The organism is Bradyrhizobium sp. Mp19, assembly GCF_029952935.1.
GTDB lineage: Bacteria > Pseudomonadota > Alphaproteobacteria > Rhizobiales > Xanthobacteraceae > Bradyrhizobium > Bradyrhizobium elkanii.
On the sequence record NZ_JASAUT010000026.1, the window covers coordinates 57,031 to 114,701 of the forward strand.

The window sequence follows — 57,671 nt, forward strand, 5'->3', positions numbered from 1 at the left end:
CCCGGGCGAGATGATCAATGGACGCGCGGCTCGTGCAATATCGAACCGCGCGTCATCGACGGTCCCGTTGAGAGCACGTCGTGTGATACCCCTCTCCCCACCCTCCCCCGCAAGGGGGGAGGGAGCCCGACTGCCGGTGCTCACCTTACTTGGAGCGGAGCCGCGCACGCGGCGATAGCGTTGCGTCACCCATGAGCCTCGCTTTTGAGACTCTAATGCGCCTCGTCCCAATTGTTCGCGGCGCGGGCATCGACCTGCAGCGGCAGCGACAGGAGCACCGCCGGGAACGGCGCATCCTGCATCACCTTCTGCACCACCGGCAGCGTCGCCGCGACCTCATCGTCCGGCACCTCGAAGATCAGTTCGTCATGCACCTGCAAAAGCATCTGCGCCGAGAGCTTCTTCTCGGTGAGCGCGTCCTCGACGCGGATCATGGCGCGGCGGATGATGTCGGCCGCGGTGCCCTGCAGGCGCGCATTGATCGCGGCGCGTTCGTTGAAGGCGCGCACCGAGGCGTTGGAGGCCTTGATGTCGGGGTAGTAGCACTTGCGCCCGAACAGCGTCGTCACATAGCCGTTGCGGCGGCAGAAATCCTTGGTCTCGTCCATATAGGCGCGGATGCCCGGGAAGCGCTCGAAGTATTTCTTGATGTAGGCCGAGGCCTCCTCGCGGGCGATGCCGAGTTGGTTGGCGAGGCCGAATGCCGAGATGCCGTAGATGATGCCGAAGTTGATCGCCTTGGCGCGGCGGCGCACCTCGCTCGGCATGTCCTTGATCGGCACGCCGAACATTTCGGATGCGGTCATGGCGTGAATGTCGAGCCCGTCGCGGAATGCCTGGCGCAGCACCGGCACGTCGGCGATCTCGGCGAGCAGCCGCAACTCGATCTGTGAGTAGTCGGCCGACACCAGCTTGTGGCCGGGCGTTGCGATGAAGGCGCGGCGGATCTTGCGGCCGTCCTCGGTACGAACCGGGATGTTCTGCAGGTTCGGCTCGTTCGACGACAGCCGGCCCGTGGTGGTCGCGGCCAGCGCGTAGGTGGTGTGGACGCGGTGGGTCTGCGGATTGACGTAGGTCGGCAGCGCGTCGGTGTAGGTCGATTTCAGCTTCGAGACCTGGCGCCACTCCAGGATCTTCTTCGGGAATTCGTGGCCTTGCTCGGCGAGCTCGTCGAGCACCTGCGCGGTGGTCGACCACGCGCCGGTCTTGGTCTTGCTGCCGCCGGGCAATCCCATCTTGCCGAAGATGATGTCGCCGATCTGCTTCGGGCTGCCGACATTGACCGGCTCGCCGGCGATCTCCTGGATCTCGGCCTCGACGCGCGCCGCGGTCTGGGCGAAATCGCCCGACAGCCGCGACAGCACCTGGCGGTCGATCGAGATGCCGCGCCGCTCCATCCGCGCCAGCACCGAGACCAGCGGCCGTTCCAGCGTCTCGTACACCGTCGCCATCCGCTCGGCGACGAGACGCGGCTTCAGCACGCGCCACAGCCGCAGGATCACGTCGGCGCTTTCGGCCGCATATTCGCTGGCCTTGTCGATCGTGACCTGATCGAAGGTCAGCTTGCCCTTGCCGCTGCCGACGAGGCCGCCGTAATTGACGACGGCGTGGCCGAACCAGCGCTCGGCGAGCGCCTCCAGCGCATGCGAGCCGCGGCCCGCATCGAGCGCGTAGCTCATCAGCTGCGCATCGTCGATGTTGCGCAGCGTGATTCCGTGCTGCGCCAGCATCACCGAGGTGAACTTGACGTCGAAGCCGACCTTCTGGATGCCGACGGACTCCAGCAGCGGCCTGAGCGCTTCCAGCGCCTCGGCCGTCTTGATCTGGCCGGGTGCGAGTCCGGCGTCGAACAGGCCCGCGCCACCGCCGGCCTGCCTGTGGCTGAGCGGGACGTAACACGCATCGTTTGGCGCCAGCGCCAGTGCAAGGCCCGAGAGCTCGCCCTGCATCGGGTCGATCGATTCCGACATCGCCTCGATCGCGACATAGCCGGTGTCGGGCACGCGGGCGATGAAGGCGCTGAGCTGATCGAGACTGCCGATCGCCTGATACGCCTTGCGGTCGAAGCCAATTTTCCGGATCGCCTCGCCACGGGCCTCGGCCAGCGTCGCCGGCGTGCCCTTGCGGCTCGAATTCTTGTCGTCACGCGCGCCGGTCGGCTTGGCTTTCGGAAGCGGTGCCGCAGATGTCGGGGCGTCTCCTGGCGCCGGCGTCACATCCGACGGCGGCAATGGCGAGAACACGCTCGCGCCGCTCTTGTTGCCGGGATCGGCGTCGACATTGGCCGGGTCGATCTGCGCGTAGTCGGCGACGCGGCGGGTGAGGGTGGTGAACTCCATCGCCTTGAGGAAGGCGATCAGCCGGCGCGAGTCGGGGTCGTTCACGGCGAGGTCGTCGAGCGGCACTTCGAGCTCGACCTTGTCGTCGAGCAGCACGAGCTGGCGCGAGATGCGCGCCTTCTCGGCGTTCTCCAGCAGCGCCTCGCGCCGCTTCGGCTGCTTGATCTCGCCGGCGCGGAACAGCAGCTGATCGAGATCGCCATATTCGATGATCAGCTGCGCGGCGGTCTTGATGCCGATGCCTGGCACGCCGGGCACGTTGTCGGTGGAGTCGCCGGCCAGCGCCTGCACCTCGACCACCTTCTCCGGCGGCACGCCGAACTTCTCGATCACCTCGTCGCGGCCGATGCGGCGATCCTTCATCGTGTCGTACATCACGACCTTGTCGTTGACGAGTTGCATCAGATCCTTGTCCGATGACACGATCGTCGTGGTCGCGCCGCGCTCGCTGGCGAGCCGCGCATAGGTCGCGATCAGATCGTCGGCCTCGAAGCCGACCTGCTCGAGGCAGGGCAGTTCGAAGGCGCGCACCGCCTCGCGGATCAGCGCGAATTGCGGGATCAAATCGTCGGGCGCCGGCGGCCGGTGCGCCTTGTAGTCGGGGTAGAGCTTGTTGCGGAACGTGATCTCCGACTTGTCGAACACGATCGCCAGATGCGTCGGCCGGTTGTCCTCGGGCATGTCGCGGAGCAGCTTCCACAGCATGTTGCAGAAGCCGAGCACGGCGTTGACCTGCAGCCCGTCGGATTTGCGGTTCAGCGGCGGCAGCGCGTGGTAGGCGCGGAAGATGTAGGACGAGCCGTCGACCAGGAAGACATGGTCGCCCTTCGCCGTGGCCTTGGCGGCGACGGGCTTGGGGTCGGTCTTCGATGCGGGCTTGGCGGGGGCTTTGGAGGCTGTTTTCGGCATGGCCGAAACTTAGGGATTTTTGCGCGGATTGACAGCCTTTGTGTCGCTGAATCCGCCGGTGCCACACAACGATTTGTCGTCCTGGCGAAAGCCAGGACCCATTACCCCAAATGATCGTTGTTTGAGCCCGCTGTGGGTCCAGCCTACCCAACCCTGGCAGTCGTGGTTATGGGTCCTGGCTTTCGCCAGGACGACATTGAGAGGCGGGACAGCTTTCGCAGCGCTACGCCTTGTCCCCGGTCGGCGAGAACAGGTAGCCGCCGCCGCGGATGGTGCGGATCACCGACGGCTTGGTCGGGTCGAATTCGATCTTGCGGCGGATGCGCATGATGCGGAGGTCGACGGCGCGGTCGAAGGCTTCCGCGTCGCGCGCATTGGCAAGTTCCAGGAGCCGCTCGCGCGACAAGACCCGCTTCGGGTTGGCCGCGAACACCTTCAGGAGGCCGAATTCGGAGGCCGTCAGCGGATGCTCATTGCCCTCGTCGTCGCGCAGGGCCTGGGCCTCGAGATCGAGCCATTTGGTGCCGAACCGCACCAGTTGCTCTTTTTCGGCCTTCGCGCTTGCCGGTTCCGGCGCCGGCGCTTTCGCCGGCCCGCTCCGCCGCAGCACCGAGCGGATGCGCGCCATCAGCTCGCGCAATTCGCAGGGCTTTGCCACGTAGTCGTCGGCGCCGAGCTCCAGCCCGACCACCCGGTCGATCGGGCTGGCAGTAGCTGTCAGCATGATGACGGGGACGTTGATCTTGCTCTTGAGGTCGCGAATGATCGACAGCCCGTCTTCCTCGGGCATGTTGAGGTCGAGCACCACGAGATCGGGCGTGCAGCCCTCGATCTCCTTGCGCAGGCTCTTGCCGCCGTCGCACAGCGTCACGCCGAAGCCGTGCATCTTGAGGTAATCGCCGACCATTTCGCGGGCCGGTGCCTCATCGTCCACGATGAAGATATGCGGGTTCTGGCTCATGATGTCTCTGTCGCCGGCAGTGTAACCGTAAAGGTCGACCCCTGTCCGGGGCCCGGGCTCTGCGCGGTCACATGGCCGCCATGCATGTCGATGATGCGCTTGACGATGGAAAGGCCGAGGCCGGTCGAGCTTTCGCCCGCGGTCGGCTTGGCCGACAGCCGCTGGAACCGGCCGAACAGCCGGCCGAGATCCTCCGGGCTGAGGCCGGGACCCTGGTCGACGATGCGGATCACGGTGTCGTCGCCCTCATGGCTGACCGTGACCGTGATCTTGCCGCCGATCGGCGAGTACTTGATGGCGTTGCTGACGAGGTTGTCGATCGCCTCGCGGATCCGGTCGGCGTCGCACATCGTGACGAATTGCTGCGGCCCCGAGACCGAGATGCTCTGCTGCTTGTTGACGGCCGAGGGCAAATTGGCCTCGGTGACCTCGTTGACCAGGGCCGCGACGTCGACCGGTTCGCGGCGGATGGTGATGTCGAACGCATCGGCCATCGCATCCGAGATCAGATGGTCGACCATCGAGGTCAGCCGCTTGGTGGCGTCCCGGATGTGCTCGACCTGCGACGTGACGTTTTCCTTCGGCGAGCCGGCGCCGATCAGTTCGGTCAGCATCTCGGTGCGGCCGAGGATCACGCCGAGCGGGTTCTTCAGATCGTGGGCGACGGTGCCGAGGATCTCGTTCTTGAAGCCGTTGGCGCGCTGCAGCCGCAGCCATTGCGCCGAGAGCCGCCGGTTGGCCTGCATCAACGCGCGGGTGCGCTGCGCGACGCGGTCCTCGAGCTGGGTGTTGGCCTCGTGCAGCTGCTGGTAGAGGATCACATTGTCGAACGCGATCGACAGCCGGCTCGAGAAGATCTCGACCAGCGCACGGTCGGTGTCGGAGAGCTGGCGCTCGGCTTGCAGCAGCACCACGACCTCGCGGCCGCTGCCGGTGCGCGAATAGAGCACGCTGCGGTGGTCGGCGAACTCGTTCTTGCGGCGCTGGAATGCTTCCTCCACCATGTGCCGCAGGTCCGGATCGAGCGCCTTCGACGAGGTGGTGCCGATGAAGCGGCTGTAGCAGCCGGAGCAGGCCAGCACCGAGAAATCGGCCGCCGCCGAATTGCCGTCGTCGCGCAGCACCAGAATGCCGGCGCAGTCGACGTTGAGCAGCGAGGCGAGCTGGGTCAGCACGCCCTCGGCCAGCCGCTGCATCGACTTGAAGTCGTACAGCGTCGAGGCCGCGTCGATGATGATCTCGAGCCCGCGCCGTGTCTGCACCATGCGCTCGAGCTGCTGGTAGCTGCGCAGCGCGGCCGTCAGCGACGTGAACAGCTTGTCGGCGGTGAGCTCGGTCTTCGCCTTGTAGTCGTTGATGTCGTATTGCACGATGACGCGCCGTTCCGGCGCCTGGCCGGGCTGGCCGGTGCGCAGGATGATGCGCACGGTCTCGTTCTTGATCTCGTTGCGGATGAACTCGACGAGCTCGAGGCCGGCGACGTCGGTCTCCATGATGACGTCGAGCAGCACGGCTGCGATGTCGGGGTTGTCCCGCATCAGCGTGCGGCCTTCGGCCGCAGAGTAGGCGGAGAGGATCTCCAGCGTCGAACCGTTCAGGTTGTAATCGCTCAGCGCGAAGCGGGTGCCTTCATGGACGGCGTGATCGTCATCGATGACGGCGATCTTCCATTTGCGGGCCGACGAGTCCTCCGGGGGGCTCTCGGTATCGTCGATCAGTTGGAGGACATCGTCCTGTTCGGCCATTGACTGGTTCCGTCGGCTGCTGCGTCAGTGATCGTGGGCTCGCCCTTGGCAGCCCCCTTGGCGATCCTGGGCATGATAATGCGAAAAGTGGTGCCTTGTCCTACCCTTGACTCCAGCATCATGCGTCCACCGAGCTGCTGGGTGACGAGGTTATAGACGATGTGGAGGCCGAGGCCCGTACCACCTTCGTTGCGGCGCGTCGTAAAGAACGGGTCGAACGCCTGCCGCTGCACGTCCGGCGTCATGCCCGCCCCGTCGTCCGCGAAGATGATCTCGACATCGTCGGCGCCGCGCCCGCGCGCCGAGATGGTGATGGTGCCGGAGCGGCCATCGGCAAAGGCATGATTGACGGCGTTGAGGAAAAGATTGGTTAAGATCTGCCCATAGGCGCCGGGATAACCGTCGATCAAGAGCCCCTCGGGCACATCGACCGACAGCGCGATCGCGGCCTTCTTCAGCACCGGCCGCAGGCTCGCCACGATCTGGTCGGTGGATTCGCTCAAGGCAAACTGGCGGCGCTCGGCATGCGAGCGATCGACGGCGACCTGCTTGAACGACTGGATCAGCTCGCCGGCGCGCGTCAGGTTCGCGACCAGTTGCTGCGATGCGTCACGCGAGGCGCGCACGAACTCGTCGAGCTTGGAGCGGCGCAGCGGCTCGGTCTTCAGGTCGTTCTCGAACATCTCGCTGCGGCGGGCGAAGCTCGAGGCCACCGTCAGGCTGATGCCGATCGGATTGTTGACCTCGTGGGCGACGCCGGCAACGAGGCCGCCGAGCGCGGCGAGGCGTTCGGCATCGATCAGGTTCTGCTGCGCGGTATTGAGCTCGAGCAGCGCGCTTTCGGCCTCCTCCTTGGCGGTGCGCAGCTCGTCCTCGGTCTTGCGCTTGGCGATCGCGTTCTCGCGGAACACTTCGACCGCACGCGCCATGGCGCCGACTTCGTCCTTGGCCGAGGTGCCCTGCACCGGCCGGTCGAGGTCTCCCGAGGTTATGGTGCGCATCGCGGCCATGATCTGCGCCAGCGGCAGCCGGATCGATAGCGCGATCATGACGCCGGCCGACATGATGACGCCGAGGAAGATCACGGCAATCGACAGCACCCGGCGCGAGATCGAGGTCAGCGTCTTGTCGAACGTCTCCTGCGCCTTCTGCTCGCGCTGGCGCATCTTCACCGAGAGATCGTCGATCGCGCCGATCGCATCCGCCTGGCTGGCGTCGATCGAATTGCGCAGCAAATCGGTGCGGTTGCTGAGCTGCTCGCTGAGCTTGCCGAGCCCGTCGCGCAGCTCGGCGGTCTTGACCTTGAGCCGCGCCAGCGCCATCCGCTGCAGATCGTTTTCGGCCAGATCGGTCATGACGGGAATCGTCCGCTCGATCGTATCGATGTTGCGGCGGGCTTCCTCGGCCGACGAGGAGGCAAGCGAGAGGTAGTAGGCGTTGGCGGCGACCAGCAGTGAGGTGAAGGCTTCGCGCGACTTGCCGAGCGCGGGCCAGATCAGTGCATCGCGATGGCCGGTCGCGCCCTCGATGATCGAATAGAGCCCGGCCATGTCCTTGGTCGGCGACAGCACCTGCTCATCATAGGTCTTGGCGATCCTGGTCTGCACGGTGCGCAGTTCGCCGAAGCCGTCGAGGAAGCGGCTGGTGACGCGCTCCAGCTGCTCGACCGAGCCTGACAGCATCGGGTCGGTCGAGGCCCGGTTGGTCAGCGTGCCGAGCACGGCCTCGCGGAGCAGCAGGATTTCGGCGAACAGGTCCGGGCTCGGCTGGTTGATGTAGCGATGGATCAGGTTCTGCAGGCGGCTGGTCTCGCTTTCGAGCTTGGCCAGGATCTTGTCGGATTCCCGCACCTGGCGGACGTCCTCCCAGGCCGAGCCGAGCACCTTCGCGCCGTTCCAGATCAGCACCGCCAGCACGATCACCACCGCGGAGTTGAGCAGGGCGATCGAAAGGATGCGCCAGCGGATCGGCACCGCGCGCAGCAGCTGGACGATGCGGAAACGGCCCTGCGGCCCGAAGGCCGCCCGCCGTCGCATCGTCCCGTCCTGCTTTGATGCGTCCAAGATCCGGTTACTCCATGTTGCGGATGCGTTCGATCAGCGCCGATATCGCGGGATCGCGCTCGGCTCTGGCGTAGATGCCGGCCATTGCAGCTTCGAACGGCTTGCGGTCGATATCGGCCACGATCTCGACGCCCGCCAGCTCCGCTTGCTTGCGCGAGCGCTCCTCGAGCTCCCGCCACCTCTCGCGCATGTAGACGCTGGAGCGCTGCGCAGCCTCGCGGAAGATCGCCTGCTCGTCCGGCGAGAGGCTGGCCCATGCCTTTTGCGACATCAGCAGCACGTCCGGACTGAAGGTGTGTTGGGTCAACGTGTAGTAGCGGGCATGTTTGTAGTGACCGGTGGTGACGAAGGACGCCCAGTTGTTCTCGGCGCCGTCGATCAGCCCGGTGGCGAATCCGGTCAATACCTGGCCGTAGGGCATCTGGACCGGCTGGGCGCCGAGCGCGCGCATCACGTCCGACATCCGTTCGGATTGCTGCACGCGCAACCGCAGTCCCTTGACGTCGTCGAGCGAATGGACCGGGTGGACGCTGTTATAGATCGAGCGGGCGCCGGAATCGTAGAAGGCCAGTCCGACGAAGCCGTGAGCCCCGAGACTGTTCAGGATCTCGCTGCCGATCGGTCCATCCAGCACGTTCTGCAGGTGTTCGGGCGATCGAAACAGGAACGGCATTGCCAGCACGTTGACCGACGGCACCATTGTCCCGATCAGCGCGACATTGGTCCGGTTCATGTCGATGGCGCCGGCCCGGGTCTGCTCCAGCGTCTCCTTTTCCTCACCGAGCTGGCGGGAATGGAAGACCACGATGCGGTGCCGGCCGGCGGTGCGTTCAGCGATCAGGCGGTCCATGTAATTCAGCGCCTGGACGGTCGGATAGTCCTCATTCTGGGTATCGGCGGTACGGAATTCGCGCGCAAAAGCGCTCGCCGGGACCGCTGCCCATGACAGCGCGACGGCAAGCATCGTTATCCGCGAAAGGCCGGCGCGGCGGTACACAGGCTACAATTCCCCTTGTGATTTGTGTCCAGGGCGGGAAGAAAAGGTTCAACGCATTTTTAGCAGAATGGCGCCGGTTCGCCATCGGCCAAACGTTAAATCCGCGGTGCAACCTGTGGTGTCGGTTGAATCTGTGGTTGTAGCGCCTTATGAGGGCGTGTTGGCATCCGGGAACGGCTCGTCGTGAAGTTCGCTTTGAAGCTCGCCTTGAAGCTTTTGCACCTCGTCGTCGCGGCTCTTCTGCTTGTGTCGCCGGCGCGAGCGGCCACCGAGATCATGTGGTGGCACGCGATGTCGGGCGAGCTCGGCAAGCAGCTCGAGAAGCTTGCCGCCGATTTCAACGCCTCGCAATCCGACTACCGGATCGTGCCCGCCTACAAGGGCAACTATACCGAGACCGTCACCGCGGCGATCTTCGCCTTCCGCTCGCGCAGCCAGCCGGCGATCGTTCAGGTCAACGAGATCGCGACCGCAACCATGATGGCGGCCCGCGGCGCGATCTATCCGGTGTTCGAGCTGATGCGCGATCAATCCGAGGCATTCGCGCCGTCGGCCTATCTGCCCGCGGTGGCCGGCTACTATGCCGATGTCGACGGCAACATGTTGTCGTTCCCCTTCAATGCCTCGACGCCGATCCTCTACTACAACAAGGATATGTTCCGCTCCGCCGGGCTCGATCCGAGTGTGCCGCCGAGGACCTGGCCGGAGCTCGGCGTCGTGGCCAAGCGGCTGCGCGCGGCGGGCGCGATGTGCGGCGTGACCACGTCGTGGCCCTCCTGGATCAATGTCGAGAACTTCTCGGCCTTCCACAATCTGCCGATCGCAACCAAGGCCAACGGGTTTTCCGGGCTCGACGCCCAGCTGATCTTTAACAATCCGCTGGTGGTGCGCCACATCGCGCAGCTCGCGCAATGGCAGGCCGACAAGACCTTCGACTATAGCGGCCGCGGGCAGGCGGCCGAGCCGCGCTTCCAGAAAGGCGAGTGCGGCATCTTCATCGGCTCGTCGGGTACGCGCGCCGACATCAGGGCCAATTCCAAATTCGAGGTCGGCTACGGCATGATGCCGTACGAACCCGACGTGCAGGGCGCGCCGCAAAACTCGATCATCGGCGGCGCGACGCTGTGGGTGTTGCGCGACCGGCCGCGCGCCGAGTATGCCGGCGTGGCGAAGTTCTTCGCCTATCTGTCGCGGCCGGAGGTGCAGGCCGCCTGGCACCAGAACACGGGCTACCTGCCGATCACCCGCGCCGCATTCGATCTGACCCGTGCGCAGGGTTTCTACGATCGCAATCCCGGCGCCTCGATCTCGATCGAGGAGGTGACGCTGAAGCCGCCGACCGACAATTCGAAGGGCATCCGCCTCGGCTCGTTCGTCCTGATCCGCGACGTGATCGAGGAGGAGCTCGAGCAGGTGTTCGCCGGCAAGCGTTCGGCGCAGGCCGCGATGGACAACGCCGTCGAACGCGGCAACCGCCTGCTGCGCCAGTTCGAGCGCGCCAATCCGGATAGGTGAGGGGCATCCAGGCTGCTCAACTGTTTCTCCGTCATCCTGAGAGGATGTGAATGTATCGCTCGCAAGCGGCGCCACACACTCAGGGTCGTCCTGGCGAAAGCCAGGGACCCATTACCCCGGCTGCTCATCGTTGCGCGAGGCTAGGGCCGCGATCCCGCTTACAATCAAATTCGGTGGTAATGGGTCCTGGCTTTCGCCAGGACGACAGCGTTGAGAGGCCGCGCGCGAATGCATCTTCCTTCCCTCACCGACTACGACAGCTACCGCGCCTGGCGCAGCGACGCGTCGCGCTGGCTGCCGGTCGCGCGCGATATTGCCGATGGCCACGGGCTGTCGTGCGCCGCGCCGCACGTGTTCTCGACCGGTACCAACCTCGTCGTCGGGCTCGACGATGGCCTGATCCTCAAACTCTTCCCGCCGTTTCTGCGTCCGCAATTCGTGTCCGAGCGCGGCGCACTCGCGGTGTTGCGCGGACGGCTCGGCATTCCGATTCCCGACCTGGTCGCAGAGGGCGAGCGTGACGGCTGGCCCTATCTCGTCATCACGCACCTCGCCGGCACCGTCGGTTCGGAGGTGTGGCCGTCGCTGTCGGAAGCCGAGCGGGAGCGCGTGCTCGCCGAGATCGGGGCCGTGATTGCCGAGGTGCAGCGCGTGCCGCCCGGCAGCCTGCTCGCGCTCGAGCCGCGCTGGGAGGCCTTCATGCGCACCCAGATCGCGCAGTGCCGGACCCGGCACCAACGGCTCGGCCTGCCGGCGAAATTCCTCGCCTCGCTCGGCGATCTCCTGCGTGACGCCACTGAGTTGATCCCGATGACCGCGCCGCCGGTGATCCTGACCGGCGAATACATCCCGGAGAACTTTCTGCTCGGACGCCGGGCCGACGGCTGGCACGTCGCTGGCCTGTTCGACTTCGGCGACGTCCGGACGGGGTGGGGTGAGTACGACCTGCTCGGCCCCAGCGCTTTCATGGCCGCCGGGCATCCGCGCCGGGTGCGCAGCCTGTTCGATGGCTTTGGCATCCCGCGTGCCGAGGTGACGTTCACCCTGAAGCGGCGGCTGATGGCGCTCTTGATGCTGCACTCTGCCAGCGATCCGCTCCGGCACATCTGCATCGAGCGTTGGCCGGAGCGGGTCGATGACTTCGTGCAATTGCAGGAGCTGATCTGGCCGGATTAGCGCTCTTCAGCGCGCGGCTTCTCTCGCCGGTCACAAAGCGAGCAGGAGTCGTTTCCTGCTCATATATTGAGCATAGAGCCTGTCTTTGTATGCAATTGGCGATCTGAGAGTTTGCCAGACCGGGGTACCGGTCGACGTTTTCTCTCGCACCGGCAAGGCATTAGCAGGACATAAGATTTCGTTAAGGGTTGGCACAATCCTTGCGATCTGAGTTCCAAGGCCGTTCCCAAGGGCGTTGGAGCATCACATGAAGCGTCGCGATTTCCTCAAATCGGTGTCCGGGTTGGCAGCGGGCGCCCTGGCGCCGACCGCGCCCGCGATCTGGTCGCCGGCAAAGGCCGATGCGCGCTCCGAGACGCTGCTCATCGTCTCCGAAGGCGGTCCCAACAATCTCGATATCCATGGCGTCGGCACCAACGTGCCGGGCTACGAGGTGTCGTGGAATTGCTACGACCGCCTGATCAGCCACGAGATGAAGAGCGGTCCGGGCGGCGTGCCCTATTACGACCGCGACAAGTTCAAGGGTGAGCTCGCCGAGGACATCACCATCGGCGACATGTCGGTCACCTTCAAGCTGCGCAAGAACGCCAAATTCCACGACGGCACGCCTGTCACGGCGAAGGACGTCAAATGGTCGCTCGACCGTGCCGTCTCTGTCGGCGGCTTCCCGACCTTCCAGATGAGCGCGGGCTCGCTGACCAAGCCCGAGCAGTTCGTGATCGTCGACGACACCACGGTGCGCGTCGACTTCCTGAAGAAGGACAAGCTGACGATCCCCGACCTCGCGGTGATCGTGCCCTGCGTCGTCAACTCCGAGCTGGTGAAGAAGAACGCCAGCGAGAAGGATCCGTGGGGTCTCGAATTCACCAAGCAGCAGACCGCGGGCTCCGGCGCCTACAAGGTGACCAAGTGGACCGCCGGCACCGAAGTCGTCATGGAGCGCAACGACGATTGGGTCTGCGGTCCGCTGCCGAAGATCAAGCGCGTGATCTGGCGCATGGTGCCGCAGGCCGGCAACCGCCGCGCGTTGCTCGAGCGCGGTGATGCCGACATCTCCTACGAGCTGCCGTTCAAGGATTTCCAGGAGATGAAGGCGAACGGCAAGCTCAACGTGGTCTCGCTGCCGTTCTCCAACGGCATCCAATATATCGGCATGAACGTGACCAAGCCGCCGTTCGACAATCCCAAGGTACGGCAGGCCATGGCCTACGCGATGCCGTACCAGAAGATCATGGATGCGGTGCTGTTCGGTCTCGCCAACCCGATGTTCGGCGCGGCAAAGGACAAGCCGACCGAGGTCGCCTGGCCGCAGCCGACGAAATATTACACCGACATGGAGAAGGCCAAGGCGCTGCTCACTGAAGCCGGCTACGCCAACGGCTTCGAGACCACGATCTCGTTCGACCTGAATTTCGCTGGAGTCAACGAGCCGCTCTGTGTGCTGGTGCAGGAGAGCCTCGCGCAGCTCGGCATCAAGACCACGATCAACAAGGTGCCCGGCGCCAACTGGCGCACCGAGCTCACCAAGAAGGAAATGCCGCTGTTCACCAACGTGTTCTCGGGCTGGCTCGATTACCCCGAGTACTTCTTCTACTGGTGCTATCACGGCAACAATTCGATCTTCAACACGATGAGCTACAAGTCGCCCGAAATGGACAAGCTCATCGACGGCGCGCGCGTCGCCGCCGCGAATGGCGACACCGCGGCCTACGACGCCGACGTCAAGGGTTTCGTCGATCTCGCCTTCGCCGACATCCCGCGCATCCCGCTCTATCAGCCCTTCGTCAACGTCGCGATGCAGAGGAACGTGACCGGCTACGAATACTGGTTTCACCGCCGGTTGGACTATCGCGCGATGGCGAAGGGGTGAGGCGGTGATGCGCTCCGTCCGCGACACATCGGCAAATGGTGTGGGTTCACGTGAGGTGAGCACGCCTCTCAGGCTCCCTCCCCCCTTGCGGGGGAGGGTGGGGAGAGGGGTGCGCCGCATACGCGCAAGGACGACGCCAGGCGAGATCGCGCATCGCGCTTCTCTGGCTCACGTACAGACCAAGGGGGCGCTCCATCTCATAGCAGAGCAAGCGGCACCCCTCTCCCCAACCCTCCCCCGCAAGGGGGGAGGGAGCCCGTCCAGTACCGTTGTGGCTTTCTTCGACATCCGGAGAGCAGCATGCTGACCCTGGTCGGCAAGCGCCTCTTGTTCGCGATCCCCTCGCTGATCGGGGTCGTGATCGTGACGTTCCTTTTGACGCGCGCGCTGCCGGGTGATCCTGCGGCGTATTTTGCCGGTCCGGCAGCCACCAAGGAGGCGGTCGACCAGATCCGGAAGAAGCTCGGCTTCGACAAGCCGCTGATCGAGCAGTTCGTCCGCTACACCAGCGATCTCGCCCATGGCGATCTCGGCACGTCGCTCACCACGGGCCAGCCGGTGGCAGCCGAGCTGCGCAACCGCCTGCCGGCGTCGGCCGAGCTCACTCTGCTCGGCCTTGTCGTCTCCATCGTGATCGCGATCCCGCTCGGCGTGCTGGCGGCGACGCGGCCGGGCTCCTGGATCGACCATCTCTGCCGCGTCACCACCACGGCCGGCGTGTCGCTGCCGGTGTTCTTCACCGGGCTCGTGCTGGTCTATGTGTTCTATTTCCGGCTCGGCTGGTCGCCGGCGCCGCTCGGCCGGCTCGACGTGTTCGCTAGCGCGCCGCCGACCGTCACCGGCTTCTATGTCATCGACACGCTGATCGCGCGGGACTTCGAGGCGTTTCGCTCGGCGCTCAGCCAATTGATCCTGCCGGCGGTGACGCTCGCGATCTTCTCGCTGGCGCCGATCGCGCGGATGACGCGGGCCTCGATGCTGGCGGTGCTGGCGTCCGACTTCGTCCGCACCGCGCGCGCCAGTGGCCTGTCGCCCGGCAAGGTGATCGTCACTTACGCGTTTCGGAACGCGATGCTGCCGGTCATCACCACGCTCAGCATGGTGTTCTCCTTCCTGTTGGGCGCCAATGTGCTGGTGGAGAAGGTGTTCGCCTGGCCCGGCATTGGCTCCTACGCGGTCGAGGCGCTGATCGCGTCCGACTTCGCGCCGGTGCAGGGCTTCGTGCTGACCATGGCGGTCATGTACGTGCTGCTCAATCTCCTGATCGACATCCTCTACGGCGTGATCGATCCCCGCGTCAGGCTGGAGGGCTAGAGCATGAGTACCGTAGCTCCAACCGTCGAGCCCGCAGGTCCCGCCCGCACGTCGGCCCTTGCCGCGATGTTCGAGCAGACCCGCTACGTTTTGAGCGAAAACAAGGTCACCGGCTTTGCCTTCGCGCTGCTGGTCCTGATCCTGTTTGCCGCCCTGTTCGGGCCCTACGTCGTGCCGTACGACCCGCTCGCCTCCGACACCGCGGCAGCATTGAAGCCGCCGTCCGCCGCGCACTGGTTCGGCACCGACCAGCTCGGCCGCGACATCTTCAGCCGCGTCATCGTGGCCACGCGGCTCGACACCTTCATCGCGGTTGCCTCCGTGGTGCTGGTGTTCCTGATGGGCGGGCTGGCCGGCATCGCCGCCGGCTATTTCGGCGGCTGGACCGACCGCATCGTCGGCCGCATCGCCGACACCATCATGGCGTTTCCGCTGTTCGTGCTGGCGATGGGCATCGTCGCGGCGCTCGGCAACACCGTGCAGAACATCATCATCGCGACCGCGATCGTGAACTTCCCACTCTACGCCCGCGTCGCGCGCGCCGAGGCCAACGTCCGCCGCAACGCCGGCTTCGTGCAGGCGGCGCGGCTGTCCGGCAATGGCGAATACCGCATTCTGCTCGGGCACATCCTGCCCAACATCATGCCGATCATGATCGTGCAGATGTCGCTGACCATGGGTTATGCGATCCTCAACGCCGCGGGCCTTTCCTTTATCGGGCTCGGCGTCCGGCCACCGACCGCCGAGTGGGGCATCATGGTCGCCGAGGGCGCGGGCTTCATGGTGTCGGGCGAATGGTGGATCGCACTGTTCCCGGGCCTTGCGCTGATGATCGCGGTGTTCTGCTTCAACCTGCTCGGCGACGGCCTGCGCGACATCGTCGACCCGCAGCGGAGGACATGATGCCTGTCTCGGCCCGGTGTCGCGCTACCGCTTCGCTCCTTTGCATGGGGTTGTTTTGCGGATTTTTGTATGACGCCCCCCATGAGGGGAGGTGCGCATGACCGCCCAGCCGCTGCTCGACGTCAGCGACCTCACGGTCGAGTTCACGACGCGTCGCGGCATCGTCAAGGCGGTGCAGCACGTCAACATATCCATCGGCAAGGGCGAGGCCGTCGGCATCGTCGGCGAGTCCGGCTCCGGCAAGTCGGTGACCTCCTATGCCGTGATGCGGATTCTCGATCGCGCCGGCCGGATCGCCGAGGGCTCGGTGATGTTCTCCGGCATCGACGTCAAGTCGGCGACCGAGAGCCAGATGCGCGATCTGCGCGGCCGCGAAGTCTCGATGATCTTCCAGAATCCGCGCGCCGCGCTCAATCCGATCCGCAAGGTCGGGCACCAGATCGAGGACGTGCTGCGCCAGCACGTCCAGCAGGCCCAGGTCACCGATCGCGGCGAGAAGGCGATCGAGGCGCTGGAGCAGGTCAAGATCGCGCGCGCACGCGAGCGCTACCACGCCTATCCGTTCGAGCTGTCCGGCGGCATGTGCCAGCGCGTCGTCATCGCGCTGGCGCTGGCCTGCAATCCGCAGCTTCTGATCGCCGATGAGCCGACCACCGGGCTCGACGTCACCACCCAGAAGGCGGTGATGGATCTGATCGTCGAGCTGACCCGGCGCCGATCGATGTCGACGATCCTGATCACCCATGACCTCGGCCTCGCTGCCGCCTATTGCGACCGCGTCGTGGTGATGGAGAAGGGCCGCGTGGTCGAGACCGCAAGGTCGGTCGACATCTTTGCGTCGCCGCAGCACGACTACACCAGGAAGCTGATGCGCGCGACGCCGCGGCTCGGCGTGTCGTTGAGGGATTTGTTGCCGGAGGAGGAGGTGGCGACGCTTTCTTCCGCCTCGCCCCGCGTGCGGGGAGAGGCCGACGCGCGCAGCGCGGCGGGTGAGGGGGACTCTCCAAGCACTGTGCTCGTGGAGGCGGCCCCTCACCCCAACCCTCTCCCCGTAAAGAACGGGGAGAGGGAGCGGATAGAGCCCCTCCTGCTTGTCGAGAAACTCGTCAAGGAATATCCGCGTCAGGGCGCGGGCTCGGTGTTGGCAAAGCTGTTCGGCCGCAAGCCGCCGGTCGAGGAGGAGATATTCCGCGCGGTCGACGGCATCAGTTTCTCGATCGACCATGGCGAGAGCGTCGGGCTGGTCGGGGAATCCGGCTGCGGCAAGTCGACGACGTCGATGATGGTGATGCGGCTGCTGGACCAGACTTCCGGCCGCATCATGTTCGACGGCGAGGACATCGGCGGGATCACGCCGCAGTCCTTCGCGCGATCGCCGCGGCGCAGCCAGATCCAGATGGTGTTTCAGGATCCGACCGACAGCCTCAACCCGCGCTTCACCGCGGCGCGCGCGATCGCGGACCCGATCATGCAGCTCGGCGACATCAGCGGGCGCGACGCGCTCCGCGACCGCTGCGAGGAGCTTGCGCGGCTGGTCGGCCTGCCGGTCAATCTGTTGGACCGCTTCCCGCACCAGCTCTCCGGCGGCCAGAAGGCCCGCGTCGGCATCGCGCGCGCCATCGCGCTGCACCCGAAGCTCGTCATCCTCGACGAGCCGACGGCGGCACTTGATGTCTCGGTGCAGGCGGTGGTGCTCAATCTGCTGCAGGACCTCAAGCAGTCGATGGGCATGAGCTATTTGTTCGTGTCGCACGACCTCAATGTCGTGCGCCTGCTGTGCGATCGCGTCATCGTGATGCGCGCCGGCCGCATCGTGGAGCAGGGCACATCCGAACACGTCTTGGGCAATCCGCAGGATGCCTATACAAGGGAGCTGCTGACGGCGATCCCGCATCCGCCTCTGCCGGTGTCTTGACGCATGATCCGGAAAAGTGGGGCCGGTTTTCCGGATATAGATCATGCGCAAAATCGTTATTGGGAGCGAAATGACCGATCATCTCGACGACTATATGAACGCCGTCGCCCGCGCGATGGCGTTGCCGCTGGAGGACGCCTGGCGTCCCGCGGTGCGCGCCAATCTCGACGTCTCGCTGCGGCTGGCGCGGCTGGTCGATGACTTCCCGCTGCCGGACGACGTCGTGTCGGCTGCCGTCTATTCGACCTGAGATCGCGATGTCCGAAACTCCCGCTTCCATGTCGGCCGCCGAGATCGCGCAGGCCGTATCAAGCCGCAAGATCACGGCCCTCGCCGCGACCGAGGCTGCGCTCGCGCGGATCGCGGCGCATGACAAGGTCCTCAATGCCTTCACCGACGTCACCGCCGATCGCGCGCGTGCCAGGGCCAGCGCGGTCGACGCCGCGATCGCGACCGGTCAGCCGGTCGGCCCGCTCGCCGGCGTGCCCTTCGCGGTCAAGAACCTGTTCGACGTGCAGGGTCTTCCGACCCGCGCCGGCTCGAAGATCAACCGCGACCTGCCGCCGTCGCCGCGCGACGCGACGCTGATCGAACGGATGGAAGCGGCCGGTGCGGTGCTGGTCGGCGCGCTCAACATGGGCGAATACGCCTACGACTTCACTGGCGAGAACGTGCATGACGGCCCGTCGCGCAATCCGCATGATCCGGCGCGGATGACCGGCGGCTCCTCCGGCGGCTCCGGCAGCGCCGTCGGCGGCGCGCTGGTGCCGATCGCGCTCGGCTCCGATACCAACGGCTCGATCCGCGTGCCGTCGTCGTTCTGCGGCACGTTCGGCCTGAAGCCGACCTATGGCCGGCTGTCGCGCGCGCGGTCCTATCCGTTCGTCGCCAGCCTCGATCATCTCGGCCCGCTGGCGCGCAGCGTGAATGATCTCGCGCTCGCCTATGACGCCATGCAGGGACCTGACGCCGATGATCCGGCCTGCATCGTGCAGTCGGTCGAGCCGACTGTGCCGTTGCTTGCCAATGATATTGGCGGGCTGCGGGTTGCGATCGCCGGCGGCTATTTCCAGCAGAATCTGTTTCCGGAGGCGGCAGAGGCGGTCGCGCGCGTCGCGAAGGCGCTCGGTGCCACGCGGACCGTGGAGCTTCCCGAAGCGGCGCGCGCCCGCGCCGCCGCCTACATCATCACCACGACCGAGGGTGCCGCGCTGCATCTCGATCACCTGCGCAAGCGTCCCAACGATTTCGATCCGGCGGTGCGCGACCGTCTCATTGCGGGCGCGATGATCCCTGCGGTCTATGTCGACAAGGCGCAGAAATTCCGCCGCTGGTATCGCGCCAGGGTGCTGGAGCTGTTCCAGTCGGTCGACGTGATCCTGGCGCCGGCGACGCCGTGCACCGCGCCGAAGATCGGCCAGGCCAGTTTCACGCTCGACGGCGTCGAGCTTCCGGTGCGCGCCAATATCGGCATCCACACCCAGCCGATCTCCTTCATCGGCCTGCCGGTGGTCGCCGTGCCGGTACCGCTTGAACCGATGCCGATCGGCGTGCAGATCATCGCGGCGCCCTGGCGCGAGGACGTCGCACTGCGGGTCGCCTACGCGCTGGAACAGATGGGCGTTGTGGCCGCGCCGGCGCCGAGAGGACTCTGATATGGATATCGATCTTCCCGATGTGGTCGCCGAGGTCACCGCGCAGTTCCAGCGATATGAGAAAGCGCTGGTCTCGAACGATGTTGCCGTGCTCGACGAGTTGTTCCGCGACGACCGCCGTACGCTGCGTTACGGCATTGGCGAGAACCTCTATGGCTATGCCGAGATCATGGCGTTTCGCGCGGGACGCTCGCCGGTCGGGCTGATGCGCAAGATCGAGCGGACCGTGATCACGACCTATGGCCGCGACACCGCGATCGCCTCGACGCTGTTCTACCGGGACACCGCACCGGGCAGGTTGGGGCGGCAGATGCAGACCTGGATTCGTTTCCCCGAGGGCTGGAGAATCGTCGCGGCCCATGTCAGCGTCATCGATGAACCCAAAGGTGCTTGAAGGGCGATCGAGGATGAGCCTGGACGATCTGCCGCAGGGCGCAGAATCCGAGATGACGGTGCGCCGCATCGACCGTCCGTCGTCGCTGGTCGACAAGGTCACCCGTGCCGAAGAGCTGCGGCTGCAGCTTGCCGACGAGATCGTGCGCGGCGCGCTGCCGCCGGGGGCCGGGCTCGACGAGACCGACCTTGCGCGGCGATTCAACGTCTCGCGCACCCCGGTGCGCGAAGCGCTGCGGCAGCTTGCCGCCAGCGGCCTGATCGATGCCCGCGCGCATCGCGGCGCCGTGGTGGCGCGGCCCTCGCTTGAACGGCTCACCGGCATGTTCGAGGCGATGGCCGAGCTGGAGGCGATCTGCGCCGGCCTCGCCGCCGAGCGGATGACACCGGCGGAGCGCCACGCGCTGGAAGCGATCCACGAGGAATTGCGGGTGCTGAGCTATACCGGCAATCCCGAGCGCTTCCACGAGGTCAATGAGCGCTTCCACAACGCGATCTATGCCGGTTCGCAGAACGCCTATATTGCCGAGATCACCCTGGCGACGCGGGTGCGCGTGCAGCCGTTCCGCCGCGCCCAGTTCCGCAATCTCGGGCGTCTGGCAAAATCCCACGCCGAGCACGACCGCGTCGTCGTCGCCATCATGCGCGGCGACAAGACAGGCGCCGCCGCGGCGATGCGCGCCCATATCGAGCAGGTGCGCGGGGAATACGAGACCTACGCGGTGTCGGTGTAGCTTCTCCTTACCTCGCCCCGCTTGCGGGGCGAGGGAGCGCACCGCCGAAGCGGCTAGGCCTTCGCCCTTTCCGCCATGAACGCCCGCCAGCCGCCATAGGCGGAAATATCCTTCGCGCCATGGATCGCGGCAGGCTCGACGATGAACCCCTTGGCCTGCCGTCCGTCGGCGAGCCTGATCGTGCCGATCGACAGCGGCGGCGGGATCGCGGCGACGAACTTTCCGAACGCTGCCGGTGACATCGCCCACAGCTCGAGCTTGATCGATGCGCCCGCACCGGCCTCGATGCGCAGCATGCCGGGCTTGGGCGGCGTGGTGTCGAGTGCATACAGCCTGTAGTCCGGCGCGGTGACCGTCTCTTGCAGCAGGCGCGCATCGAGCGTCGTCAGCTCGTGGTTCAGCGCCATGCCGGAGAGATGGGCGCCGACCACCGCGATGGTGATGTCATCGGAGCCCGCCTGCGTCGGCGCGGCGGGGAACGGCGGCTGCGGAAGTGAATTGGCGCCGAGGGTAAGTCCGGTGTCGGCATGGAAGACACGGCCGATGCCGGCAAGCTCGGCATCGCGCCCGCCGCGAGCGAGCAGCGTGATGCCGAACGGCGCGCCGTCGGGCCGCATCGCGGCCGGCAGCGCCAAGCCGCACATGTCGAGCAGATTGACGAAATTGGTGTAGGTGCCGAGCCGCGAGTTCAGCTCGATCGGGTTGGCGAGCACGTCAGCGGTGGAATAGACGGTCGGAGCGGTCGGCAGCACGATCGCATCAAGAGGTGCGAGGCTGCGCTCGGCGACGCGGCGCAGCGCCTCGAGGCGGTACAGCGCAGAAAAAGTATCCGCAGCGGTGGGGCGCGATCCGCCGACGGTGATCTCGCGCGTCACCGGATGGACCGCCTCGGGCGACGACGCGAGCAGGTCGCGGATCACGAGATAGCGCTCCGCAACCCACGGGCCCTCATAGAGCAGCCGTGCGGTCTCATAGAACGGCGCGAGGTCGAACTCGACGAGGTCGGCGCCGAGCGCCCGCCAGCGCTTGCATGCCTCGCCATAGGCCTTCTCGGCCTCATGATCGCCGAAGAATTTCAGCTGGCCGCCTTGGGGAATGCCGAGCTTCAGCTTCCCCGGAAACGCCGCGAGCGGGGCCAGCGGCCGGTTGCGCGAGAACGGATCGGAGTGATCGAGCCCGGACATCACGGCGAGCGCGGCCAGCGCGTCGTCGACGGTGAGCGAGAATATCGAGACGCAGTCGAGCGTGCGGCAGGCCGGCACGACGCCGGTGGTCGAGATCAGCCCAAGGCTCGGCTTAAGCCCGACGATGTTGTTGAGCATCGCCGGGACGCGGCCGCTGCCTGCGGTGTCGGTGCCGAGTGCAAGCGGCACCAGTCCCGCTGAGACCGCGACCGCGGAGCCCGAGCTCGATCCCCCCGGCACCAGATCGCCGCGCACCGGATTTTTGGGAATGCCGTAGGGCGAGCGCACGCCGACCAGGCCGGTGGCGAACTGGTCGAGATTGGTCTTGCCGATGATGATGGCGCCGGCCGCGCGCAGTTTTGCCACTGCGGTGGAATCCTGTGCGGGCACATACGAGAACGCCGGGCAGGCGGCGGTGGTCGGCAGGCCGTTGACGTCGATATTGTCCTTGACCGCGACCGGCACGCCGTAAAGTGGCAACGTCGGATCGGCGAGCCGCTCGGCCTCGGCAAGTGCATCCTTCTCGTCGCGCAGGCTGATGAAAATGGCGGGATCGTTGTGCTCGCGGATGCGCTGGTAGCTGCGCGCCACGGTTTGGGGCGGCGTCGTGGTCCCGGCGCGGTGCGCGGCGACGATCGCGGCGACAGTTTCAGTCACGTGCTTGGCCTCATCTCGTGAGCGGGAGGCGTCGGACGCCATCCGCAAGGGAATTGCAGCCTGAGCGAAGCAAGCAATATGCCATTGTGTACAATTCACCCGCGTCCGTCGCGAGTCGGATTATTGCACAATATCAGTCGCTTGAAATGCCTGTCGGGAACGAACGCCGGCTCGCATGAGAGAGTATCTGCCCAATTTAGAGGCAGCTTTGATCAAGCCGAAATCTCGTCGCGAGGTCAGGTGAAGCAGGCGAGGATCCGCAGCAGCTGCTCGCGGTTTTCCTTGCCGATCTTCTCGGCGACATGCCGCTCATGCTCGGCGGCGAGCCGCTTGAACTGGGCCAGCGCGGTCTTGCCGCGCGCGGTCAAATGCAGCGCATGGGAGCGGCGGTCGGTCGCGGAAGGGACGCGGCTGACGAAGGCGCGTTCTTCCAGGCTGTCGAGCAGATGCACCAGCCGCGCGCGTTCGATGCCGAGCCGCTTTGCCACCGCCATCTGGCTGAGGCCCGGATTGGCCCCGATCACGGTCATCACCGAATACTGAGTTGGGCGGATATCGACCGTCGCCAGCGTCTTGATGAAGTCCTGAAAGATCCAGAGCTGGAAGCGGCGCACCGCATAGCCGGCGTGACCGACCAGCGCGTCGAGGCCGATGTCGTCGCCGGCGTCGCCGTTGGGCGCCCCGCCATTTGCTCCATGCGACCGGGAGCGGCGCATTGCCGCTGCCGTTCCTGCCGCCTTGCGCGATGTCTTTTGCTGGCCTGCCATGACCGCAAGGCTAGCGCGCCCAAGGCGGGATGGAAAGATTGTTGTTGACGACAACAATTGATGTCCGCAACATTATCACCAAAGAGCCCGGCCGGGACCGCGGCGCCGCACCATGTTGCGGCGCGATCCCGCAAAGACACGGGCGAGGAGGAAACCATGACGATGGCCGCCGCCAGCGGAGACAATCCGAGCAGCCTGTTCGCGACGCCCTCGATCGTTGCGGATCGCCGCAACGACGGCAGCATCCTGGTCCGCTCCACCTCGCCGCTGAAGCAGGGCGCCCGCTGCGTCGGCGACTGGCTGGAGCATTGGGCACGGCAGGCCCCGGATCGCGTCTTTCTCGGCGAGCGCGCCAACGCCGAGGCGCCCTGGACCACAGTAAGCTATCGCGACGCGCTCGGCATCGTCCGGCGGGCCGCATCGTGGGTTCTCGCGCAGGGGCTGAGCACGGAACGTCCGCTCGTCATCCTCTCCGACAACGGTATCGATCACGCGTTGTTCGCACTCGCCGCGCAGCATGTCGGCGTGCCCTCGGCTGCGATCTCGCCGGCCTATTCGCTGATGTCGCGGGATTTCGACAAGCTGAAGAGTATGATCAGCCTGCTCGAACCCGGCGCGATCTACGTCACGAGCACAAGGCCGTTCGCTGCGGCGCTTGACGCAATCAAGCCGCTGCATCGCGCAACCATCGTCAGCGGCAATCCCGACGCATTGCCGTTCCGCACCGTGGCGGCCACGCCGGAAGCGCCCGGGGTCGCCAGGGCGTTCGCGGCGGTAACGCCGGACACGATCGCAAAATTCCTGTTCACCTCAGGTTCGACGGGGACGCCGAAGGCCGTGATCAACACCCAGCGCATGCTGACCTCGAGCCAGCAGGCCAAGGCGCAGACCTGGACGTTCCTGGAGCAGTCGCGCGATGATCTGGTCATCCTGGACTGGCTGCCCTGGAGCCACACGTTCGGCGCCAACCACAATTTCAACCTGGTGCTGCGCAACGGCGGCACGCTCTATATCGACGGCGGCAAGCCGGCGCCCGGCCTGTTCGCGACCTCGCTGGCCAACCTGCGCAGCGTGGTGCCGACGGTCTATTTCAACGTGCCGCGCGGCTTCGACATGCTGATCGCGGCGCTGCGCACCGACGACGAACTGCGCAGAAGATTCTTCGAGGGCACCAAATTCGCCTTCTATGCCGGCGCGGCGCTGCCGCAGAATCTGTGGGACGCGCTGGAGGACCTGTCGCTGCGGACCGTCGGCCGCCGGCTGCCGATGGTGTCGGCCTGGGGTTCGACCGAGACCTCGCCGCTGGCGACCGACTGCCACTTCCTGGCCAAACGCTCCGGCAATATCGGCGTGCCGATCCCCGGCACCGAGCTCAAGCTCGTGCCGTCGGGCGACAAGCTCGAGGTCCGGGTGCGCGGGCCCAACGTCACGCCGGGCTACTGGAAGGCGCCTGGGCTCACCGCCGAGGCTTTCGATGACGAGGGTTTTTACAAGATCGGCGACGCCGTCACCTTCGCGGATCCCGCGCGGCCCGATCTCGGCCTGTTCTTCGACGGCCGCGTGGCGGAGGACTTCAAGCTCAATTCCGGCACCTGGGTCAGCGTCGGCACCTTGCGCGTCGCCGGCATCGCGGCGCTGGCGCCGCTCGCGCAGGACATCGTCGTCACCGGCCATGGCCGCGACGAGGTGCGCTTCCTGGTGTTTCCGAACCTCGCCGCCTGCCGTTCGCTGGCAGGGCTGCCCGAGAGCGCCGATGCGAGCGAGGTGATCGGCCATCCGGCGGTCCGTTCCGCGATCGGGCAGGGGCTGGCACGGCTCAAGGCGCAAGGCGGCCATTCCTCCGGCCATGCCACCCGTGCGCTGCTGCTGGCCGAGCCCGCCTCGGTCGATGGCGGGGAGATCACCGACAAGGGTTACATCAACCAGCGCGCCGTGCTGACGCGCCGCGCCGCAGCGGTGGCGGAATTGGAGGACGACGGGTCGGGTGAGCCGATCCGCTGCGCGGGGTGAGATTACGATCCAACAGGATCACGTGAGGAAGGCACCAGCGGATGGGTTCCCTCCCCCCTTGCGGGGGAGGGTTAGGGAGAGGGGTACCGCACGGCGTGCTCTCAATATTCGTACTTTGACCACGAAAGCCCCGACGTTGCGAAGCGACGTTCCCCTCGATCATCTCACCCGGGGCCACCCCTCTCCCCAACCCTCCCCCGCAAGGGGGGAGGGAGCCTGGGCGGCGTGCTCACCTGACTTGATGGCCGCGCCACATTGCGACCCGACGACGCAGTGCATCATCTGTTTTTAGTTGCCCTAGCAACTAAGCTGTGCGAGTTTCCGCCCCATAGGAACAGGGCCGGTCAACGGCCACGCGTTTGGGAGGAAAATGTTGCGCAGCACGGCGCGAGCGGCACGCATGGAAGATCGGGCGAAGACCGCGGGGGGGCCGGGCGCCGCCCGTGGCCCGGCTGCGCCGTCAGGTCGTGCTTTGCCCGGTGACGGCGCCGAGATTCTCGTGCAGCCGGCGCAGCAATTCGATCAGCACCTCGCGCTCGTCTTTTTTCAGGCACGCCAGAAGCCGCCGCTCGCGCTCCAGCGCTGCGACGATGACCTTGTCGTGGATGGCGCGGCCGCGCGCGGTCAGCGTGATCGAATGGGTGCGGCCGTCGTCCGGCGCGGTACGGATAGTCAGCAGGCCGCGCTTCTGCAATGCCGCGAGGTTGCGGCTGACCGGCCCCTTGTCGAAGCCGATCACCTGGCAGATCCGGGAGGCGGGAATGCCCGGCTCGATCGCCAGTTGCGAGATAATCCGCCACTCGGTGACGTTGACGCCGAAATTCTTCTGGTAAAACGCGGTGGCGCTGTTCGACAGCTTGTTGCCGATGAAGGTGATGAACGCCGGCACATAGCGATCAAGGTCCAGCAGCGGGCCATCGCTGGCGTCTGCGGGATCGGCCGGTCTCGGCCGGCGGGGCTTTCGGGGGAGGGGCTGGCTGCTCATCTCTCAAATCATCGCTGCGAAACCGTTCGGGAGCAATAGATATGCGGCCCGTGTTGACAAGATCAAACCTCGGGAGGTCCCGATGACTGCAACAGAAGCTGCGTCCGTCCCGCATCTCGACGTCGATCCGTTCGCGCTCGAGTTCTTCGCCGATCCATTCCCAACCCATGAGCGGCTGCGCGAGGCCGGGCCGGTGGTCTATCTCGACAAGTGGAATGTCTATGGCGTGGCGCGCTACGCCGAGGTCCATGCGGTGCTGAACGACCCCGCGACCTTCTGCTCCAGCCGCGGCGTCGGCCTCAGCGACTTTTCCAAGGAGAAGCCGTGGCGGCCGGCGAGCCTGATCCTGGAGGCCGACCCGCCCGCCCATACCCGGACCCGCGCCGTGCTGAGCACGGTGTTGTCGGCGACCGTGATGAAGCAGCTTCGCGGGCAATTTGCCGCCGCCGCGGAAGCCCGCCTCGATGCGCTGCTGGAGAAGCGCAGGTTCGACGCGATCGCGGACCTTGCGGAAGCCTATCCGTTGTCGATCTTCCCGGATGCGCTCGGCCTGAGGCCGGGGGGCCGCGAGCATCTGCTGCCCTACGCCAGTCTGGTGTTCAATGCCTTCGGCCCGCCGAACGAGCTCCGCAAGGAGGCGATAGAGCGCTCGGCGCCGCATCAGGCCTATGTTGCCGAGCAATGCCAGCGCGACAATCTCACCCCGGGCGGCATCGGCGCCTGCATCCACGCCCATGTCGATACCGGCGCCATTACCGCGACCGAAGCGCCGCTGCTGGTGCGCTCGCTGCTGTCGGCCGGTCTCGACACGACCGTCAACGGTATCGGCGCCGCCGTCTACTGCCTTGCCCGCTTTCCCGACCAGTTCCAGAAGCTGCGCAACGATCCGACGCTGGCGCGCAATGCCTTCGAGGAAGCCGTGCGGTTCGAAAGTCCGGTCCAGACTTTCTTCCGCACCACGACGCGCGACGTCGAGCTCAGTGGGGCCAGCATCGGCGAAGGCGAGAAGGTGCTGATGTTCCTCGCCGCGGCCAATCGTGATCCGCGCCGCTGGGAAGCGCCCGACAGCTACGACATCACGCGTCGTACGTCGGGCCACGTCGGCTATGGGTCGGGCATCCATATGTGCGTCGGCCAGCTCGTCGCCCGTCTCGAAGGCGAGGTGATGATGGCGGCGCTGGCGCGTCGTGTCGCCAGGATCGACATCACCGGCGAGCCGAAGCGCCTTTTCAACAACACGCTGCGCGGGCTCAGCAGCCTGCCGGTCGAGATCACGCCGGCCTGACGAGACGCTCAAGACCAGCAAAAGGTCGATTGAGGAAACATGGGAGGGAGACGATGAGGGGCTTCGGGGTTGGGCGATTGAGGATCGGACTTGCGCTGGCATTGGCCTGCGCCGCGGGCAGCGCACGCGCGGAGATTTCCGGCGACGTGGTGCGCGTCGGCGTGCTCAACGACATTTCCGGCATCTTCCAGGACACCAACGGCATGGGTTCGGTGGAAGCCGCGCGTATGGCCGCGGAGGATTTCGGCGGTGGCGGCAAGGGCATCAAGGTCGAGATCGTCTATGCCGATCACCAGAACAAGGCCGATGTCGGCTCGGCGATCGCGCGCAAATGGCTCGATGTCGAAGGCGTCGATGCCATCGTCGACGTGCCGAACTCGGCGGTCGGGCTCGCCATCAACACCATCCTGCGCGATAGCCGGATGACGTTCCTGGCGTCGTCGACCGCGAGCTCCGACCTCACCGGCAAGGCCTGCTCGCCGAACACCATTCAATGGGTTAACGACGCCTGGGCCACCGGCAACACCACCGCGGCCGCGATGATGCAGCGCGGCGGCAAGGACTGGTACTTTGTGACCGTCGATTATGCGCTCGGCAAAGGCATTGAAGCTGAGGCGACGAACTACATCGAGAAGCACGGCGGCAAGGTGCTGGGCTCGAGCAAGCATCCGCTCGGCACGTCGGACTTCGCGTCCTTCCTGCTCCAGGCGCAGAGCTCGAAAGCAAAAGTCATCGGGCTCGCCAATGCCGGCGGCGACACCATCAACGCGGTGAAGCAGGCGGCCGAGTTCGGCATCCAGCAGGGCGGCCAGACCATGGTGGCGTTCCTGCTGTTCGTGAACGACATCCACGGCATGGGCCTGAAGGTGGCGCAGGGCCTGCAGCTGCTGGAAGCCTTCTACTGGGACATGAACGACGACACCCGCGCGTTCGCCAAACGCTTTGCCGCGCGTCCCGGCATGAACGGCAAGATGCCGAGCGGCAACCAGGCCGGCGTCTATGCCTCGACGCTCGCCTACCTCAACGCGGTTGCCGCCACCGGCAGCGACGACGCAAAGGCGGTGGTGCCGCAGATGAAGACCTTCAAGGGCAAGGACAGACTGTTCGGCGAAACCACGATCCGCCAGGACGGCCGCGTCATCCACCCGATGTATCTGTTCGAGGTGAAGAAGCCGGACGAGTCGAAGTACCCCTACGACTATTACAAGCTGATCGCGACCATCCCGGCCGACCAGGCGTTCCGCCCGCTGGCCGACGGCGGCTGCTCACTGGTGAAGTGAGCCGCGCCGCGAACACCGCTGCGCCCCCTCTCCCCTTGTGGGAGAGGGTTGGGGTGAGGGGTATCTCTCCATGCGGCGTGCTGCGCGGAGAGACCGCGACCCCTCACCCGGATCGCATTTCGCTTCGCTTCATGCGTTCCGGCCTCTCCCACAAGGGGAGAGGCGGACCGAATGTGCGGCGCGCTGTTCGTGAACTCGCTACGCCGCCTTCGGGCTCGCGACCTTGACCCGCGCCAGCATCTCGGCCGCCGTCATCACATGCGCGGTGGAGAACGCGAGGATCGTCAGCGTGGCGCGGTGTACCTCCTCGGCGGACAGCGCGCCCTGGCCGACATCCGGATAATCGAAGGTGCCCGTCGCGTCCGACAGGAAGACGACCTTGTAATTGTGGAACATGGCGTCGCGCGCGGTGGCGTGGCAGCAGTTCTCGGTCGTGGTCCCCGAGATGATCACCGTGGTGATGCCCCATTCGCGCAGGATGAGATCGAGATCGGTGGCGAAGAACGCGCTGTAGCGGTGCTTCTTGATGACGTGCTCGCCGGGGGCGGGCGCGAGGTCGTTGAAGATCTCGACGCCCTCGGTGCCGTCGACCAGGGACGACCGGTCGGCGATCGGCGAATAGAGATCGTCATAGAGCCCCATGTCGCTGCCGTCACGGCGATGCACATGCGCGGTGTAGACGACGCGGATGCCCTTGTCGCGGCAGGCCTTCAGGGTCTGCGCCAACCGCGGCACCATGGCAGCGGCCTGGGCCGAACGCAGCTTGGCGCCCTCGGCCACGAAATCGTTCTGCATGTCGACGACGATCATGACGGTGCGGGCGGGATCGATGATTTCGCATTGGTAGCCCATGTGGTGTCTCCTCCTGGTGAGAGACAATGTCTACGCCGGTTCCCGCGATCGTTCTTGGCTGCGCCGGCCAGCCGCTGGTCTCTGCTTGCCAGAATGGGGGGCTGGACGCAGAATATCCCGCTGCCGGGTTGGGCGGGAGCAAGGTCCGATGCAGACCCCAGATCACACAGTCGTCGCGCAAACGCTTGTTGCGCCGGGCGACAGTTTCGACCGCTGGCATCACGTCACCTGCCGCGAATTCTCGCTGACCGAATGCCGCCGCGTCGCCGACGAGGCGTTCCAGGCATCGATCTCGATCCGCCATCTCGGCCCGCTTGCCATCAACGACATCTGGTCTTCGACGCCGGCCGCCGACCGCATCCGGGTGATGCGCAGCGCGAGCGACGTCCGCAGGGATCCGCGCGACTATTTCATGCTGTGGCTCACGCTGCGCGGCGAGGTCAGCTTTGCGCAAGGCGGCCGCGACGTCCGCATGCGCCGGGGCGATCTGATGCTCCATGACCAGGCGCAGCCGTTCACGCTCGAATTCGCCCCGAGCGCGCGCGCGATCATGGTGTCGATCCCGCGGCCGCTGCTGCTCGCAGGCCTGCCGGATGCGCAGCGCCTGACGGCGCGGCGGGTCGGCAACGCGTCGAAAGTGGGAGCGCTGGCGGGATCGCTGATCCGCCGGCTGACGCAGCTCGATGACGCGGCCGGACCTGCGGCGATACGGCTTAGCGCGGCGGCACTCGATATTTTCGCGACCACGCTGCAGACCGAGCTGACGGACGAAGGGCCGCAGCGCGGCGACGAACGACTGGTGCGGGTCAAGGCCTACATCCTGGCCAATCTCGACGATCCCGGGCTCGATCTCGATGCGATCGCCACCGCGCAGAACATGGCGCCGCGCACGCTCAATCGCCTGTTCGCGCGCGAAGGCTCGACGCCGATCCGCTGGCTGTGGCAGCAGCGCCTCGCCGGCGCCTACCAGGCGCTGGCCGAGCGGCGCTTCAGCCATGTCACCGATGTCGCGCTGAGCTTCGGCTTCAGCGACGTCTCGCATTTCAGCCGCGCCTTCAAGGCCGCGTTCGGCCGCTCGCCGCATCAGGTGATGGGGTGAGGGGCTGCGGTTTGTTGCGTCGTGCACCGATCTCCAATCCGTCACCCTGAGGAGCGCGGAACGCGCGTCTCGAAGGGCGACGGCCCGGCTGGTGGCCGTGCATCCTTCGAGACGCGCTACGCGCTCCTCAGGATGACGGAACGGCGATTGTGCACGGATCGCCGAGGCCGAGTCACCTACTGCGCCACCTTGCTGCTGCCTTGCGTGATCAGCCGTGCGGCGCGCTGGTCGCGGGTGTGGATCCAGAGCCAGTTCATCGCCACCGCAATCCGATGCCGCACGCCGATCAGGAAGTAGATGTGGGCGAGGCCCCAGATCCACCATGCCAGCGAGCCGCGCAGCTTGAGCCAGCCGAAATCGATCACCGCCTTCTTCTTGCCGATCTGGGCGAGGCTGCCGGCATGCTTGTAACGGAACGGCGGCAGCGTCTTGCCGTCGAGCCGGGCCTTGATCAGCGCGGCGACGTAGCGCCCCTCCTGCTTGGCGGCCGGCGCGATGCCGGGCACCGGATTGCCGTCGGGGTCCTTGATCGTGACGGTGTCGCCGACGGCGAAGACATCGGGATGGCCCGGCACGGTCAAATCCGGCTCGACCTGCAGCCGATGGGCGCGATCGGCCGGCGCTTTCAGCCATTCGGCGGCGCGCGAGGCGCGCACGCCGGCGGCCCAGACGATGGTGCGCGCCTCCAGCCGCTTGCCGCCGAACACCACGCCGTCGGCCGAGCATTCGGTGACCGGCTCGCCCAGCATCACCTCGACGCCGAGTTTTTCCAGCGACGCCTGCGCATAGGCCGAGAGATCGTCGGGAAATCCTGCCAGCACGCGCGGGCCCGCCTCGATCAGCACCACGCGCGCCTTGCGCGTATCGATGTGACGGAAGTCTTGCGGCAGCGTGTCCTTGGCGAGGTCGGCGATGGTGCCGGCCATCTCGACGCCGGTCGGCCCGGCGCCGATGATGACGAAGGTCAGCAGCGCCGCGCGCTTGTCCGGATCGGTCTCGCGCTCGGCGCGCTCGAAGGCGACCAGGATGCGCCGCCGCAGCGTGGTGGCGTCCTCCAGCGTCTTCAGGCCGGGCGCGAACGGCTCCCATTCGTCATGGCCGAAATAGGCGTGGCGCGCGCCGGTGGCGAGGACCAGCGTGTCGTAGGGAATGCTGCCGCCGTCGTCGAGTTGCACCTGCTTCGCCACCGCGTCGACGCCGCAGACATTGGCGAACAGCGTCGTCACCTCGGGCCGGTCGCGCAGCAGATAGCGGATCGGCCAGGCGATTTCGCTGGTGGCAAGCGAAGCGGTCGCGACCTGATAGAGCAGCGGCTGGAACAGATGGTGGTTGCGGCGGTCGATCAGGGTGATCTCGACCGGCGCGCCCGCGAGACCGAAGGCGGCTTCCAAGCCGCCGAAGCCGGCGCCGACGATCACCACGCGATGAGGTTTGGCCGGCGCTTGCGTCATCTGATGTCGCCCTCGGGTTCGAACGGCTTCGTCGTTTGATTATGTATTCATTCGCAGCCTCATTCCAACACGAAATGCCCGATCGCCCGATAGCAAAACCCAATCGCCTCACGCATCCTGCGGCGCGGCCGCGGCGACGGCCCGCCGCCGCATCGGCAGGAACAGTCCCGCGACCGCGCCGGCGAATGACAGCGTTGCGGCAAGGCTCATCGCCGATGCGAATCCGTTGGCGAAATATCCGGATGAATCGGCCGCGCCATTGGCGGTGAAACTCGCCACCAGCGCCGCGATGCCGAACATCCCGCCGAGGAAACGGCCCATGTTGAAGACGCCCGACGCCTTGCCGATGTCGCTGACGGCGACCGCGCCCAGCACCGCGTTCTGCGCGGCCGGCATTGCCATCGACACGCCGACGCCGGCGAGCACCAGCGGCGCGACCAGCGCCGAATAGGGCACCGTGGGGCCCACGATCTCGCTGATCCATCCGAGCCCGATCGCCTGCATCAAGAGGCCGGTGACGACCAGCGTGCGCTCGCCGAACCGGTTGACCGCTGCGCCGGCGATCGGCGCGGTGACGAACAGCGTCGCCGTCCACGGCAGCAGACGCAGCCCGGCACCGAAGGCGTCGAAGCCGAGCGCGATCTGCAGGAACTGCGGCAGCAGGAACAGCACGCCATACATCGCGGCGTAGAACAGCACGCTTGCGGCCATGCCTGATGCAAATGGCCGTGCCGCGAACAGCCGCATCGGCACCATCGGGCTTGTGGCGCGCAGCTCCCACAGCACGAACATCGCCGCCAGCGCGACGCCGGCGATCAGCGCGCCCGTCACTTCCGCGCTGGCCCAGCCGACGCCGTTGCCGCGCAGCAGACCCCAGACCAGCGCCAGCGCCGCGAGCGCGACCAGCGCGAGGCCGGTGACGTCCAGCGGCGCCGTCGGCCCAAAACTTTCGCGCAGGCGGGTGATCACGAGGGCGATCGCGACCAGGCCGATCGGCAAATTGATCCAGAAGATCCAGCGCCAGCCGAGATGTTCGGTGATGAAGCCGCCGATCGCGGGACCTATGATCAGCGCGCATCCGGTGATGCCGCTGAAAATGCCGAGCGCGCGGGCGCGCTCCTCCCGGCCGAACGCGCCGCTCAGGATCGCCATCGCCAGCGGCATCACCAGCGCCGCGCCCGCGCCCTGCAGGGCGCGCGCGGCGATCAGGGCCGCGGCGTTGCCGGCCAGCGCGCAGGCCGCCGACGCCACGACGAACAGGCCGATCCCGGCCGCGAACATCCTGCGCCGCCCGAACCGGTCGCCGAGCGCCGCGCCGGTCAGGAGCAGCACCGCGAAGGTCAGGTTGAAGGCGTTGACGGTCCATTGCAGCGTCTCCACGGCGCTTCCGAAATCGGCGCGGATGGTGGCGAAGGCCGTGGTCATGATCATGGCGTCCAGCGCCATCATGAAGGATGCCAGCGCGGTGAGGCCGAGTACCCAGCGCTGTTCGGCGCGCTGCTGAGGGGTCTGCATGGTCGTTCTCCGTTGCCGCGCCGCGAGGTTGCGGCGCGCTTCGCCGGCAAGGACGAACCAGAACGGGCAAAGGATGCGGCCGAAATTTATTTTTGCCGGACCGCATCCTTTGGCGGTTGGCAAACGTCCTTGGGTCTGAGGCGGCCGGTTCAGGCCGCAGAACCAGGCCAAGGAGGCTGCGATGAGACGGACCCTGATCAGGTACAAGGCGAAGCCGGAGATGGCGGAGAAGAATGCCGCGCTGGTGTCGGCCGTGTTCGCCGAGCTGAAGGCGGCGAGGCCCGACGGCGTGCGCTATCTGACCCTGCGGCTGGAGGACGATACCTTCATCCACATGGTCGAGACCGCCGCCGAAGACGGCTCGAGCCCGATCCCGAAACTGGCCGCGTTCCAGGCGTTCCAGGACGGCATCCGCGATCGTTGCGCCGAACCGCCGCTGGTTCGCAGTGCGGTGATTGTCGGGAATTATCGTATGCTGGATGAGCCGTGAACCGACAAGCGTTGAACCGGCGGGCAGTGCACCGATCTGGCGGAGCCATCATGACGTCACCATACCAAGCGCCGGCCGCGACCGACGTCGACGCGCTCTTGGCGGCGATGCGGCCAAGGCTGCATCGCTACTGCGCCCGCATGGTCGGATCCGTCATCGACGGCGAGGATGTGCTGCAGGACGCGCTGATCAAGGCGGTGGAAGCCTTTGGGGCCGCCGCGCCGATCCAGAATCCGCAAGCCTGGCTGTTCCGGATCGCGCACAACACCGCGCTCGATTTCCTCAGGCGGCGCAACCGCCAGGAAGCGCTCCACGCGCCGGAGGAGGTGGACATGATGGCCGGAGAGCTCGATGATGTGGGCCGCCGCGAGATCGCCGCGACCGGCCTGCGTACCTTCATGCGCCTGCCGGTGGCGCAGCGTTCCAGCGTGATCCTGATGGACGTGCTCGGCTGCTCCATGCAGGAGATCTGCGGCATCATGGATTTCAGCCTGCCCGCGGTGAAAGCCGCGCTGCACCGTGGACGCACGCAGCTGCGCGAGTTTGCCGCCGAGCCGGACGACGCGCCGCGGCCCGGCCTGTCGCCGGCCGATCGCATCAGGCTCAACGCCTATGTCAGCCGCTTCAACGCCCGCGACTTCGATGCCATCCGCGCCATGATCGCCGATGACATCAGGCTCGAGCTCGTCAACCGGACGCGGCTGAACGGCAAGGCCGAGGTGTCGCGCTACTTCGGCAATTATTCGAGGATCGACGACTGGCACCTGGTGACCGGACAGGTCGAGGGACGCCCCGCGATCCTGGTGTTCGACCCGAACGCACAGGGCGCGCCGCCGCGATCGTTCATGCTGCTCGACTGGTCCGCCGACAAGGTCGCGACGATCAGGGATTTTCGCCACGCGTCCTATGCGATCGACGGCGCCGAATGGGCGGTGGATCAGGGGTAATCGGCTTTCGCCGCCAGCCTCTGGCTCGGTGATCGCGCCACAAACTCTGTGTCGTCCCGGACAAGCGAAGCGCGATCCGGGACCCATAACCACGAGTGGCAATTGGTGTGCGATGCTGGGGCCACAGCTCGCTTCGACGACTGACGCCTGTGGTTATGGGTCCCTCCCGTGCGCAATTGCGCACTAGGCAGGGACGACAGCGGCTAGCGCGTCTTTCCGCCGAACTCACCGTTGGCGATCCGCGCGACGCGGCTGCCGCCTGCGGCCGGTGTGCTGTTTCGTTGAAACAGGCCGTCGCCGCTGCCACCGCTCGGCAATGGCGGCGGTTCCTCGTAATAGCCGCCGCTCCGCCAGACCAGCAGGACGATGTTCATTGCGCCATTGACGGCCGCGCCGACCACCGTTTCGGTGTGCTGATAGGTCAGCGCATATTCGGGAAATCGTCCGGCGATGGCCCTGTCGAGCACGAGGAGGGCGATCCATGCCGCCATCACGCAGACCGGATCCCAGCCCATGTCGCGCACCCGCATCGACTGCAGCATGAAGCAGATGACGAGCATGCCGTAGAAGGCAATGACGAGCACGGGGTTGCTCGATGCCTGCGCCAGCAGCACGTCCATCCTGCCGCTCGCCGGTGCGTTGCCGGTGACGCCGTAGACCAGCATCATAAAGCCGAGGCCCACCACGAAGCTGCAGAAGAAGAAAGCCAGTCGGCCCATCCGGGCATTGAAGCCGAAGATGTAATTCAGCATGTGACGCACCCCTTTGGCGGCAGCGTCGGCCAGGGATGCTTTCCGGACCATGAAGCCCGCAGGCGCTTGCCGGCCCGTGGTTTCCGGGTGCTTTACCGGATCGTTAAAGCCTGCTGCAGTGCGGGCGTAGGTCGTTGCGGAAGGCCGGTGCCTGCGACAATCGTTGCCCACGCAACCGGCATTATATTTCTTGCCATGGTCGATTTAGACGAATTATGATGCAAGGTGCTGGGGTATGCGCCGAAGGTTCTAAGTCAGCGCCGTCGGTTCATGCTTGCTGCAGACTTGCGATATCGCGCACAAAATACGTCCCAGAACGACGCGCGCAAAGCGTGACCCCCGGGCCCTCGTGATCGAGCCTCGTGGGATCTTTGGTTGAGGAGGGGAGTGAATATGAAAAAGGCATTTTGGCTCGCAGGCGCCATGGCTCTGGCGCTGGCGCAGCCCGCGACGGCGGCTGACAGCGTCAAGATCGGCTTCGTCTCGACCTTCAGCGGTCCGACCGCCGTGATCGGCAACGACATGCGCAATTCCTTCGAACTTGCGCTCGACCATCTCGGCCGCAAGATCGACGGCAAGCCGGTCGAGGTGATCTACGAGGATGACCAGCAGAAGCCCGATGTCGGCAAGCAGAAGACCGAGAAGCTGGTGCAGTCAGACAAGGTCGACTTCATCGTCGGCTACATCTGGTCGAACGTCCTGCTTGCGTCGCTGAAGACCGCGGTCGATTCGAAGACCTTCCTGATCTCGGCCAATGCCGGTCCATCGCAACTCGCCGGCGAACTGTGCTCGCCTTACGTGTTCTCGACCTCATGGCAGAACGACCAGACCCCGCAGGCGGTCGGCACCTACATGAACCAGAAGGGCGTCAAGTCGGTGTTCCTGATCGGCCCGAACTACGCCGCGGGCAAGGACATGCTGGCCGGCGTCAAGAGCACATTCAAGGGCGAGGTGGTCGGCGAGGAATATACGGTGTGGCCGAGCCAGCTCGACTTCTCCGCCGAGCTCACCAAGGCGAAGAACTCCAAGGCCGAGTCGATCTTCGTGTTCTATCCCGGCGCTGCCGGCGTCCAGTTCCTGAACCAGTACGCGCAGGCCGGCATCAAGCAGCAGATTCCGCTCTACACCGCCTTCACCATCGACGAATTGTCGCTGCCGCTGCAGAAGGACAATGCGCTCGGCGTTCCCGGCGCGCAGCAATGGGTCAACGACCTGCCCAACGAGGAGAACAAGAAGTTCGTCGCCGACTACCGCAAGAAGTATCCGGGCCTGCGGCCGACCTTTTACGGCGCGCAGTCCTACGACGCTGCCAACCTGATCAACAGCGCCGTGGTCGCGGTGAAGGGCGACCTGACGAAGAAAGACGCGATGAAGGCCGAGATGGAGAAGGTGAACTTCAAGTCGGTGCGCGGACCGTTCAAGTACGGCAACAACCACATTCCGATCCAGAATTTCTACCTGCAGGACGTGGTCAAGGACGCCGAAGGCCAGCTGTCGCTGAAGACGGTCGCGACCATCGTCAAGGACGACCAGGATCGCTTCCACGACAAGTGTTCGATGAAGTGATTGTCGGGCAGTTTTGGCCCGTGGCTTGCTTTCTTCACCTCGCCCCGCCCTTGCGGGGTGAGGTCAATCGCGAAGCGTTTGGGTGAGGGCTCTTTCCGCGTATTCGGCCCGTGGAAGCAGCCCCTCACCCCAACCTCTCAGGGCGAGCTTTGCTCGTCCCGGCCCCGCAAGAGCGGGGCGAGGGAGAACAACAAGCCGTATAAGCGGCGGCGCATGCGCGCTGCCGCTGTTTCATTTAAAGGTGACGTAGCCTCACGATGTATCTCGTCGTCGAACAACTGCTGAACGGCCTGCAATTCGGCCTCCTGCTGTTCCTGCTGGCGGCCGGACTGACGCTGGTGTTCGGCATCATGGACTTCGTCAACCTGGCGCACGGTTCGCTCTACATGATGGGCGCCTATTTCGCCGCGACCTTCGTGGCCTGGACCGGCAGTTTTGTTCTTGGCGCGCTGATGGCGTTAGGGGCGACCTTGCTGCTCGGCATCGTGCTGGAATATGTCGCGCTCAGGCATCTCTATGGCCGCGACCATCTCGACCAGGTGCTGGCGACGTTCGGCCTGATCCTGTTCTTCAACGACGCCGTCCGGCTGATCTGGGGCCCGGCCGGTCTCGCGCTGCCGCTGCCGGCCTGGCTCACCGTGCCGGTGCAGATCATTCCCGGCGTTTACTATCCGGCCTACCGCCTCATGATCATCGTGGTCGCGCTGGCGGTCGCAGCGATGCTCTATCTCGTCGTGATGCGCACCCGCATCGGCATGCTGATCCGCGCCGGCGCCTCCAACCGCGAGATGATCGGGGCGCTCGGCATCAACATCAAGCTGCTGTTCACGCTGGTGTTCGGCCTTGGCGCGGCGCTCGCCGGCCTCGCCGGGCTGATGCAGGCGCCGATCCTCACCGTGCAGATCGGCATGGGCGAGAACATCCTGATCCTGGCCTTCGTCATCATCGTGATCGGCGGCATCGGCTCGATCCGCGGCGCGTTCATGGCCGCGATCTTCGTCGGCATCATCGACACGATGGGCCGCGCCTTCCTGCCCGACCTGCTGCGCAAGGTGCTGAGCGGGGCGGCGGCGTCCACCGCGGCGCCGGCGCTGTCCTCGATGCTGATCTACCTCCTGATGGCCATCATCCTTGTGCTGCGGCCCGAGGGGCTGTTCCCGGCGGCCAAACGATGACGGGTAAGCTCAACGTCTCCAATGCGGTCGCGGCGCTGATGTGTGCCGCCCTGATCCTGCTGCCGCTCTATTCGGCGGTCACGGGCAATATCTTCATCCTCACGCTGTTCACCCGCATCGTGATCTTCGCGCTCGCCGCCGCGAGCCTCAATCTGATCATGGGCTATGGCGGCATGATGAGCTTCGGCCACGCCGCCTATCTCGGCATCGGCGGCTATGCCGTCGGCATCCTCGCCGCCGAGGGCATTGGCTCCGGCTTCATCCAGTGGCCGGTGGCGCTCGCCGTCTCGGCGCTGTTTGCGCTGCTGATCGGCGCGCTCTCGCTGCGCACCCGCGGCGTCTACTTCATCATGATCACGCTGGCCTTTGCGCAGATGGCCTACTACATCGCCTCCGCGCTGTCGCGCTACGGCGGCGACGACGGGCTCACCGTCTACAAGCGCAGCGATTTCGCCGGCCTGATCAACCTGTCGGATCGCAACCAGTTCTATTACCTGTGCCTGGCCTGCCTGTTCGGCGGCCTCTATCTGATCTGGCGCATCGTCAATTCGCGCTTCGGCCTCGTGGTGCAGGGCGTCCGCTCCAACGAGCAGCGCATGCAGGCGATCGGCTTCCATGCCAATCGCTACCGCCTGGTCTGCTTCGTGATATCAGGCACGATCTGTGGCCTGGCCGGCGCGCTGCTTGCCAACAACACCGATTTCGTCAGCCCCGCCGTGATGTACTGGACCCGCTCCGGCGACCTCATGGTGATGGTGATCCTCGGCGGCATGGGTTCGCTGTTCGGTCCCGTCATCGGCGCGATCGTCTATCTCTTGCTCGAGGAGCTGCTGTCGCAGTTCACCGAATATTCGGGGCTGATCCTGGGTCCGGTGCTGCTTCTGATCGTGCTGTTCGCGCGCGGCGGCATCATGGGCCTGCTCGGGAGGATGCGCCGTGGCTGATTCCTTGCCTGATCCCTTGCTCCGCGTCGACAATCTGGTCCGCCGCTTCGGCGGCATCACCGCGACCGACAACCTCTCGATGGAGGTTAAGCCAGGTGAGCTGCACGCGATCATCGGCCCCAACGGCGCCGGCAAGACCACGCTGATCAGCCAGCTCACCGGGCAGGTGATGCCGAACTCCGGCACCATCCGCTTCGCCGGCCGCGACGTCACGAACCTGCCGTCCTACAAGCGCAGCCGGCTCGGGCTGGCGCGCTCGTTCCAGATCACCTCGCTGCTCAAGGACTTTTCCGCGATCGACAATGTCGCGCTGGCGGCGCAGGCGCATGACGGCCACTCGTTCCGCTTCTGGGGCAATGCGCGCAAGGAGCGGCATCTGCGCGAGGCCGCGCGCGCGGCGCTTGCGCGCGTCGGCCTCGGCGCGCGCGCCGATATCGTGGTGTCGCAGTTGAGCCATGGCGAGCAGCGCGAGCTCGAGCTCGCGGTCGCGCTCGCCACCAGGCCGCAGCTTTTGCTGCTGGACGAGCCGATGGCCGGGCTCGGCGTCACCGAATCGGCGCGGATGGTCGCGCTGCTGAAGGAGCTGCGCAAGGAAGTCACCATCGTGCTGGTGGAGCACGACATGGAGGCGGTGTTCGCGCTGGCCGACCGCATCACGGTCTTGGTCTATGGCCGCGTCATCGCCTGCGACGTGCCGGACGCGATCCGCAAGCACGACGAGGTCAAGCGCGCCTATCTCGGCGAACAGCATGCGGTGACGCGCCATGACTGAAGCTAGGATGGCTGATACCAGAACCGCTGATACTTTGCTCGAAGTCGACGCGATCGAGACCTGCTACGGGCTGAGCCAGGTGCTGTTCGGCCTGTCGCTCCAGATCAAGTCGGGCGAGATGGTCGCGCTGATGGGCCGCAACGGCATGGGCAAGACCACGACGATCCGCTCGATCATGGGCCTGACGCCGGCGCGATCAGGCGCCATCCGTTTCGCCGGCGAGGCGGTGCGCGGCCTGCCGTCCTACAAGGTCGCCAAGCTCGGCATCGGCCTGGTGCCGGAAGGCCGCCAGATCTTCCCGAACCTCACGGTGCGCGAAAATCTCGTCGCCGCGTCAGGCAATCGCTTCAGTGCCTCCGACCCCTGGACCATCGACAAGATCCATGCGCTGTTTCCGCGGCTCGCCGAACGCACGGGCAATATGGGCGTCACGCTGTCCGGCGGCGAGCAGCAGATGCTCGCGATCGGCCGTGCGCTGATGACCAATCCGAAGCTGCTGATCCTCGACGAGGCGACCGAAGGCCTTGCGCCTCTGATCCGTGACGAGATCTGGAGCTGCCTGTCGATGCTGAAGGGACGCGGGCAGTCGGTGCTGGTGATAGACAAGAACGTCGGAAACCTCGCCCGCATCGCCGATCGCCATTACATCATCGAGCGCGGCAAGACGGTGTGGAGCGGCACCAGCGAACAGCTGCTCGCCGAGCCGGATCTGCAGCACAAGTATCTTGGGATTTGAGCAGCAAGCATTTCCGTATCGCCATCATCCTGAGGAGCCTGCGTAGCAGGCGTCTCGAAGGATCGATGGCCCGGCTGGTGGCCGTGCATCCTTCGAGACGCGCGGAGCCTGTCATCGGGCCGCGCTTCGCGCGGACCCGTTGGCGCTCCTCAGGATGACGGATCAGAGAGGCGGGCTGCCGCGGCTTACCGTGAAGAGCCTCGCAGCAGTCGTTTCGCTGCGTCGGCCGCTGCTGCTGCATAGGCGCGATCGCCATGCACCAGCATCAGGGAGATCGCGCCCTCGGATAGCAGCCAGATCTCGCGTGCGCGGCGGTCAGCCTCGCGGACGCCAGCCCGCTTCAGCAGCGCGCCGAGATGCGTCTCGAGCAAGGCCTTGTGCCGGCGCGCAATTGCGCGTGCGGGATGGCCAGGGAGATCGGCCAGCTCGATGACCAGCCTGGTAAACCCCGAGCCGGCCCATCGCGGCCTGTCCGCCCAGACCGCGAGGTCGCGGAACAGGCCGTCGATGATCGCCGCCGGCGAGCCGGACAGCTTGTCGCCGAACGTCGCGAACGCGGCCAAGGCCAGTTCGTTCTGGGCTTCGAGCACGAAGGCGAGCAGCTGATCCTTGCTTTGAAAATGATTGTAGAGCGTGCGCTTCGTAACCCTCGTCGCCGATGCGATTTCGTCCATGCTCACGCGGCTGTATCCGCGCTGGCGAAACAGGACGTATGCGGCCGCAAGGATGCGCCGCCGGGTCGGTTCTGCAGATCGCGCCATGCAGTCACCTCATAAATATACCGGGTAGTGAATTTACATCGGTTGAAAAACCAATTGGAATGGCTTTCCGGGATTTTTCGGCCCGCGCCAGTCAGCTTCCTCGCGCTGCGAAAGCCAATGCCATGCCCGATTCATTGACGCTCAGAGAGATCAAAGCTCGTCCGGTGGTGATCAAGCTGAAGCGGCCCGTGGTCGCACGCATTGTCACGATATCGGAGTGGCCGCTCGTCCTCATCGATCTGGTGACCGAGGAGGGCATCGTCGGGCGCGGCTATCTCGAGCCCTATATCGTGAAATCGCTGCGCTATCTGGTCCCCGCGTTGCATGATCTCGGCGAATTGCTCAGAGGTCGGAGCGTGGCGCCTGTCGAGCTGTTCGCGGCGGCGCGCAAATCGCTTCACTTTGTCGGCTATGAGGGATTGTCGATGATCGCGGCGTCGGGCCTCGACATGGCCGCGTGGGACGCGTTGGCGAAAGCCGCAAACAAGCCGCTGTGCGTGCTGTTGGGGGCGACGGTCGGCGCCGTGAGATCCTACAATAGCAACGGCCTTTGGCTGAAGGAGCCAGCCGCCGTCGCAGCCGAGGCTTTGGAATTGCGGGACGAAGGAGGGTTCTCAGCCCTGAAATTGCGCCTCGGCAGGAGCGATCCGCGCGAGGATCTGGCGACCCTCGACGCCGTTCGAAAAGCCGTCGGCGATCGCATGCATTTGATGGTGGACTACAACCAGGGGCTAAATCTCGCCGAAGCCATCGAGCGGTGCCATGCGATCGATGATTATGGCCTCGACTGGATCGAAGAGCCTGTCGTCTATGACAATCTCGACGGACACGCCCAACTGGCGGCGGAGCTGAAGACGCCGATCCAGATCGGGGAGAACTTCTATGGTCCGAGGGAGATGCATAAGGCGATCGCGAAGAGGGCTTGCGACCTGGTGATGCCGGATTTCATGCGCATCGGCGGAGTGACAGGCTGGATGCGCGCGGCTGCGATCGCCGGCGCGGCGGGTATCCCCATCTCAACGCATCTTTATCCGGAAGTTGCCGCTCACGTCACGCGCGCAACCGAGACCGCCCATTGGTTGGAATGGCAGGACTGGGCCGATCCGATTCTCGAACGGCCATATGAAATCAAGGATGGTCTTTTGCATATTCCCGACACGCCTGGTGTCGGTCTGGAATGGAACGAAGCGGCCGTTGCGGCTCACCTTGCAAGCGTCTAAAGCGCGATGAGATTGGGTTGAATCGTCATCGCGCTTTAGCTCCTTCTTTGAGCATGATCTTTTCGGAAAAACCGCTTCACACTTTTCCGGATCATGCTGTAGAGCGGCGGGGGCGCCTGCGCCGACGCTTCCGTCAAAACATCTCGAAATATTCGCGGTGCTCCCAGTCCGACACCTCGGCCTGGAAGCGTTCGATCTCCGCGTTCTTGATGAAGACGTAGTAGTCGACGAACTCCGGCCCCAGCGCCTGACGGAAGAACGGATCGTCGTTGAGGGCGAACACCGCCTCGCGCAGCGATTTCGGCAACAGCGCGGCCTTGGTCTCGTAAGGCGTGTCGGCGGACGGGCCGGGGTCGAGCTTGCGGTCGACGCCGTCGAGGCCGGATAGAATTTGCGAAGCCATGTAGAGATAGGGATTGGCGGCGGGTTCGCCGATCCGGTTCTCCAGACGGGTCGCCGGATCGCCGGCCGCTCCGAGCACGCGGATCATCACGCCGCGGTTGTCGCGGCCCCAGATCGCGCGGTCCGGCGCCAGTGAATAGGAGCGGTAGCGCTTGTAGCCGTTGATGGTCGGCGTCGTGAACACGGTCGAGGCCCGCGCGTGCTCGATCAGGCCGGCGAGCCAAGCGCGGCCGAGCGCGCTGAGCGGCTCGCCCGTCTCCTTCGCCATGAAGACGTTCTCGCCATTGGCGCGCGATACCAGCGACTGGTGCAGGTGCCAGCCCGAGGCGAACACGTTCGGCAGTTTCGGCCGGCACATGAAGGTTGCGTGATAGCCGTGGCGGCGCGCGATCTGCTTCACCGCCGAACGAAACAGCACCATGGTGTCGGCGGGCGCAAGACCCACAGTCGGCGCGAAGGTGAATTCGCACTGGCTCGGGCCGAACTCGACCTCGACCGTGCGCAAGGGCAGGTCGAGCGCGATGATGTCGCGGCGGATGATCTCGAGCGCCGGCTCCATCAGGTCGTAGCGCTGCTCGGTGAGGTATTGATAGCCGTGCGACAGCAGGCTGACCGACGGCGGCTGTCCGGGCTGGCCGGCGTCTTCCGGCGCCATGTGGGCGTCGTCGAGCTTGAACAGATGGAATTCGACCTCAAGGCCGGCGACGAAATCGTAGCCGCGGCCGGCGAGCTGATCGAGCACCCTGCGATAGAGGTTGCGGGTCGCGAACGGCACCGGCCGGCCGTCGCTGAAATAGAGGTCGCAGAGCAGCCAGCCGGTGTTGTCAGCCCAGGGCAGCACGCGGAACGTGGTGGGATCGGCGACCATCAGCACGTCGGCCGCGCCCTCCATCTCCTTCATGCCGAAGCCGCCGCCTGATGTGAACACCGGAAACACCGTCTTGTGCGAGGTGTCCTTGGCGAGCATCGTCGTGGTGATGGAGCAGCCGCCCTCCAGCGAGCGCACCGCTTCGCCGGCGATCAGCGTCTTGCCGCGCAGGATGCCGTGCTGGTCGGGGAACGACAGGCGGATGACTTCGAGGTTCTTCTCCTCGACGATGCGGCGGAGGCGTTGTGCGGCCTCCTTCTGCTCATCCGACCACAGACCGTGACGCTCGACGAAGCTCACCGCGTCACTCCTTTTCAGTCGTCATTGCGAGGAGCAAAGCGACGAAGCAATCCACATCTCCACAAGCGGCGCGATGGATTGCTTCGCTTCGCTCGCAATGACGGAAGGACATGATTATTCCGCCGCCGTCAGATGATGCACCTTGCCGGCGATCTCGCGCGGCACCGGGGCGGCCCATGGCGCGCCGCGGCGGCGCTTGACGTCGACCTCCATCCAGTAGAGCTCCCAGCCCTGGGTCGGCCCGATGCCGTCCATCGTCGCCGGGCCCTGGATGCTGCGCGCGGAGGCGTCGTCGAGGAACAGCATCGGTGTCTGCCCGCCCTCCACCTTCTCGATCTCCTGTCGCAGCAGGCGACGGTACTGCACGATCGCCTTGTCGCTCTGCCCGAGATGCTCGTTGGTGCGGTCCTGGATCGGGCCCATCGATTCCACCGCCCACTGGTCATGCACGTTGATGTCGGTGCCCATGCCGGTATAGGTCTCGGTCGCCTGCTCATGCGGGTCGAAGCCGTAATCGTTGCTCTTGTTCTTGCGCGACTTGTAGTCGGGCAGCGTATAGAGCTCGAGCCGCTGGTCGCGCATCTTCTGCTTGTCGACCGGCGCCGCGTAGCTGGTGAAGATCGCATACCAGTAGCAATTCTCGTCATCGACCGGCACGTGCCATTGCGTGATCGTCATCTCGGTCGACATCGGAATCACGAAGCCGTGCGGGAACAGCTGGTTAGTGACGCGCACATGGGTGCGCTCGTCGTCGAGCTGGCGCAGCGCGATCAGGCGCAGACCGTATTCGGTGTGCTCGACATTGATGATGGGGCGATCATATTCGCGCAGGATCTTGGTCATCGGCATGTCGCTGCCGGCCGAGGCGCCGCGGAATTGCTTGCCGTAGGCGGCCGAGGTGTCCTCGTCCTCGAAGAAGCGATGCAGAAAGGAGGCGTGCGCCGGATCGATGCCGACCTCGAGCGCCTGCAGCCAGTTGCAGTTCATGTGGCCCTTGAATGCGAACGTATGGCTGCCGGGTGCGACGAAGCAATCGAGCTCCGGAAACGCGGGCGGGGCGCCTTCGCCGAGCCAGGCCCACAGGATGCCGCTCTTCTCGACCACGGGATAGGAGCGCTGTTTGATGCCCTTGCAGAGCTGCGAGCCGGCCGGTTCCGCCGGCGTCTCGATGCACTGGCCTGACGTGTCGAACAGCCAGCCGTGGAAGGCGCAGCGTAGCCCGCCATTCTCAAGCCGGCCGAAGGCGAGGTCGGCGCCGCGATGCGCGCAGTGGCGATCGATCAGCCCGTAACTTCCGTCCTCGCCGCGGAACAGCACCAGGTTCTCGCCGAGCAGCCGCACCGGTCGTACCGGGCGCGGCCCGTCCAATTCGTCCACCAGCGCCGCCGGCTGCCAGTAGCTCCGCATCAGCTTGCCGCAGGGGTCCTTGCGGCCGGTGCGGGTGATCAGATCGTTCGCTTCCTGGCTCATCATGGCGGCGTCTCCCGGATTTGGATTTGTTCGCCTATTGAACGAATGTGCGAATTATGCCATGTCTGTTTTGGACAGCAAGCGCAATTTTTGAACCGTTCAAAGCCGCAACCCAACCTAAAACGCCATGCCCAAGCTGAAACGGACCGATCAGGACGAGCGCGCCACCGACTTCGTCGAGGCGCTCGATCGCGGCCTGCGCCTGTTGCAGGTGTTCGGCACCGTGTCCGGCCCGGCAACGCTGAGCGATCTGGCGCGTGCCGCCGATCTGCCGCGCGCCACCGCCCGACGCATCCTGTTCACGCTCGCGCATGGCGGCTTCGTCGCCACCGACGGCAAGCTGTTCACGCTGACGCCGCATGTGCTGACGCTGGCCGGCTCGTTCCTGCAATCCAACCAGGTGGTGACGGTGCTGCAGCCGGTGCTCGATCGCATCGCGACGGCAGCGCAGGAGATCGCCTCGCTCGCACTGCTCGACGGCGACGACGTCGTGTTCGTGGCGCGCTCGAGCCCGACGCGGGTGTTCTCGGCGGGTCTCGACATCGGCTACCGGCTGCCGGCGTTCTGCACCTCGGTCGGCCGCGCCATGCTCGGCCGGCTCACCGATGCCGAGCTCGCGGCGCGGCTGAAGACGATGCGCCGCGATCCGGTGACGGCGCAGACCGTCACCGATCCGAAGAAGCTGCTCGCCACCATCATCGCCGATCGCGCGCAGGCCTATTCCCTCGTCGACCGCGAGGCCGAGCCGCATTTCCGCTCGATCTCGGTGCCGGTGCACCGCTACGACGGCACCATCGTCGCCGCGATCAACATGGGCGCCCATGTCGATCGCGTGCCGGCCAAAGAATTGATCGACCGTTTCCTGCCGCTGCTGCGCGATGGCGCTGATGATGTGAAGAGCCGGTTGCTGTAGTTTTAATGCGTGGGAGGTCCCTCATAGTGAGGAGCGCGAAGCGCGTCTCGAACCATGAGGCCCGACTAGTGGCCTCGTCCTTCGAGACGCTTGCTGCGCAAGCTCCTCAGGATGAGGGGATAAACCGGTTGTGACGCAGTAGTTGTGGTGCGCCTAAAGCGCCACGCTGCGCAGCCCGAACGAGCGCGCCTCGTTCTGCAGCACCGGCCGCACCGAATCGATCAGCCGCGCGGCGGCGGCGTCGACGGAGAGGCCCGCGGTGTCGACCACTGCCGATGCGCGCGCGTAAAGCGGCTCGCGGCTGACCAGGATGTTGCGCAATTCCGCCATCGCCGAGCGATCGTCGGCCATCGGGCGCAGATCGCCCTGGCGGCGGACCCGGGCCATGTGCTCTTCCGGTTCGGCCTTCAGCCATATCGTGTAGAACGACGACAGGATCAGATCGAAGGTCAGCGCCTCGGAGACGATGCCGCCGCCGGTCGCCAGCACCATCAGTTCCTTGCGCGCGAGCAGCTGCGTCAGCGCGGCCTGCTCCATGCGGCGAAAGCCCTCCTGGCCGTACAGCGCGATGATCTCGGCAACCGAGAGGCCGTTCTGCGCCTCGATCTCCTTGTTGAGCTCGACAAAGCTCCAGCCGATCTTCTTCGCCAGCATCCGCCCGAGCGTGGTCTTGCCGGCGCCGCGCAGGCCGATCAGCGCGATCCCGGAGAACGACGCGCGGCGTGGTGCCAGCGGGCTGCTGCCGGCGAGCATGTCCTTGGCCTGGGCGATCTGGCTCGGCGACGCCTTGCGCAGGAGATCGCGGATGACGGCCCAGTCCGGCACGGGCTCGCTGGAGGGGATCAGGTCCTCGAGATGCGCCCCCATCGCGCCTGCGACACGGCGCAGCAGCACGATCGAGACATTGCCTTTGCCGCTTTCGAGCTGGGCGATGTAGCGTTCGGAAATGCCGGAAACCTTGGCGAGCACCTTGCGCGACATGCCGCGCAGGGCGCGCATCGTGCGCACGCGCTGGCCGAGCTGCTCAAGGAAGTCGGTTTCCGGGTCGTTGGCTGCGGTCATGATCCCTGTGCGACGCGCGGTCCTGACTGAATCAGACCGAGGTTCTAGGAAACATAGTGCCGATAAAGATTGACAGCAAGCCAGCGTAGTGGCTTTGTATGAATTATAATTCTTAAATTCACAGGAGAGGGAAGCGTGGCACGTCCGGGTCCGAGGAGCGGAGCATGACTTACAACGCGGTCTCCTGGCTGCTCGACCGCAACGTCGATGAAGGCCGCGGCGACAAGGTCGTGTTCGACGATACGGTGTCGCAGATCACCTATGGCCAGTTGCGGCAGCAGACCCGCCGCGTCGGCAACATGCTGCGCCGGCTCGGCGTCCGCCGCGAAGAGCGGGTCGCCATGATCATGCTGGACACGGTCGATTTCCCGATCGTGTTCCTGGGCGCGATCCGCGCCGGCGTGGTGCCGGTGCCGCTCAACACGCTGCTGACCGCGGAGCAGTATGGCTACATCCTCGGCGATTGCCGGGCCCGCGTGCTGTTCGTGTCGGAGGCGCTGCTGCCGGTCGTGAAGGACATCATCGCGCGCATGCCCGACCTCGAGCATGTCGTGGTCTCCGGCAAGGATGCGCACGGCCACAACAAGCTGTCGGACGAGATCGCGCGCGAGAGCGACGTGTTCGCGACCGCGCCGACCCATGCCGACGAGCCGGCATTCTGGCTCTATTCGTCGGGCTCGACTGGCATGCCGAAGGGCGTGCGCCATCTGCATTCCAATCTCGCGGCGACCGCGGAGACCTACGCGAAACAGGTGCTCGGGATCCGCGAGGATGATGTCGGCCTCTCGGCGGCAAAGCTATTCTTTGCCTACGGACTCGGCAATGCGCTGACCTTCCCGATGTCGGTCGGCGCCACCACGGTGCTCAATTCCGAGCGGCCGACGCCGGCGGTGATGTTCGCGCTGATGAACAAATATCATCCCAGCATCTTCTTCGGCGTGCCGACCCTGTTCGCGGCGATGCTGAACGACGAGGCGACGAAAACGCAGTCCGGCGGCAATCGCCTGCGGGTCTGCACCTCGGCCGGCGAGGCGCTGCCGGAATCGGTCGGCAATGCGTGGCGCGCGCGGTTCGGCGTCGACATTCTCGACGGCGTCGGCTCGACCGAGCTGTTGCACATCTTCCTGTCGAACGCGCCCGGCGACATCAAATATGGCTCGTCCGGCCGTCCGGTGCCCGGCTACAAGGTGCGGCTGGTCAACGAGCTCGGCGCCGACGTCGCGGACGGCGAGGTCGGCGAGCTCCTGGTCGATGCGCCGTCGGCCGGCGAAAGCTACTGGAATCAGCGCGCCAAGAGCCGCGCCACCTTCGAGGGCGCCTGGACCCGCACCGGCGACAAATATACGCGCGATGCCGACGGCCGTTACACCTTCTGCGGCCGCGCCGACGACATGTTCAAGGTCTCCGGCATCTGGGTGTCGCCGTTCGAGGTCGAGAGCGCGCTGATCACCCATCCCGCGGTGCTGGAAGCCGCCGTCGTGCCGGAGGCCGACCCGGAAGGCCTGCTCAAGCCGAAGGCCTATGTGGTGCTGCGGCCCGAAAGCTCGGCGGCCGGCCTGCACGAGGCGCTGAAGGAGCACGTCAAGCAGAAGATCGGCCCGTGGAAATATCCGCGCTGGATCGATGTCGTCGACAATCTGCCGAAGACGGCGACCGGCAAGATCCAGCGCTTCAAGTTGCGGCACGATGACGGCGCGCACTAGCGTTTCCACTGGCGTCGTCCCGGCGAAAGCCGGGACCCATACGCCGCGGCCTTCGTTTTGAGACACGCTGTTCGACGGCTTTTGCGCAACAACTGAAGCCTGTGGTTATGGGTCCCGGCCTTCGCCGGGACGACGATGAGGAAGGTCCTGCATGCAAAACCTAAACCCCACAGGCTTCCTCAGCATCGACGGTGCCGAGCTCGAATACCGCATGATCGGTCCCTCACCCGAGACCGCGCCGACCATCGTGATGCTGCACGAAGGCCTCGGCTCGGTCGGGTTGTGGGGCGACTTCCCCGAGAAGCTGCAGGCGGCGACCGGCGCCGGCGTGTTCGCCTATTCGCGATCAGGCTATGGCGCGTCGTCGCCGGCGAAGCTGCCGCGTCCGGTCGACTACATGCATCGCGAGGCGCTCGACGTGCTGCCGAAGCTGCTCGACCGGATCGGCTTCCGCCGCGGCTTGCTGCTCGGTCATTCCGACGGCGCGTCGATCGCGGCGATCTATGCCGGCGCGCATCAGGATCATCGCCTGCACGGCCTCGCGCTGCTGGCGCCGCACTTCATCGTCGAGGACATTTCGGTGCAGTCGATCGCCGAGATCAAGACGGCGTATGAGACCACCAATCTGAAGGAGAAGCTGGCGCGCTGGCACAAGGACGTCGACAACGCCTTCCATGGCTGGAACGGCGCCTGGCTCGATCCGGCATTCCGCGAGTGGGATATCTCCGACTATCTCGCCTATATCCGCGTGCCCGTGCTGATCGTGCAGGGCGCGGACGACCAGTACGGCACGATGCGGCAGGTCGAGATCGCCCAGGACGAGTGCTACTGCCCGGTCGACGTCGTGGCCATCGCTGGCGCCGGCCACTCGCCGCATCGCGAGGCGCCCTCAGTCACGCTGGAAGCGGTCACCGAATTCGCCAGGGCGGCGCTCCGGGACGACCCGGCACTGGCGGCCTGACCTTTGGTGCCGGTGCCAGGCCATTGGCCGAGCGAATGAATTTCCTGAACATGAAACAAAATGCATGTTTTTGCGTTTTGAACTAGACCAGATCGAAAACATGCATTATTGTGCATGGAAACATCGACGACGAACCTTCAAACGAACAACAGCAAGACAACAGATAAGGGTGGCCCATGGCTGGTGACGATCGCGTCCTTGCAGGCGGGGCGAAGTACATCGACTTCCAGACCGATCCGTCGCGCTACCGGCACTGGAAGCTCGACGTCGCCGGCGATGTCGCGACGCTGACCATGGACGTCGACGAGAACGCCGGCCTGTTCGAGGGCTACCAGCTCAAGCTGAATTCCTACGACCTCGGCGTCGACATCGAGCTTGCGGACGCTGTGCAGCGGCTGCGCTTCGAGCATCCCGAGGTCAAGGTCGTGGTGATGCGCTCGGGCAAGAACCGCGTGTTCTGCGCCGGCGCCAATATCCGCATGCTGGCGGGCTCGACCCATGCCCACAAGGTCAACTTCTGCAAGTTCACCAACGAGACCCGCAACGGCCTGGAAGACTCCAGCGAGAATTCCGGCCAGAGCTTCATCACCCTCGTCAACGGCACCGCGGCCGGCGGCGGCTATGAGTTGGCGCTCGCGACCGACCACATCATGATGGCCGATGACGGCGCCGCCGCCGTCGCGCTGCCGGAAGTGCCGCTGCTCGCGGTGCTGCCGGGCACCGGCGGGCTCACCCGCGTCGTCGACAAGCGCAAGGTGCGCCGCGACCATGCCGATTTCTTCTGCACCATCGAGGAAGGCATCAAGGGCAAGCGCGCCGTCTCCTGGCGCCTGGTTGACGAGATCGCGCCGAACTCCAAGCTCGAGGGCAAGCTCGCCGAGCGCGTCAAGGAATTCGCCGCCAGGTCGAAGCGCAACGGCGCCGGCAAAGGCATCGCGCTGGCGCCGTTGACGCGCACCATCGACGACAGCGCCATCCGCTACGGCTTCGTCAGCGTCGACATCGATCGCGCCGCGCGCATCGCCACCATCTCGATCAAGGCGCCGGAAACCACCGCGCCCGCCGACATCGACGGCATGATCGCGCAAGGGCCGACGTTCTGGCCGCTGCAGGTCGCCCGCGAACTCGATGACGCGATCCTGCATCTGCGCATCAACGAGCTCGAGATCGCGATGCTGGTGTTCAAGAGCCATGGCGACCGCGCCAATGTCGTGTCCTATGACGCGTTCCTGGAGGCCAACAAGGCGCACTGGCTGGTCAACGAGGTCAGGCATTACTGGAAGCGCGTGCTCAAGCGCATCGACGTCACCTCGCGCACGCTGGTGACGCTGGTCGAGCCCGGCTCCTGCTTCGTCGGCACGCTGGCCGAACTCGTGTTCGCCGCCGACCGCTCCTACATGCTGATCGGCCAGAAGCAGGGCGACAACCGTCCGCCGCCGGCGATCGAGCTGACGGCGATGAACTTCGGGCCCTATCCGATGAGCCACGGCCTGACCCGGCTGCAATCGCGCTTCCAGGCCGACCCAATGGATCTGGAGCGCGCGCAAGGCTCGATCGGCAAGGCGCTCGACGCGGAGGAGGCCGAGGAGCTCGGTCTCGTCACCTTCGCGCTCGACGACATCGACTGGGACGACGAGGTCCGCGTGTTCTTCGAGGAGCGCACCTCGTTCTCGCCCGACGGCCTCACCGGCATGGAAGCCAATCTGCGCTTCGTCGGCCCCGAGACTATGGAATCGAAGATCTTCTCCCGTCTCACCGCGTGGCAGAACTGGATCTTCCAGCGGCCGAACGCGGTCGGTGAGGACGGCGCGCTGCGCCGCTACGGTACCGGCCAGAAGGCGCAATTCGACATGACGAGGGTTTAGAGCAAACACCGCCGTCATCCCCGCGCAATGGCTTCGCCATTGTCGCTGGAGGTGCGAGCCTTGCGGCGCAATTGCGCCGCTGGGCGAGCCTCGAAGGATGATTGGAGGCAAGACCGCTAGACAAGCATCCTTCGAGACGCGCTACGCGCTCCTCAGGATGACGGCGGAGCAAGATGCGAGCCAGGATGAAAAGGAGGCTGCCATGAGCATGAACATCATGAACGTCGATTACTCGACCAAGATTCCGAACAATGTGAATCTCGCCGAGGACCGCCAGGTGCTCAAGGCCCTGGAGGGCTGGCACCCCGGCTACATGGACTGGTGGAGCGACATGGGTCCGGAGGGCTTCCAGGAGTCGCTCGTCTATCTCCGCACCGCCTATTCGGTCGATCCGCGCGGCTGGGCCAAGTTCGATTACGTGCGGATGCCCGAATATCGCTGGGGCATCTTGCTCGCGCCGCAGGAAGAGAACCGCGTCATTCCGTTCGGCGAAGATTACGGCAAGCCGGCCTGGCAGGAAGTCCCCGGCGAGCATCGCGCGATGCTGCGCCGCCTGATCGTGATCCAGGGCGACACCGAGCCGGCCTCGGTCGAGCAGCAGCGCCATCTCGGCAAGACCGCGCCCTCGCTCTACGACATGCGCAATCTGTTCCAGGTCAATGTCGAGGAAGGCCGCCATCTCTGGGCGATGGTTTACCTGCTGCAGAAGTATTTCGGCCGCGACGGCCGCGAGGAGGCGGATGATTTGTTGCGCCGCCGCTCGGGCGACGCGGATAGCCCGCGCATGTTAGGGGCCTTCAACGAGGCGACGCCGGACTGGCTGTCGTTCTTCATGTTCACCTACTTCACCGACCGCGACGGCAAGATGCAGCTGCACTCGCTGGCGCAGTCGGGCTTCGATCCGCTGTCGCGCACCTGCCGCTTCATGCTGACCGAGGAAGCCCACCACATGTTCGTCGGCGAGACCGGCATCACCCGCGTCGTGCAGCGCACCTGCGATGCGATGAAGGAAGCCGGCATCACCGATCCCAACGACATCGCCAGGATCCGCGCGCTCGGCGTGATCGACCTGCCGACCATCCAGAAGAAGCTGAACCTGCACTATTCGCTGTCGCTCGATTTGTTCGGCTCGGAAGTGTCGACCAACGCGGCCAATGCCTTCAACGCCGGCATCAAGGGCCGCTACAAGGAGACCACGATCGACGACGACCACCAGCTCAAGAGCTCGACCTATCCGGTCATGAAGATGGTGGACGGCCAGATCAAGATGGTCGACGAGCCGGCGCTGACCGCGCTCAATATGCGGCTGCGCGACGACTACACGCAGGACTGCGTCAAGGGCATGCTGCGCTGGAACAAGGTGATCTCGACCGCGGGCATCGACTACAAGCTCGCGGTGCCGAACACCGCCTTCCACCGCCAGATCGGCGAGTTCAAGGACGTCCATGCGACGCCCGATGGCCTCCTGATCGACGACGCCACCTGGACCAAGCGCAAGAACGACTGGCTGCCGTCGACCGCGGACGGCGACTTCATCGCCTCGCTGATGAAGCCGGTGACCGAACCGGGCGAGTTCGCCTCGTGGATCTCGGCGCCCAAGGTCGGCATCGACAACAAGCCCGGCGACTTCGAATATGTGAGGATCGAGAGCTGATTGGCCCGAGCATGATCCGGAAAAGTGTGAAGCGGTTTTCCGAAGAGATCATGCTCAAGCGACAGATTAGGTCGTGATGCGAGAATCGCATCATGACCTAACGGCTTCTTTCCTCAGGGAGAGAACAGGAAGGGGCGAGCCGAAAAGGTCCCGGGCTCGTCCCTTTCTTTTTTGATCAGATGCCGGTACGGAGCCCCGCGTCAATCGTCATTTGTAAGTTCGTCGGGCCACATCTGCGCGCCGTGAAGCACGCGCAGATGCGAACGGTCTCACCGTCGACAAAGTACGCCGCGACATAAGGTGCGCGCGGGATGACCAACTCGCGCGTGCCGGCGACGCGCCCGGGCCGGCCACTGTCAGGAAAGTCGAGCAGGCGCCGCGCAGCATCGGCAATCTGTTCGTCAACATGGACCGCCGCACGAGGATTCTCGGCCTCGATGTAGCTGAAAATGTCGTCGCGGTCGGATAACGCGAAGCGCGACAGGCGAGTTTCACCGTTTACGCCTTGTCGCTTTTCGAAGCGCGGCGGCGCGGCGTTGCGCGAAATGCGCTTCGACCTCGGAATCATCGAGACCGGGCCGGGTATCCGCTAACGCCTGGTGCACCTTCTCGCGAAACCAGCTGTCGTAAGCCTGGCTGTTGCTCACGAGCTCCAGTGGAAGCATTCCTTCATTGGCCGTGCGTGTCAGCAGAATCCGCACGGCGTCGGATACTGTGAGACCCATGTTCTCCAGAACCTCGGTGGCCTTTTCCTTTACGTCCGCATCGATGCGGGTCTGGATCAGGGCATTCGAAGCCATAGCGATCCCCTTCACTCGCATCGAATGTAATGCATTTGAATGACATGCGCCAGAGGCGTCACAGCCCTTTGGAAGCAGGTGAGCCAGCGACAAAACGGCCCCGTCCTTCGGCGGGGCCGTTGCCATAGATCGGTCGCGCAGTTGCGCTTTAGAAGGCACGGACGCTTAGCCCGCGATCTCCAGCCCTGCCGTCGCGTAGACCACGCCGCCATCGACCGCGATGGTGTTGCCCACGACATAGTCGCCGGCGCGCGAGGCGAGGTAGATGGCGGTGCCCGCCATGTCTTCGTCGGTACCGACGCGCTTCGCCGGCACACGCTTGGCGACCTCGTCGGCGTGGTCGCGCGCGGCGCGGTTCATGTCCGACTTGAAGGCGCCGGGCGCGATCGCGGTGACGTTGATGTTGTCCTTGACCAGGCGGGTCGCCATGCGGCGCGTCAGATGGATCACCGCGGCCTTGCTCGCGGCATAGGAATAGGTCTCCATCGGGTTGACGAAGATGCCGTCGATCGAGGCGATGTTGATCACCTTGCCCGGCCTGTCGTGCGTCGCCGCCGCGCGCAGCGGCTTGGCCAGCGCCTTGGTCAGGAAGAAGATCGACTTGACGTTGAGGTTCATCACCTTGTCCCAGCCGCTCTCCGGGAATTCGTCGAAGTCCGCGCCCCAAGCCGCGCCGGCATTGTTGACGAGGATGTCGAGCTTCGGCTCGCGCTTGATGATCTCGCCCGCGAGCTTCTCGCAGCCCTCGACGGTCGAGATGTCGATCGGCAGCGCGATGCATTCGCCGTCATAGGCGGCGGACAGCTCCTGCGCGGTCGCCTCGCAGGGACCTGCCTTGCGCGCGGTGATGTAGACCCTGGCGGCACCCTGCGCGAGGAAGCCGGCCGCGATCATCTTGCCGATGCCGCGCGATCCCCCGGTCACCAATGCGACGCGGCCCTTCAGCGAAAACAGATCCTTGAACATGCGCTCCTCCATTGCGTTGCCAGTGGTTCTGGGCGCGGCCGGGGATCGAGTCAAGGAGAGGGGAGGGATCGGTACCTCTCCTTGAAAAGGGGAGGTCGCATTGCACGACAGAGCAAAGCGGGTGGGGATCTGCTCTCTCCCCAGGCACCGTCGCTTGTGGCTGACCCCCATCCCGACCTTCCCCCTTTCAGGGGGAAGGGGAAGTCAGACCGAAATTGGGTTGCGCCGAGTCGGGATGGAAACGGGAAACGCGTTACGCCGCGTCGATGCGGCGGAAGCCGTTCCACACCGCGGTGGCGGCGCCTGAGGTCAGCACCGGCAGCAGGCGCGCGTCCTGGTAATTGCCGTTCAGCGAGACCCGCTGCAAGGCGGTGAGATGGTCGGCGCTTTCGGGAAACAGCATGCCCGGCCGCGTCGTCACCGCGGTCCGAAAGCCGATCGACCGGGCGAGGGCGAATTCACGCCGCCCGGCGGCGATCCGGTCGCCATAGGGATAGGCGAGATGCAGCGCCGGCCGCTGCAGCGCATCCTCGATCCGCGCCCGGCTGGTCGCGAGCTCGAACGATGCGATGGTCTCGCTCTGCCTGGCGAGATTGCAATGGGTGATGGTGTGCGCGCCGATCGTCACCAGCCGGTCGTCGGCGAAGCCGCGCAACTCGTCCCAGGACATGCAGAGCTCGCGCGCGATGCCGGTCTCGTCGACGCCGTGACGGGCGCACAGCGCTGATATCTCGGCCTGCATCGCCTGCTCGCCGGGCAGTGAACGCAGCCAGTCGTGCATGCGGCCGAAAGCAGTACGCTTGGCCTGCGCTGTCGCGGTGTCGATCCGCGTCATGGTGCCGTCGATCGGCACCTCGATCGCAGACGCCGCCGCGATCACCCGCTCCAGCGCGATCCACCACAATCTGCCGCAGCCCTCGGCGAAATCGCTCGCGACATAGACCGTGAACGGGGCGCCGAACTCGCGCATCACCGGCAGCGCGAAATCGCGGTTGTCGCGATAGCCGTCGTCGAAGGTAAAGCAGGCGAAGCGTCGCGCGAAATTCCGTTCGCTGAGACGGCGATGCGCCTCGTCGATGCTGATCACGTCGACGTCGAGCGCGCGCAGATGCGTCAGCATCGCGCGCAGGAAGTCCGGCGTGACCTCGAGATGATGGTTCGGCTGGAACGCATCGCCGCGCCGCGGGCGGACGTGATGCAGCATGAAGATGGCGCCGACGCCGGCGAAGATCGGCCGCAGCAGGATATGCGCACCCGAGAAATACAACGCCTCCATGCCGGCACGGATCACGGTGTTGCGGAGTTGTTTCATGAGGGCGCGGGCCGGCCGATTTGCATTCCGCGGCAAACTTAGCGAAAGACCACTGAAGAAACTGTTATCCCGGTCCGACATGGCGCCCCCGCCATGGGCGTCATTTGGGGTTTGACAGTCAGCCAAGGGTTTGTTTTCTCTCTGGTTCCCGACCCCGCAGGACGCTGAATGCACGGACTTTTCAAGTGGAGTAGCAAGTGGTGGCCGGGGGTGATTCCACTGGTCGTGCTTTGGGGTATTGCGGCCTGGATCAGCACCACAACGGTCGAAGCGGACCTTGCCGCGCGCTCTAATACCGCACTGAAGGACACTGTCCTCGACAAGCGCCGCATCAGCGTCGACGGGCGCGACGTGACGTTCGCGGCCAACGCCTTCTCCGAAGACGGCCGCCTCAGCGCGGTGGCGTCGGTCGAAGCCGTGCCCGGCGTGCGGCTGGTCAACGACGAGACCCGCCTTGT

47 protein-coding genes and 1 pseudogene (1 of these 48 running past the window's edge) are annotated in these 57,671 nt (G+C 65.5%); 28 read left to right on the forward strand and 20 right to left on the reverse strand.

Translation table 11 applies throughout. The features are described 5' to 3' along the window. Positions 1-212: 212 nt before the first annotated feature. The 5 genes from polA to QJT82_RS25865 all read right to left on the reverse strand — a co-directional run bounded on the left by polA (position 213) and on the right by QJT82_RS25865 (position 8,981). A complete protein-coding gene (gene polA / locus QJT82_RS25845; RefSeq protein ID WP_028340474.1) occupies positions 213-3,248 on the reverse strand; it encodes a DNA polymerase I in 3,036 nt (1,011 codons plus the stop codon). A 223-nt stretch (positions 3,249-3,471) separates the two neighbouring features. Next, positions 3,472-4,209 (reverse strand): response regulator, encoded by a 738-nt coding sequence (locus QJT82_RS25850; RefSeq protein ID WP_028340475.1) that lies wholly within the window; start codon positions 4,207-4,209, stop codon positions 3,472-3,474. After that, on the reverse strand, positions 4,206-5,954 hold the full coding sequence (locus QJT82_RS25855) for a DUF3369 domain-containing protein (RefSeq protein WP_028340476.1): 1,749 nt from the start codon (positions 5,952-5,954) through the stop codon (positions 4,206-4,208). Before QJT82_RS25855 ends, QJT82_RS25850 begins: the two co-directional genes overlap by 4 nt. Next, positions 5,924-7,990, reverse strand: coding sequence for a HAMP domain-containing sensor histidine kinase (locus QJT82_RS25860; protein WP_028340477.1), 2,067 nt, complete (start codon positions 7,988-7,990; stop codon positions 5,924-5,926). Before QJT82_RS25860 ends, QJT82_RS25855 begins: the two co-directional genes overlap by 31 nt. A 34-nt stretch (positions 7,991-8,024) precedes the next feature. Beyond that, entirely contained in the window at positions 8,025-8,981 is a 957-nt protein-coding gene (locus QJT82_RS25865) for a TRAP transporter substrate-binding protein (protein ID WP_051447848.1), read from the reverse strand. A gap of 216 nt (positions 8,982-9,197) precedes the next feature. Here QJT82_RS25865 and ugpB point away from each other — a divergent pair, with 216 nt between their 5' ends. From ugpB to QJT82_RS25915, 10 genes are all read left to right on the forward strand, one after another. Further along, positions 9,198-10,529 carry a sn-glycerol-3-phosphate ABC transporter substrate-binding protein UgpB gene (gene ugpB, locus QJT82_RS25870; protein WP_080686731.1) on the forward strand — a complete coding sequence of 444 codons (1,332 nt, stop codon included), beginning with the start codon at positions 9,198-9,200 and terminating at the stop codon, positions 10,527-10,529. Positions 10,530-10,757: 228 nt separating this feature from the next. Beyond that, positions 10,758-11,705 carry an aminoglycoside 3'-phosphotransferase/choline kinase family protein gene (locus QJT82_RS25875; protein ID WP_028340480.1) on the forward strand — a complete coding sequence of 316 codons (948 nt, stop codon included), beginning with the start codon at positions 10,758-10,760 and terminating at the stop codon, positions 11,703-11,705. A 247-nt stretch (positions 11,706-11,952) separates the two neighbouring features. After that, positions 11,953-13,575, forward strand: coding sequence for an ABC transporter substrate-binding protein (locus QJT82_RS25880; protein WP_028340481.1), 1,623 nt, complete (start codon positions 11,953-11,955; stop codon positions 13,573-13,575). Between the two features lie 300 nt (positions 13,576-13,875). After that, the gene (locus QJT82_RS25885; RefSeq protein ID WP_028340482.1) at positions 13,876-14,889 is read left to right on the forward strand and encodes an ABC transporter permease; all 1,014 of its coding nucleotides are present in this window, start codon (positions 13,876-13,878) and stop codon (positions 14,887-14,889) included. 3 nt (positions 14,890-14,892) lie between these two features. Continuing rightward, on the forward strand, positions 14,893-15,792 hold the full coding sequence (locus QJT82_RS25890; protein ID WP_028340483.1) for an ABC transporter permease: 900 nt from the start codon (positions 14,893-14,895) through the stop codon (positions 15,790-15,792). A gap of 97 nt (positions 15,793-15,889) precedes the next feature. After that, positions 15,890-17,707, forward strand: coding sequence for an ABC transporter ATP-binding protein (locus QJT82_RS25895; protein ID WP_028340484.1), 1,818 nt, complete (start codon positions 15,890-15,892; stop codon positions 17,705-17,707). A gap of 70 nt (positions 17,708-17,777) precedes the next feature. Beyond that, positions 17,778-17,957: a DUF4089 domain-containing protein gene (locus tag QJT82_RS25900; RefSeq protein ID WP_018269566.1), complete on the forward strand. Its 180-nt coding sequence runs from the start codon at positions 17,778-17,780 to the stop codon at positions 17,955-17,957. A gap of 7 nt (positions 17,958-17,964) precedes the next feature. Further along, entirely contained in the window at positions 17,965-19,362 is a 1,398-nt protein-coding gene (locus QJT82_RS25905; protein ID WP_028340485.1) for an AtzE family amidohydrolase, read from the forward strand. A gap of 1 nt (position 19,363) precedes the next feature. Further along, entirely contained in the window at positions 19,364-19,756 is a 393-nt protein-coding gene (gene hpxZ, locus QJT82_RS25910; protein ID WP_028340486.1) for an oxalurate catabolism protein HpxZ, read from the forward strand. 13 nt (positions 19,757-19,769) lie between these two features. Further along, positions 19,770-20,489, forward strand: coding sequence for a GntR family transcriptional regulator (locus tag QJT82_RS25915; RefSeq protein ID WP_028340487.1), 720 nt, complete (start codon positions 19,770-19,772; stop codon positions 20,487-20,489). Between the two features lie 53 nt (positions 20,490-20,542). Here the strand turns inward: QJT82_RS25915 and atzF are convergent, their stop codons facing one another. Together atzF and QJT82_RS25925 are read right to left on the reverse strand one after the other, a co-directional pair. Continuing rightward, complete coding sequence (atzF, locus tag QJT82_RS25920; protein WP_051447850.1) at positions 20,543-22,372, reverse strand: allophanate hydrolase; 1,830 nt, start codon at positions 22,370-22,372, stop codon at positions 20,543-20,545. Positions 22,373-22,566: 194 nt separating this feature from the next. Beyond that, positions 22,567-23,046, reverse strand: a complete 480-nt coding sequence (locus tag QJT82_RS25925; RefSeq protein ID WP_051447852.1) for a MarR family winged helix-turn-helix transcriptional regulator — start codon at positions 23,044-23,046, stop codon at positions 22,567-22,569. A gap of 213 nt (positions 23,047-23,259) precedes the next feature. Here QJT82_RS25925 and QJT82_RS25930 point away from each other — a divergent pair, with 213 nt between their 5' ends. Beyond that, positions 23,260-25,107, forward strand: a complete 1,848-nt coding sequence (locus QJT82_RS25930) for a feruloyl-CoA synthase (protein ID WP_028340490.1) — start codon at positions 23,260-23,262, stop codon at positions 25,105-25,107. Between the two features lie 460 nt (positions 25,108-25,567). Here the strand turns inward: QJT82_RS25930 and QJT82_RS25935 are convergent, their stop codons facing one another. Next, positions 25,568-26,092 carry a MarR family winged helix-turn-helix transcriptional regulator gene (locus QJT82_RS25935; RefSeq protein ID WP_028340491.1) on the reverse strand — a complete coding sequence of 175 codons (525 nt, stop codon included), beginning with the start codon at positions 26,090-26,092 and terminating at the stop codon, positions 25,568-25,570. 82 nt (positions 26,093-26,174) lie between these two features. Here QJT82_RS25935 and QJT82_RS25940 point away from each other — a divergent pair, with 82 nt between their 5' ends. Next, complete coding sequence (locus tag QJT82_RS25940) at positions 26,175-27,377, forward strand: cytochrome P450 (protein WP_028340492.1); 1,203 nt, start codon at positions 26,175-26,177, stop codon at positions 27,375-27,377. Between the two features lie 53 nt (positions 27,378-27,430). Beyond that, positions 27,431-28,657: an ABC transporter substrate-binding protein gene (locus tag QJT82_RS25945; protein ID WP_035631477.1), complete on the forward strand. Its 1,227-nt coding sequence runs from the start codon at positions 27,431-27,433 to the stop codon at positions 28,655-28,657. Between the two features lie 198 nt (positions 28,658-28,855). On the opposite strand, the gene QJT82_RS25950 is transcribed toward QJT82_RS25945, so the two are convergent. Then, on the reverse strand, positions 28,856-29,509 hold the full coding sequence (locus QJT82_RS25950; RefSeq protein ID WP_028340494.1) for an isochorismatase family cysteine hydrolase: 654 nt from the start codon (positions 29,507-29,509) through the stop codon (positions 28,856-28,858). Between the two features lie 148 nt (positions 29,510-29,657). On the opposite strand from QJT82_RS25950, the gene QJT82_RS25955 reads away from it, so the two are divergent. Continuing rightward, positions 29,658-30,608, forward strand: a complete 951-nt coding sequence (locus QJT82_RS25955; RefSeq protein ID WP_028340495.1) for a helix-turn-helix domain-containing protein — start codon at positions 29,658-29,660, stop codon at positions 30,606-30,608. A gap of 176 nt (positions 30,609-30,784) precedes the next feature. Here the strand turns inward: QJT82_RS25955 and QJT82_RS25960 are convergent, their stop codons facing one another. Continuing rightward, the gene (locus QJT82_RS25960; RefSeq protein ID WP_028340496.1) at positions 30,785-32,059 is read right to left on the reverse strand and encodes an NAD(P)/FAD-dependent oxidoreductase; all 1,275 of its coding nucleotides are present in this window, start codon (positions 32,057-32,059) and stop codon (positions 30,785-30,787) included. Between the two features lie 108 nt (positions 32,060-32,167). After that, positions 32,168-33,574, reverse strand: coding sequence for an MFS transporter (locus tag QJT82_RS25965; protein ID WP_028340497.1), 1,407 nt, complete (start codon positions 33,572-33,574; stop codon positions 32,168-32,170). Between the two features lie 181 nt (positions 33,575-33,755). On the opposite strand from QJT82_RS25965, the gene QJT82_RS25970 reads away from it, so the two are divergent. Together QJT82_RS25970 and QJT82_RS25975 are read left to right on the forward strand one after the other, a co-directional pair. Then, positions 33,756-34,064, forward strand: coding sequence for a hypothetical protein (locus tag QJT82_RS25970; protein ID WP_028333780.1), 309 nt, complete (start codon positions 33,756-33,758; stop codon positions 34,062-34,064). A 50-nt stretch (positions 34,065-34,114) separates the two neighbouring features. After that, positions 34,115-35,011, forward strand: coding sequence for a sigma-70 family RNA polymerase sigma factor (locus tag QJT82_RS25975; RefSeq protein WP_028340498.1), 897 nt, complete (start codon positions 34,115-34,117; stop codon positions 35,009-35,011). Positions 35,012-35,214: 203 nt separating this feature from the next. On the opposite strand, the gene QJT82_RS25980 is transcribed toward QJT82_RS25975, so the two are convergent. Next, a complete protein-coding gene (locus QJT82_RS25980) occupies positions 35,215-35,934 on the reverse strand; it encodes a hypothetical protein (protein ID WP_155258470.1) in 720 nt (239 codons plus the stop codon). Positions 35,935-36,156: 222 nt separating this feature from the next. On the opposite strand from QJT82_RS25980, the gene QJT82_RS25985 reads away from it, so the two are divergent. The 5 genes from QJT82_RS25985 to QJT82_RS26005 all read left to right on the forward strand — a co-directional run bounded on the left by QJT82_RS25985 (position 36,157) and on the right by QJT82_RS26005 (position 40,956). Then, complete coding sequence (locus tag QJT82_RS25985; RefSeq protein WP_028340500.1) at positions 36,157-37,329, forward strand: ABC transporter substrate-binding protein; 1,173 nt, start codon at positions 36,157-36,159, stop codon at positions 37,327-37,329. 257 nt (positions 37,330-37,586) lie between these two features. Next, positions 37,587-38,504: a branched-chain amino acid ABC transporter permease gene (locus QJT82_RS25990; protein ID WP_018269575.1), complete on the forward strand. Its 918-nt coding sequence runs from the start codon at positions 37,587-37,589 to the stop codon at positions 38,502-38,504. Beyond that, entirely contained in the window at positions 38,501-39,448 is a 948-nt protein-coding gene (locus QJT82_RS25995) for a branched-chain amino acid ABC transporter permease (RefSeq protein WP_028340501.1), read from the forward strand. The genes QJT82_RS25990 and QJT82_RS25995 overlap by 4 nt, the downstream gene beginning before the upstream one ends. A gap of 4 nt (positions 39,449-39,452) precedes the next feature. Beyond that, positions 39,453-40,220 carry an ABC transporter ATP-binding protein gene (locus tag QJT82_RS26000; RefSeq protein WP_028340502.1) on the forward strand — a complete coding sequence of 256 codons (768 nt, stop codon included), beginning with the start codon at positions 39,453-39,455 and terminating at the stop codon, positions 40,218-40,220. A gap of 7 nt (positions 40,221-40,227) precedes the next feature. Further along, entirely contained in the window at positions 40,228-40,956 is a 729-nt protein-coding gene (locus QJT82_RS26005) for an ABC transporter ATP-binding protein (protein ID WP_028340503.1), read from the forward strand. A 185-nt stretch (positions 40,957-41,141) separates the two neighbouring features. Here the strand turns inward: QJT82_RS26005 and QJT82_RS26010 are convergent, their stop codons facing one another. Next, the gene (locus QJT82_RS26010; protein ID WP_028340504.1) at positions 41,142-41,717 is read right to left on the reverse strand and encodes a TetR/AcrR family transcriptional regulator; all 576 of its coding nucleotides are present in this window, start codon (positions 41,715-41,717) and stop codon (positions 41,142-41,144) included. A gap of 59 nt (positions 41,718-41,776) precedes the next feature. Here QJT82_RS26010 and QJT82_RS26015 point away from each other — a divergent pair, with 59 nt between their 5' ends. Continuing rightward, the gene (locus QJT82_RS26015; protein WP_245288703.1) at positions 41,777-42,937 is read left to right on the forward strand and encodes an enolase C-terminal domain-like protein; all 1,161 of its coding nucleotides are present in this window, start codon (positions 41,777-41,779) and stop codon (positions 42,935-42,937) included. A 133-nt stretch (positions 42,938-43,070) separates the two neighbouring features. Here QJT82_RS26015 and QJT82_RS26020 read toward each other — a convergent pair whose 3' ends face one another. Next, a complete protein-coding gene (locus QJT82_RS26020) occupies positions 43,071-44,507 on the reverse strand; it encodes a glutamine synthetase family protein (protein ID WP_028340506.1) in 1,437 nt (478 codons plus the stop codon). A gap of 114 nt (positions 44,508-44,621) precedes the next feature. Next, complete coding sequence (locus QJT82_RS26025) at positions 44,622-45,980, reverse strand: aromatic ring-hydroxylating dioxygenase subunit alpha (protein WP_028340507.1); 1,359 nt, start codon at positions 45,978-45,980, stop codon at positions 44,622-44,624. A gap of 124 nt (positions 45,981-46,104) precedes the next feature. Here QJT82_RS26025 and QJT82_RS26030 point away from each other — a divergent pair, with 124 nt between their 5' ends. Beyond that, on the forward strand, positions 46,105-46,890 hold the full coding sequence (locus QJT82_RS26030) for an IclR family transcriptional regulator C-terminal domain-containing protein (RefSeq protein ID WP_028340508.1): 786 nt from the start codon (positions 46,105-46,107) through the stop codon (positions 46,888-46,890). 153 nt (positions 46,891-47,043) lie between these two features. On the opposite strand, the gene QJT82_RS26035 is transcribed toward QJT82_RS26030, so the two are convergent. Then, complete coding sequence (locus tag QJT82_RS26035; protein WP_259245216.1) at positions 47,044-48,036, reverse strand: helix-turn-helix transcriptional regulator; 993 nt, start codon at positions 48,034-48,036, stop codon at positions 47,044-47,046. A gap of 80 nt (positions 48,037-48,116) precedes the next feature. On the opposite strand from QJT82_RS26035, the gene QJT82_RS26040 reads away from it, so the two are divergent. The 4 genes from QJT82_RS26040 to boxB all read left to right on the forward strand — a co-directional run bounded on the left by QJT82_RS26040 (position 48,117) and on the right by boxB (position 54,135). After that, positions 48,117-49,655 (forward strand): benzoate-CoA ligase family protein, encoded by a 1,539-nt coding sequence (locus QJT82_RS26040; protein ID WP_028340509.1) that lies wholly within the window; start codon positions 48,117-48,119, stop codon positions 49,653-49,655. 151 nt (positions 49,656-49,806) lie between these two features. Next, on the forward strand, positions 49,807-50,616 hold the full coding sequence (locus QJT82_RS26045) for an alpha/beta hydrolase (RefSeq protein ID WP_028340510.1): 810 nt from the start codon (positions 49,807-49,809) through the stop codon (positions 50,614-50,616). Between the two features lie 176 nt (positions 50,617-50,792). Beyond that, positions 50,793-52,481, forward strand: coding sequence for a 2,3-epoxybenzoyl-CoA dihydrolase (gene boxC / locus QJT82_RS26050; protein WP_028340511.1), 1,689 nt, complete (start codon positions 50,793-50,795; stop codon positions 52,479-52,481). A gap of 202 nt (positions 52,482-52,683) precedes the next feature. Next, the gene (gene boxB, locus QJT82_RS26055; protein ID WP_028340512.1) at positions 52,684-54,135 is read left to right on the forward strand and encodes a benzoyl-CoA 2,3-epoxidase subunit BoxB; all 1,452 of its coding nucleotides are present in this window, start codon (positions 52,684-52,686) and stop codon (positions 54,133-54,135) included. A 200-nt stretch (positions 54,136-54,335) separates the two neighbouring features. On the opposite strand, the pseudogene QJT82_RS26060 reads toward boxB, so the two are convergent. The 4 genes and pseudogenes from QJT82_RS26060 to QJT82_RS26075 form a co-directional block, all read right to left on the reverse strand. After that, positions 54,336-54,619 (reverse strand): annotated as a pseudogene (locus QJT82_RS26060) (type II toxin-antitoxin system RelE/ParE family toxin). 7 nt (positions 54,620-54,626) lie between these two features. Continuing rightward, a complete protein-coding gene (locus QJT82_RS26065) occupies positions 54,627-54,935 on the reverse strand; it encodes a type II toxin-antitoxin system RelB/DinJ family antitoxin (RefSeq protein WP_028340513.1) in 309 nt (102 codons plus the stop codon). Positions 54,936-55,100: 165 nt separating this feature from the next. Beyond that, entirely contained in the window at positions 55,101-55,901 is an 801-nt protein-coding gene (locus QJT82_RS26070) for an SDR family NAD(P)-dependent oxidoreductase (protein WP_028340514.1), read from the reverse strand. A 253-nt stretch (positions 55,902-56,154) separates the two neighbouring features. Next, positions 56,155-57,213 (reverse strand): polysaccharide deacetylase family protein, encoded by a 1,059-nt coding sequence (locus QJT82_RS26075; protein WP_028340515.1) that lies wholly within the window; start codon positions 57,211-57,213, stop codon positions 56,155-56,157. Positions 57,214-57,381: 168 nt separating this feature from the next. Between QJT82_RS26075 and QJT82_RS26080 the strand changes: the two genes are divergently transcribed. Further along, a protein-coding gene (locus QJT82_RS26080; RefSeq protein WP_028340516.1) for an OmpA family protein crosses the window boundary here: on the forward strand, positions 57,382-57,671 show its start. 1,105 nt of this gene lie beyond the right edge of the window; only the first 290 of its 1,395 coding nucleotides appear in the window; it begins with the start codon at positions 57,382-57,384; its stop codon lies off the right edge, out of view.

Excerpts from the sequence above, each read along its gene's own strand:
- QJT82_RS25970 (WP_028333780.1), top strand. The coding sequence starts at position 33,756 with ATGAGACGGACCCTGATCAGGTACAAGGCGAAGCCGGAGATGGCGGAG.
- QJT82_RS25940 (WP_028340492.1), top strand. The coding sequence starts at position 26,175 with ATGACTGCAACAGAAGCTGCGTCCGTCCCGCATCTCGACGTCGATCCG.
- atzF (WP_051447850.1), bottom strand. The coding sequence starts at position 22,372 with ATGGCGTCCGACGCCTCCCGCTCACGAGATGAGGCCAAGCACGTGACT.
- QJT82_RS25995 (WP_028340501.1), top strand. The coding sequence starts at position 38,501 with ATGACGGGTAAGCTCAACGTCTCCAATGCGGTCGCGGCGCTGATGTGT.
- QJT82_RS25855 (WP_028340476.1), bottom strand. The coding sequence starts at position 5,954 with ATGGCCGAACAGGACGATGTCCTCCAACTGATCGACGATACCGAGAGC.
- QJT82_RS25860 (WP_028340477.1), bottom strand. The coding sequence starts at position 7,990 with ATGCGACGGCGGGCGGCCTTCGGGCCGCAGGGCCGTTTCCGCATCGTC.
- QJT82_RS26070 (WP_028340514.1), bottom strand. The coding sequence starts at position 55,901 with ATGTTCAAGGATCTGTTTTCGCTGAAGGGCCGCGTCGCATTGGTGACC.
- QJT82_RS25945 (WP_035631477.1), top strand. The coding sequence starts at position 27,431 with ATGAGGGGCTTCGGGGTTGGGCGATTGAGGATCGGACTTGCGCTGGCA.
- QJT82_RS26030 (WP_028340508.1), top strand. The coding sequence starts at position 46,105 with ATGCCCAAGCTGAAACGGACCGATCAGGACGAGCGCGCCACCGACTTC.
- QJT82_RS25885 (WP_028340482.1), top strand. The coding sequence starts at position 13,876 with ATGCTGACCCTGGTCGGCAAGCGCCTCTTGTTCGCGATCCCCTCGCTG.
- QJT82_RS25990 (WP_018269575.1), top strand. The coding sequence starts at position 37,587 with ATGTATCTCGTCGTCGAACAACTGCTGAACGGCCTGCAATTCGGCCTC.
- QJT82_RS25865 (WP_051447848.1), bottom strand. The coding sequence starts at position 8,981 with ATGCTTGCCGTCGCGCTGTCATGGGCAGCGGTCCCGGCGAGCGCTTTT.
- QJT82_RS26065 (WP_028340513.1), bottom strand. The coding sequence starts at position 54,935 with ATGGCTTCGAATGCCCTGATCCAGACCCGCATCGATGCGGACGTAAAG.
- QJT82_RS25890 (WP_028340483.1), top strand. The coding sequence starts at position 14,893 with ATGAGTACCGTAGCTCCAACCGTCGAGCCCGCAGGTCCCGCCCGCACG.
- QJT82_RS25955 (WP_028340495.1), top strand. The coding sequence starts at position 29,658 with ATGCAGACCCCAGATCACACAGTCGTCGCGCAAACGCTTGTTGCGCCG.
- QJT82_RS26025 (WP_028340507.1), bottom strand. The coding sequence starts at position 45,980 with ATGATGAGCCAGGAAGCGAACGATCTGATCACCCGCACCGGCCGCAAG.
- QJT82_RS25895 (WP_028340484.1), top strand. The coding sequence starts at position 15,890 with ATGACCGCCCAGCCGCTGCTCGACGTCAGCGACCTCACGGTCGAGTTC.
- QJT82_RS25905 (WP_028340485.1), top strand. The coding sequence starts at position 17,965 with ATGTCCGAAACTCCCGCTTCCATGTCGGCCGCCGAGATCGCGCAGGCC.
- boxB (WP_028340512.1), top strand. The coding sequence starts at position 52,684 with ATGAGCATGAACATCATGAACGTCGATTACTCGACCAAGATTCCGAAC.
- QJT82_RS25985 (WP_028340500.1), top strand. The coding sequence starts at position 36,157 with ATGAAAAAGGCATTTTGGCTCGCAGGCGCCATGGCTCTGGCGCTGGCG.
- polA (WP_028340474.1), bottom strand. The coding sequence starts at position 3,248 with ATGCCGAAAACAGCCTCCAAAGCCCCCGCCAAGCCCGCATCGAAGACC.
- QJT82_RS26010 (WP_028340504.1), bottom strand. The coding sequence starts at position 41,717 with ATGGCGCGATCTGCAGAACCGACCCGGCGGCGCATCCTTGCGGCCGCA.
- QJT82_RS25880 (WP_028340481.1), top strand. The coding sequence starts at position 11,953 with ATGAAGCGTCGCGATTTCCTCAAATCGGTGTCCGGGTTGGCAGCGGGC.
- QJT82_RS25850 (WP_028340475.1), bottom strand. The coding sequence starts at position 4,209 with ATGAGCCAGAACCCGCATATCTTCATCGTGGACGATGAGGCACCGGCC.
- QJT82_RS26005 (WP_028340503.1), top strand. The coding sequence starts at position 40,228 with ATGGCTGATACCAGAACCGCTGATACTTTGCTCGAAGTCGACGCGATC.
- QJT82_RS25900 (WP_018269566.1), top strand. The coding sequence starts at position 17,778 with ATGACCGATCATCTCGACGACTATATGAACGCCGTCGCCCGCGCGATG.
- QJT82_RS25930 (WP_028340490.1), top strand. The coding sequence starts at position 23,260 with ATGGCCGCCGCCAGCGGAGACAATCCGAGCAGCCTGTTCGCGACGCCC.
- QJT82_RS25915 (WP_028340487.1), top strand. The coding sequence starts at position 19,770 with ATGAGCCTGGACGATCTGCCGCAGGGCGCAGAATCCGAGATGACGGTG.
- QJT82_RS26075 (WP_028340515.1), bottom strand. The coding sequence starts at position 57,213 with ATGAAACAACTCCGCAACACCGTGATCCGTGCCGGCATGGAGGCGTTG.
- QJT82_RS26015 (WP_245288703.1), top strand. The coding sequence starts at position 41,777 with ATGGCTTTCCGGGATTTTTCGGCCCGCGCCAGTCAGCTTCCTCGCGCT.
- QJT82_RS25975 (WP_028340498.1), top strand. The coding sequence starts at position 34,115 with ATGACGTCACCATACCAAGCGCCGGCCGCGACCGACGTCGACGCGCTC.
- hpxZ (WP_028340486.1), top strand. The coding sequence starts at position 19,364 with ATGGATATCGATCTTCCCGATGTGGTCGCCGAGGTCACCGCGCAGTTC.
- QJT82_RS25950 (WP_028340494.1), bottom strand. The coding sequence starts at position 29,509 with ATGGGCTACCAATGCGAAATCATCGATCCCGCCCGCACCGTCATGATC.
- QJT82_RS25875 (WP_028340480.1), top strand. The coding sequence starts at position 10,758 with ATGCATCTTCCTTCCCTCACCGACTACGACAGCTACCGCGCCTGGCGC.
- QJT82_RS26045 (WP_028340510.1), top strand. The coding sequence starts at position 49,807 with ATGCAAAACCTAAACCCCACAGGCTTCCTCAGCATCGACGGTGCCGAG.
- QJT82_RS25925 (WP_051447852.1), bottom strand. The coding sequence starts at position 23,046 with ATGCGCCGCTCCCGGTCGCATGGAGCAAATGGCGGGGCGCCCAACGGC.
- boxC (WP_028340511.1), top strand. The coding sequence starts at position 50,793 with ATGGCTGGTGACGATCGCGTCCTTGCAGGCGGGGCGAAGTACATCGAC.
- QJT82_RS25965 (WP_028340497.1), bottom strand. The coding sequence starts at position 33,574 with ATGCAGACCCCTCAGCAGCGCGCCGAACAGCGCTGGGTACTCGGCCTC.
- QJT82_RS25960 (WP_028340496.1), bottom strand. The coding sequence starts at position 32,059 with ATGACGCAAGCGCCGGCCAAACCTCATCGCGTGGTGATCGTCGGCGCC.
- QJT82_RS26040 (WP_028340509.1), top strand. The coding sequence starts at position 48,117 with ATGACTTACAACGCGGTCTCCTGGCTGCTCGACCGCAACGTCGATGAA.
- QJT82_RS25935 (WP_028340491.1), bottom strand. The coding sequence starts at position 26,092 with ATGAGCAGCCAGCCCCTCCCCCGAAAGCCCCGCCGGCCGAGACCGGCC.